The organism is Allobosea sp. P1_A7 (genome assembly GCF_056406775.1).
This window is the reverse complement of record NZ_JBFTZN010000067.1, coordinates 1-44658: the sequence shown is the minus strand read 5'-3', so window position 1 is coordinate 44658 and position 44658 is coordinate 1. Positions and strand designations below refer to the sequence as shown.

42 protein-coding genes, 1 tRNA gene and 2 pseudogenes are annotated in these 44658 nt (G+C 64.3%); 18 read left to right on the top strand and 27 right to left on the bottom strand.

Translation table 11 applies throughout. The features are described 5' to 3' along the window. Nucleotides 1–262: 262 nt before the first annotated feature. The gene (locus AC1D34_RS14165; protein ID WP_476824546.1) at nt 263–1585 is read right to left on the bottom strand and encodes a beta-eliminating lyase-related protein; all 1323 of its coding nucleotides are present in this window, start codon (nt 1583–1585) and stop codon (nt 263–265) included. 133 nt (nt 1586–1718) lie between these two features. Between AC1D34_RS14165 and AC1D34_RS14160 the strand changes: the two genes are divergently transcribed. Next, nucleotides 1719–2615 carry a LysR substrate-binding domain-containing protein gene (locus AC1D34_RS14160; RefSeq protein ID WP_476824545.1) on the top strand — a complete coding sequence of 299 codons (897 nt, stop codon included), beginning with the start codon at nt 1719–1721 and terminating at the stop codon, nt 2613–2615. Here AC1D34_RS14160 and cysE read toward each other — a convergent pair. After that, nucleotides 2606–3454, bottom strand: a complete 849-nt coding sequence (gene cysE / locus AC1D34_RS14155) for a serine O-acetyltransferase (protein ID WP_441491411.1) — start codon at nt 3452–3454, stop codon at nt 2606–2608. The genes AC1D34_RS14160 and cysE overlap by 10 nt on opposite strands. Before the next feature lie 184 nt (nt 3455–3638). Beyond that, the gene (locus AC1D34_RS14150; protein ID WP_476824544.1) at nt 3639–4406 is read right to left on the bottom strand and encodes an alpha/beta fold hydrolase; all 768 of its coding nucleotides are present in this window, start codon (nt 4404–4406) and stop codon (nt 3639–3641) included. 92 nt (nt 4407–4498) lie between these two features. Here AC1D34_RS14150 and AC1D34_RS14145 point away from each other — a divergent pair, with 92 nt between their 5' ends. The 4 genes from AC1D34_RS14145 (at nt 4499) to AC1D34_RS14130 (ending at nt 7443) form a co-directional block, all read left to right on the top strand. Further along, nucleotides 4499–5464, top strand: coding sequence for a heparan-alpha-glucosaminide N-acetyltransferase (locus tag AC1D34_RS14145; RefSeq protein WP_476824543.1), 966 nt, complete (start codon nt 4499–4501; stop codon nt 5462–5464). A gap of 73 nt (nt 5465–5537) precedes the next feature. Further along, entirely contained in the window at nt 5538–5789 is a 252-nt protein-coding gene (locus AC1D34_RS14140; RefSeq protein WP_069880056.1) for a zinc-finger domain-containing protein, read from the top strand. Nucleotides 5790–5874: 85 nt separating this feature from the next. After that, the gene (locus AC1D34_RS14135; RefSeq protein ID WP_476824542.1) at nt 5875–7062 is read left to right on the top strand and encodes an FAD-dependent monooxygenase; all 1188 of its coding nucleotides are present in this window, start codon (nt 5875–5877) and stop codon (nt 7060–7062) included. 63 nt (nt 7063–7125) lie between these two features. Continuing rightward, a complete protein-coding gene (locus AC1D34_RS14130; protein ID WP_441506166.1) occupies nt 7126–7443 on the top strand; it encodes a hypothetical protein in 318 nt (105 codons plus the stop codon). A gap of 300 nt (nt 7444–7743) precedes the next feature. Here the strand turns inward: AC1D34_RS14130 and AC1D34_RS14125 are convergent. Together AC1D34_RS14125 and AC1D34_RS14120 are read right to left on the bottom strand one after the other, a co-directional pair. Further along, nucleotides 7744–8182, bottom strand: a pseudogene (locus AC1D34_RS14125) (chromate resistance protein ChrB domain-containing protein); the annotation flags it as partial. Between the two features lie 270 nt (nt 8183–8452). Beyond that, nucleotides 8453–9715, bottom strand: coding sequence for a hemolysin family protein (locus AC1D34_RS14120; RefSeq protein WP_476824547.1), 1263 nt, complete (start codon nt 9713–9715; stop codon nt 8453–8455). A 239-nt stretch (nt 9716–9954) separates the two neighbouring features. On the opposite strand from AC1D34_RS14120, the gene AC1D34_RS14115 reads away from it, so the two are divergent. Beyond that, a complete protein-coding gene (locus tag AC1D34_RS14115) occupies nt 9955–10566 on the top strand; it encodes a DUF938 domain-containing protein (protein ID WP_476824541.1) in 612 nt (203 codons plus the stop codon). Nucleotides 10567–10589: 23 nt separating this feature from the next. On the opposite strand, the gene AC1D34_RS14110 is transcribed toward AC1D34_RS14115, so the two are convergent. From AC1D34_RS14110 to AC1D34_RS14090, 5 genes are all read right to left on the bottom strand, one after another. Then, nucleotides 10590–10675: transfer RNA gene (locus AC1D34_RS14110), tRNA-Leu, on the bottom strand. Between the two features lie 43 nt (nt 10676–10718). After that, nucleotides 10719–11375 carry a DUF1190 domain-containing protein gene (locus tag AC1D34_RS14105; protein WP_441491418.1) on the bottom strand — a complete coding sequence of 219 codons (657 nt, stop codon included), beginning with the start codon at nt 11373–11375 and terminating at the stop codon, nt 10719–10721. A 36-nt stretch (nt 11376–11411) separates the two neighbouring features. Then, a complete protein-coding gene (locus tag AC1D34_RS14100; RefSeq protein ID WP_441491419.1) occupies nt 11412–13025 on the bottom strand; it encodes an AMP-binding protein in 1614 nt (537 codons plus the stop codon). A 236-nt stretch (nt 13026–13261) separates the two neighbouring features. Continuing rightward, entirely contained in the window at nt 13262–13909 is a 648-nt protein-coding gene (locus AC1D34_RS14095) for a hypothetical protein (RefSeq protein WP_441491420.1), read from the bottom strand. A 965-nt stretch (nt 13910–14874) separates the two neighbouring features. Continuing rightward, entirely contained in the window at nt 14875–15576 is a 702-nt protein-coding gene (locus tag AC1D34_RS14090) for a hypothetical protein (RefSeq protein ID WP_476824540.1), read from the bottom strand. Between the two features lie 512 nt (nt 15577–16088). Between AC1D34_RS14090 and AC1D34_RS14085 the strand changes: the two genes are divergently transcribed. Beyond that, complete coding sequence (locus AC1D34_RS14085) at nt 16089–17018, top strand: DMT family transporter (protein ID WP_441491422.1); 930 nt, start codon at nt 16089–16091, stop codon at nt 17016–17018. 71 nt (nt 17019–17089) lie between these two features. On the opposite strand, the gene gpt is transcribed toward AC1D34_RS14085, so the two are convergent. From gpt to AC1D34_RS14065, 4 genes are all read right to left on the bottom strand, one after another. Continuing rightward, entirely contained in the window at nt 17090–17599 is a 510-nt protein-coding gene (gpt, locus tag AC1D34_RS14080) for a xanthine phosphoribosyltransferase (protein WP_441491423.1), read from the bottom strand. A 115-nt stretch (nt 17600–17714) separates the two neighbouring features. Next, nucleotides 17715–19550: a methyl-accepting chemotaxis protein gene (locus AC1D34_RS14075; protein WP_476824539.1), complete on the bottom strand. Its 1836-nt coding sequence runs from the start codon at nt 19548–19550 to the stop codon at nt 17715–17717. Between the two features lie 339 nt (nt 19551–19889). Further along, nucleotides 19890–20648, bottom strand: a complete 759-nt coding sequence (locus AC1D34_RS14070; RefSeq protein ID WP_441491425.1) for a competence/damage-inducible protein A — start codon at nt 20646–20648, stop codon at nt 19890–19892. Nucleotides 20649–20868: 220 nt separating this feature from the next. Then, nucleotides 20869–21726 (bottom strand): FkbM family methyltransferase, encoded by an 858-nt coding sequence (locus AC1D34_RS14065; RefSeq protein ID WP_441491426.1) that lies wholly within the window; start codon nt 21724–21726, stop codon nt 20869–20871. 206 nt (nt 21727–21932) lie between these two features. Here AC1D34_RS14065 and AC1D34_RS14060 point away from each other — a divergent pair, with 206 nt between their 5' ends. The 4 genes from AC1D34_RS14060 to radC all read left to right on the top strand — a co-directional run bounded on the left by AC1D34_RS14060 (nt 21933) and on the right by radC (nt 25657). Further along, on the top strand, nt 21933–23327 hold the full coding sequence (locus tag AC1D34_RS14060) for a selenium-binding family protein (protein ID WP_441491427.1): 1395 nt from the start codon (nt 21933–21935) through the stop codon (nt 23325–23327). A 41-nt stretch (nt 23328–23368) separates the two neighbouring features. Then, nucleotides 23369–23986: a hypothetical protein gene (locus AC1D34_RS14055; RefSeq protein ID WP_441491428.1), complete on the top strand. Its 618-nt coding sequence runs from the start codon at nt 23369–23371 to the stop codon at nt 23984–23986. A 112-nt stretch (nt 23987–24098) separates the two neighbouring features. After that, nucleotides 24099–24923, top strand: coding sequence for a type I methionyl aminopeptidase (gene map / locus AC1D34_RS14050; protein WP_476824538.1), 825 nt, complete (start codon nt 24099–24101; stop codon nt 24921–24923). Beyond that, nucleotides 24920–25657 carry a RadC family protein gene (gene radC, locus AC1D34_RS14045; RefSeq protein ID WP_441491429.1) on the top strand — a complete coding sequence of 246 codons (738 nt, stop codon included), beginning with the start codon at nt 24920–24922 and terminating at the stop codon, nt 25655–25657. Before map ends, radC begins: the two co-directional genes overlap by 4 nt. Before the next feature lie 146 nt (nt 25658–25803). Here radC and AC1D34_RS14040 read toward each other — a convergent pair whose 3' ends face one another. Then, on the bottom strand, nt 25804–26811 hold the full coding sequence (locus tag AC1D34_RS14040) for an NAD(P)-dependent oxidoreductase (protein WP_441491430.1): 1008 nt from the start codon (nt 26809–26811) through the stop codon (nt 25804–25806). Nucleotides 26812–26937: 126 nt separating this feature from the next. On the opposite strand from AC1D34_RS14040, the gene AC1D34_RS14035 reads away from it, so the two are divergent. The 6 genes from AC1D34_RS14035 to AC1D34_RS14010 all read left to right on the top strand — a co-directional run bounded on the left by AC1D34_RS14035 (nt 26938) and on the right by AC1D34_RS14010 (nt 34241). Next, on the top strand, nt 26938–27558 hold the full coding sequence (locus AC1D34_RS14035; RefSeq protein ID WP_476824537.1) for a TetR/AcrR family transcriptional regulator: 621 nt from the start codon (nt 26938–26940) through the stop codon (nt 27556–27558). Nucleotides 27559–27738: 180 nt separating this feature from the next. Then, the gene (locus AC1D34_RS14030; RefSeq protein WP_441491432.1) at nt 27739–29154 is read left to right on the top strand and encodes a circularly permuted type 2 ATP-grasp protein; all 1416 of its coding nucleotides are present in this window, start codon (nt 27739–27741) and stop codon (nt 29152–29154) included. A gap of 73 nt (nt 29155–29227) precedes the next feature. Further along, nucleotides 29228–30169 carry an alpha-E domain-containing protein gene (locus tag AC1D34_RS14025; RefSeq protein WP_069882628.1) on the top strand — a complete coding sequence of 314 codons (942 nt, stop codon included), beginning with the start codon at nt 29228–29230 and terminating at the stop codon, nt 30167–30169. Between the two features lie 84 nt (nt 30170–30253). Further along, on the top strand, nt 30254–31081 hold the full coding sequence (locus AC1D34_RS14020; RefSeq protein WP_441491433.1) for a transglutaminase family protein: 828 nt from the start codon (nt 30254–30256) through the stop codon (nt 31079–31081). Nucleotides 31082–31181: 100 nt separating this feature from the next. Then, the gene (locus AC1D34_RS14015) at nt 31182–31931 is read left to right on the top strand and encodes a proteasome-type protease (protein ID WP_441491434.1); all 750 of its coding nucleotides are present in this window, start codon (nt 31182–31184) and stop codon (nt 31929–31931) included. An 84-nt stretch (nt 31932–32015) separates the two neighbouring features. After that, nucleotides 32016–34241, top strand: coding sequence for a putative bifunctional diguanylate cyclase/phosphodiesterase (locus AC1D34_RS14010; RefSeq protein WP_476824536.1), 2226 nt, complete (start codon nt 32016–32018; stop codon nt 34239–34241). A gap of 12 nt (nt 34242–34253) precedes the next feature. Here AC1D34_RS14010 and AC1D34_RS14005 read toward each other — a convergent pair whose 3' ends face one another. The 6 genes and pseudogenes from AC1D34_RS14005 to AC1D34_RS13980 form a co-directional block, all read right to left on the bottom strand. Then, nucleotides 34254–34850, bottom strand: coding sequence for an exopolysaccharide biosynthesis protein (locus tag AC1D34_RS14005; protein WP_113514166.1), 597 nt, complete (start codon nt 34848–34850; stop codon nt 34254–34256). Between the two features lie 77 nt (nt 34851–34927). Beyond that, complete coding sequence (locus AC1D34_RS14000; protein WP_476824535.1) at nt 34928–35197, bottom strand: usg protein; 270 nt, start codon at nt 35195–35197, stop codon at nt 34928–34930. Between the two features lie 222 nt (nt 35198–35419). Continuing rightward, complete coding sequence (locus tag AC1D34_RS13995; protein ID WP_476824534.1) at nt 35420–37021, bottom strand: NTP transferase domain-containing protein; 1602 nt, start codon at nt 37019–37021, stop codon at nt 35420–35422. Further along, the gene (locus AC1D34_RS13990; protein ID WP_476824533.1) at nt 37018–37710 is read right to left on the bottom strand and encodes an XdhC family protein; all 693 of its coding nucleotides are present in this window, start codon (nt 37708–37710) and stop codon (nt 37018–37020) included. Before AC1D34_RS13990 ends, AC1D34_RS13995 begins: the two co-directional genes overlap by 4 nt. A gap of 3 nt (nt 37711–37713) precedes the next feature. Next, nucleotides 37714–38343, bottom strand: a complete 630-nt coding sequence (locus tag AC1D34_RS13985) for a LysE family translocator (protein WP_113514160.1) — start codon at nt 38341–38343, stop codon at nt 37714–37716. Further along, nucleotides 38343–38534: pseudogene (locus tag AC1D34_RS13980) on the bottom strand (XdhC family protein); the annotation flags it as partial. The pseudogene AC1D34_RS13980 and the gene AC1D34_RS13985, both read right to left, overlap by 1 nt. Nucleotides 38535–39070: 536 nt before the next feature. On the opposite strand from AC1D34_RS13980, the gene AC1D34_RS13975 reads away from it, so the two are divergent. Beyond that, nucleotides 39071–39322 (top strand): hypothetical protein, encoded by a 252-nt coding sequence (locus tag AC1D34_RS13975; protein WP_476824532.1) that lies wholly within the window; start codon nt 39071–39073, stop codon nt 39320–39322. Here AC1D34_RS13975 and AC1D34_RS13970 read toward each other — a convergent pair. The 6 genes from AC1D34_RS13970 to AC1D34_RS13945 form a co-directional block, all read right to left on the bottom strand. Next, on the bottom strand, nt 39319–40521 hold the full coding sequence (locus AC1D34_RS13970; RefSeq protein ID WP_476824531.1) for a vWA domain-containing protein: 1203 nt from the start codon (nt 40519–40521) through the stop codon (nt 39319–39321). The two genes, AC1D34_RS13975 and AC1D34_RS13970, sit on opposite strands and share 4 nt — an antisense overlap. Nucleotides 40522–40575: 54 nt before the next feature. Next, entirely contained in the window at nt 40576–40950 is a 375-nt protein-coding gene (locus AC1D34_RS13965) for a nuclear transport factor 2 family protein (protein WP_162768090.1), read from the bottom strand. A gap of 108 nt (nt 40951–41058) precedes the next feature. After that, nucleotides 41059–41967, bottom strand: a complete 909-nt coding sequence (locus AC1D34_RS13960) for an AAA family ATPase (protein ID WP_113514152.1) — start codon at nt 41965–41967, stop codon at nt 41059–41061. Between the two features lie 30 nt (nt 41968–41997). Next, nucleotides 41998–42381 (bottom strand): RidA family protein, encoded by a 384-nt coding sequence (locus AC1D34_RS13955; protein WP_441491442.1) that lies wholly within the window; start codon nt 42379–42381, stop codon nt 41998–42000. A gap of 79 nt (nt 42382–42460) precedes the next feature. Further along, the gene (locus tag AC1D34_RS13950; protein ID WP_476824530.1) at nt 42461–43264 is read right to left on the bottom strand and encodes an FAD binding domain-containing protein; all 804 of its coding nucleotides are present in this window, start codon (nt 43262–43264) and stop codon (nt 42461–42463) included. A 17-nt stretch (nt 43265–43281) separates the two neighbouring features. Then, the coding region (locus AC1D34_RS13945; protein ID WP_476824529.1) for a xanthine dehydrogenase family protein molybdopterin-binding subunit at nt 43282–44658 on the bottom strand (1377 nt) is incomplete at its 5' end.

Below are 44658 nucleotides of genomic sequence, written 5' to 3'. Positions count from 1 at the left end.
GATCTGTACCGCTCACAACCTCCTGAAGCTTGCAAAAGCCTCAAGATGAGGACCGGGCACCGAAATCTCGCGCCCAGCCTTCCCGTCATAATCGCCCCAAAATCGTTACTCGGACGGGCTCCTAGCTCATCGCCCCGGGTCTCGTATCCGGTCCGATGAGCTGATCTTCCGTGTTTGCATCGGTCCGAAACCGCGTTCGACGTTTCGGGCCGGCGCATGAGGTTTCGGCGCCGGTACGCACCTGCCCGCCGGCCGCCACCCGTCAGCGCATGAAGTGCAGCTTCGTGAAGCGGCTGCGCAAGGCCGTGACATCCCGTGCAACGGCCTCGGCGGGCCGAGCTCCGCTCAGACCTTCAGCGATATAGCCGGCGAGCTCCGGCATGTCGGCGGGTGTCATGCCGAAGCGCACGATCTCGGGCGTCCCGAGCCGCAGGCCGTTGACATCGCCTGCGACGGGCGCGATCGGCAGGCCGATCCCGCAACTCAGGATGTTGACCTCGCGCAGCCGTTTCGCGGCCGCCTGCCCGCCGCCGTAGGGGGCCGCCTCGATGGCGAACTGATGCGATGTCGTGATGCCGCGATCGCGCGCGAAGACCGGAACCTGCCGTTCGACAAGAGCATCGGCCRGCGCCTTCGCGGTTTGCGCCATCATCTGCGCATAGGCGCGGCCATGCGCCTTCCAGTCGAGCAGCGTAATGGCGAGAGATGCCGATTTTGCCGCGTCGAAATTGGCGGTCAGACCGGGATAGGCGATGGCATCGAGCTTCCTGGCAAGGTCGGCGTCATTGGTGACGATCAGGCCCGAAGGCGGGCCGCCCAGGCTCTTGTAGGTGCTCATCGTCATCAGATGCGCTCCCTCCTGCAGCGGTTGCTGCCAGGCATGGCCGGCGATCATGCCGGACATATGGGCGGCATCGAACAGCACGATCGCTCCGACCTCGTCCGCGATGGCACGGATCTCACGGATCGGATGTGCGAACAGGTTGAGGCTGCCGCCGATGCTGATCAGCTTCGGGCGGAGACGCAATGCGTCCTCACGCAGCCTGCCGAGATCGACTGTGTAGTTCAGCGCGTCGACCGGCGCGGGATGGGTGATGACGCCGTAAAGCCCGGCCGCGCCAGCGCCATGATGAGTGACATGCCCGCCGATATCGCCGGATGGCGCGATGATGCAGTCCCCCGCCTTCGCCACCGCCATGAAGGCATAGAGATTGGCGATGGCACCCGATGGCACCCGGATTTCTGCGTAGCTGGCACCAAAGACCTGTGCCGCGAGCTCCGCGGCAATGATCTCGATCTTCTCGATCGCCTCGAGCCCCATCTCATATTTGTCGCCGGGGTAACCGAGCGAAGGCCGCGCGCCCAGGCCGGCCGAGAGCGCCGCCTCCGCCTTCGGGTTCATGATATTGGTTGCGGGGTTGAGATTGACGCAATCGCGCTCGTGGATCGCGCGGTTCTCCGTCGTCAACGCCTGGATCGACCGCTCGGTCGCATCGAGATCCTGCAGGGCGATGGTCTCGGCGACCGTGAGCACGTAGTCCTCGCTTGCCGCTGGCACCCAGTCGCGCCTGCCCAACGCCGCCATGTCCGTTTCTCCATCCGATCGAACCGCAACGCGCGGTACGCCGTGATTGGAGCCGTTTGCCGCGGCTGGCGCAAACGAGTTATCGTCGCCGCGAGACAGAGAAAATCTAAGGCTCCGACAGGTTGCCATGCCCGTGACGCCACCACGCCCCCGTCTGCCCCCGCTCAACGCGCTACGCGCCTTCGAGGCCGCCGCGCGCTGCGAGAGTTTTGCCAAGGCAGCAGAGGAGCTCGGAGTGACGGCCGGTGCGGTGACGCAGCAGATCCGACAGCTGGAGGCGGCGCTCGGGGTCCAGCTGTTCCGGCGGTTGCCACAAGGTGTCGCCTTGACGCCGGCTGCCCGTGCGGCGCTGCCGCGCCTCAGCCGCGGCTTCGATCTGCTGGCATCGTCGATGCTGGAACTGGGCGGCGGGCATGAGAACCGCACGCTCACGATCGCCGCCCTGCCCTGCATCGCCCAGCTATGGCTCTCACCGCGTCTTGCCGGGCTTCAGCAAGCGTTCCCCGGATTGCAGGTCTCGGTCTCGGCCATGGAGCAACCACCGAACGCAAGGCACGAGCTTTGCGACATCGCCATCTTCTATCTCGGGGATGGCAAGGCCGCTCCATCGGCGCTCGTGCTCGACCCTGACGCGATCATACCGGTCTGCTCTCCCGCCCTCGCATCCCGGCTCCAGACCGTTGCCGGCCTCGCTGATGAGACTCTGCTGCATGACGCGGTCTGGCGCGGCGACTGGGCGCGCTGGCTGGCCTMGACCAATGCCGGCGAGAGCGTCGATCCGGCGCGTGGCCCGTCATTCTCGCTCTACAGCGTCGCGCTCGATGCTGCGCTATCGGGTGCTGGCGTGCTGATGGGCCGGCTCAGCCTGCTCCAGCCCTATCTTGCCGATGGTCGGCTGGTCGCGCCGCTTGGACCTGCGTTGACGACACCGGACCGGATGACCCTGCTGTTGCCGGCACAAGGTCACCCCCGCCGCCAGGAGGTCGCGGATTGGCTGCAGGCGTCAGGACGGATTGGTGCTCAGATGTGAGCGCCGCAGTCGCCGGCGAGAATCTGATCCATGGAGCGAGACGGCTCGGCGCAGCCCGCTTCCCCGACTACCTTTGCGGGTACGCCGGCAACGGTGGTGTTGCGCGGCACCGCAGTCAGCACGACTGAACCGGCTGCGACACGGGCGCATTTGCCGACTTCGATATTGCCGAGGATCTTGGCGCCGGCGCCGATCAGGACCCCCTTGCGGATCTTCGGATGGCGGTCGCCGCTCTCCTTGCCGGTGCCGCCCAGCGTCACGTCCTGCAGCATCGAGACGTCATCCTCGATCACAGTCGTTTCGCCGACCACGAGGCCCGTTGCATGGTCGAGGAAAATGCCCTTGCCGATGCGCGCCGCGGGATTGATGTCGGTCTGGAATACTTCGGAGGAACGGCTCTGCAGATAAAGCGCGAAATCGCGACGCCCCTGGTTGAGCAGCCAATGCGCCAGCCGGTGGCCCTGCAGGGCGTGGAAGCCCTTGAAGAACAGCACGGGCTCGATCAGCCGCTTGCAGGCCGGGTCACGGTCGAGCACCGCAAGAACATCGGCGCGCATGCCCTGGGCGATCTCGGGGTCGGCAGCGATGGCCTCGGCAAAGGCCTGCTCGATCAGATCCGCCCCGAGAGCGGGATGCGCGAGCCGCGCCGCCACGCGATGGCCGACCACCGCCTCGAAACTCGGCTGGTTGAGAATCGACGACAGAATCAGGCTGCCCAGCGCTGGCTCGATGCCGAGCGCCTGTTCGGCCTCGCGCCGCAGCCGAGTCCAAACCGGATCGACCCTGTCGAGCCCGGTGACCGGGTGGCGCGATTCTACGACGGAGCGCCCTGACGGCATGATCGTTCTCCGGAATACGGTGTGTTTCAGAACCCCACTCTAGCACGGCGCCATGCTGCAATGCCAAACAAGAACGCTGCCTTGCCCTGCCTGGACCGCAGGGAAACCGGCATCAAACCTGGGATATCCGCCCCAAACCGTTGCATCCGCCGGCATGTCATCGCGGGGCGATGAAATCGTCGGCTCAGAGCCATCTGAGGAAATCGAGCACGGCCTGCTTGTGGGTCTTGTCCCCAACTGCGAGGTTGTGATCGCGCCCCTCGATCGCGAAAGCCTCCGCATTCGGAATGAGAGCCGCGAGTTCCTGCCCGGAGCCCGCGACATCGTCCTTGGTTCCGACGCTGACCAGGGTCGGCATCGCGATGCGGCCGACCTCGTCTGGCGTGAGCGTCTGCCGCGACCCGCGAATGCAGGCTGCGAGTGCCTTGAGATCGCTCTTGTTGGCGTCCGCAAAGGCACGGAACATCCGCTGCATCGGGTCGCTCAGGACATCGAGCGAGGGAGCCTCCATCGCATCCGCAATGCCGAGCGGCAGGCCGACGCCCTCGACAAGATGAATGCCGAGCCCGCCGAGCAGCAGCGAACGCAGGCGCTGCGGATGGGCAAGCGCGAGATGGGCCGAGATGCGCGCGCCCATCGAATAACCCATCACGTCCGCCCGCGCGATCTCGAGGTGATCCATCAGGCGGCGCACATCCTCCGCCATGATGTGCGAGGAATAGGCCTCCGGCTCATGCGGTTTGTCGCTCTGGCCGTGGCCGCGATTGTCGAGCGCAACGACACGGTAACCCGCATGGGTCAATGTCTTCGTCCACTGCGTATTGACCCAGTTGACCATGTGGCTGGAGGCAAAGCCATGGATCAGGATGATGCTCTCGCCGCGCGGCGCGTCATTGGTCGGGGCGAGGTCGATGAAGGCGAGATTGACGCCGTCCGAGGAGAATTTCTGCATGGCACGTCGCGGAAGCTGCGGGGGGTCTTCACCTGCCATGCAGGAGCGACTTTGTGTAGCTGTGTTTCCGCCGCTTGCCTATGAAGGCTGATATGAGCCACGCTGAGACGGCCCCGACATCGTCGCTTCCACGCCGCCGGATCGACCTTGTCGATCTTGCCCGCGGCCTCGCTCTGCTGGCGATGTTCGTCTACCACTTCGCCTATGATCTTTCCCATTTTGACCTGATTGCAACCGATGTCCCCGCCCATCCCGGCTGGAGCGCCTTCGCGCGCCTGATCGCAGGGTCCTTCCTGACCATCGTCGGCTTCAGCCTGGTGCTGGCGACGCGCAGGGGTGTGAACCTGTCCGCCTATTTCCGCCGGCTGGCCATGGTCGTAGGCGCCGCGGCGCTGGTCACGATCGCGACCTGGTTCGCCATGCCGGAGAGCTTCATCTACTTCGGCATCCTCCACAATATCGCGCTCTCCAGCGTGCTCGCCCTGCCCTTCCTGCGACTGCCGGCCGCTGTCCTGCTCCTGTTCAGCGCCCTGTTATTCGCGCTGCCACTGCTTCCTGCGCCGCAAATGCTCGATCAACCCTGGCTGCTCTGGCTCGGCTTCGCTCATGTCTCCGGGGCAACCGCCGATTTCGTACCGATCGTGCCCTGGTTCGGATGCGTGCTGGCAGGCATGGCTCTCGGAAAGATGGCGCTCGCCAGGCAGGGAAGCTGGAGCCACTGGCAGGCGCGCTCGCTGCCGGCCCGCGTCATCGCCTGGGGCGGGCGGCACAGCCTCAGCGTCTACCTGCTGCACCAGCCGATCTTCATCGGAGTGCTGCTCATCGTCATGCGGCTGGCCGTCGGCCCCGAGCAGGAAGCGCGCCCGTTTCTGATCTCCTGCCTGCGCAGCTGTGTCAGCGCCGAAACCTCGCTGCAAGTGTGCGAGAAGGCCTGCAATTGCGCGATCGATGGCCTCAAGCGCGACGGACTCTGGCAAAAAGTCCTGTCAAACACGCTCACCCGGGAGGAAAGMGCGCGCACCGGATCGATTGCAGGTGCCTGCTTCCGGGCGCCCTGAGGCGCTTGCGCACACTGGCGCGGGCCGGCGTGACGGGTTAGAGGTGGGGCAAATCAACGCAAGAGCATGATCCATGGCCGATACGGGCATCCCGCATTTCCATAACCAGCCCGGCGTTGCCGTCATCCATGTCGGCGCGAAGGAATTCATGTGCATCGGGGCCAAGCCGCCCTTCGATCACCCGCATGTTTTCCTCGACATGGGCTCAGACGGCGAGATCATCTGTCCTTATTGCTCGACCTTGTTCAAATACGAGCCCTCGCTGTCGGCAGGCGCCTGCACGCCGCCGGAATGCGCCCATCACGAGGCAGCCAAGGCAGCGTGACGGGCGCCGGCGTTCAAGGCGCCCGCCGCTTCCGATCGCGACCGGTCGTTCCGGTTTCTGGCGCATCCGATTGCCGAAGACAGCCGTGTCCGCTCCCCATATCCTGATCGCCGGCTCCGGCATCGGCGGGCTTACAGCCGCCATTGCACTGGCGCGGCGCGGCTTCTCCGTGACGGTCGCGGAAAAGCGCACCGGCTTCGGGGAAACCGGTGCGGGTATCCAGCTTTCGCCAAATGCCGGGCATGTTCTCGAAGCTCTCGATCTTGGCCTCGCCGTCAAGCGCGCCTCTGTGGTTGCCGAACGCCTCGTTGTGCGACGCTGGCAGGATGGTTCTCCGCTGGCTGAAATGCCGATGACCGCCGCCGGCTCCGGAACACCCTTCCGCACCATACGCCGAACCGACCTGCACACGCTGCTGCTCGACGCCGCCCGTTCCCTGCCCGGCGTCCGGCTCATCGTCGGCCGCGGCCTGCGCGACATCGCCCAGAACGCGGACGGCATCACCGCGACGCTCGCGACCGAAGCCGGCCAGTTGGAGACCATTTCGGCACTGGCGCTCGTCGGCGCCGACGGGCTCTGGTCGCGCAGCCGCGAACTCATCGGTGATACCGCTCCGCCGGTCTTCACCGGCTATGAGGCCTGGCGGACCCTGGTACCCAACGCCGGCGGCCGCGCCGCGCCCGGCGTCGTGACCCTGCATCTCGGCCCGGGCCGCCATGCCGTGCATTACCCTGTCTCCGGTGGTCGCGAGACCAATCTCGTCGTCATTCGCGAAGCGAAGGAGGCCCGTGAGGGTTGGTCCCGCGACGGTGAGCCCGGGCAACTCGCCGCTCATCTCACCAAGGCCGAGCCCGTGCTGCACAAGCTTGCGACAGCGGCGCCCCACTGGCTGGTCTGGTCGCTCTTCGACCGGCCGCCCGCAGCGATGGCACAGGGGCGCATCGCCTTGCTCGGCGATGCCGCCCATCCGGTCCTGCCCTTCATGGCGCAGGGTGCCGCGCTGGCGATCGAGGATGCCGGCGTCCTGACGCAGGAACTGACGGTTCATCTCCAGCAGGGCGGCGCGGCAGCGCTACCGGCAGCGCTCGCGGCCTATGCGACAGCCCGGCAGGACCGTGCCCGGCGCGTCCAGGCCACGAGCCGCAGCAACGGCCGGGCCTATCATTTGGAATGGCCCTGGACTATCGCGCGCAACTTCGCAATGCGCCGCCTTGGGCCCGATGGCATGCGCCATCGTCTCGATTGGCTCTACGATTGGCGATTGCAAGCCTAGGGCATCTCGCCTTCGCCGCATTCACTTCCTATCTCTCATGTGGACCCATCGGATGGAGACCACATGATCCGCGTCAATCTCTACGAGCAGCTCGCCGGCCAGAGGACTCGCATGCCGCGCTGGGCCTCCTGGCTGACCGTGGCAGCAAGCCTCGTTCTTGGCGTGACGCTGTTCCTCCTCGCAGCGAGCCTCGCCCTGATCCTCATTCCCGTCGTGCTTGCTGCCGGCGCGATCGCGGCCTGGCGCCTGAAGAGCAAGCTGAAGGCTGCCGGGTTCGACCAGCGCGATCCGTTCGCTCCGGTCCGTCCGGGTGCTGCGCGCGTCGAGGTCATCGATGCCGAGTACCGCATCATCGAGCCTGGCGAGCAGCCGCGGCGCTGACACGATCGCCATGCGTCCGACCGGATGCATGGCGGCGAACGATCGCTTTGCGTAGCATCGGATGTCTCCGAAACGTGGTTTCCACTCTTCGGCGCGATGCTCTGGCCCCCCAGAAGGATAGCCTCTACAGCAGGAGGCCCGCAGCCGCGCAGGCGGCAAGCGTCGGGATCATCCCGACCTTGAAGCGCAGCATTGCAATCATCGCGGCCAGGCCCACACCCTCGTTGCTTCACCGAGCGTCGGCATGCCCGCCACTGCTGGCGCCGCCTTGTCCGTCGCTGCGATCGTCATGGCCGCCGCTCAGGTCCTACTCGTCGGGGACGGCCAGTTATGGGTTTCTTCGGTTGCATCCCGGCACCAGCGATAGAAAGGCGTGATAGAGCAGCATACCGGCATCGCGTTGTGCCAGATCGTCATTGAACATGCGCGATAGCCCCAGCGAGGCAGCCAGGAAACCGGCGGATTCCGGCACCAGGTCGAGCCGCGCCGTATCGGCGGCGCGCACGATCGTGGCGAGACGACCCAGCACCGCCGAGGCGAGGCCAAACTCCTCCAGCATGATGTCAAAGCTGCAACGCTCGCCGCGATCACTCCAGAATACGCCGTCGATATCGAAGGGAACGGCCTGGAAGCGATCGGCCACCGCCACGCCCCGAAGGGGCCACGAACAGGATCACCGCTTTCGGAGCGACGAAGCGACGAATCAGCCCGGGGGGCACGCGATGCGGTCGGCCTTTGGGACGTGAGCGCGTCACGCAGACGATCGCCTGGGCATCGGGCAGACCGATGAGCCGGTACAAGGGGGATGTGGCGATCTGTGTGCTGGAAGACGCGAGCGTCCATCCCCGAATGAGGAAAACAGACGCGATCCTTGGGCTGACGCCTCACGGGGTCGTCGCGAGAAACCCCTAGGCCGGGATCAGACCACGGCTACTCCGGCAGGATCAATTGCGATTTCGAGCTGGCTGCCCTTGCACCGGACATGCCGGTGCAAGGGCAAAGGGCGTGCTCAATCCAGCCGGCTCACCAGCACCTTGTCGATGCGGCGCCCGTCGAGATCGACCACCTCGAAGCGCCAATGCCCCTTCTCGAAGAACTCTCCGACATTGGGCAGATGGTTGAGTTCGGCCAGGATGAAGCCGGCGACCGTCTGGAAATCGGCATCGCGCGGAATGTGGATGCCGAGTTCGTGCGAGAATTCGTCCACCTGCATCCAGCCTGCAACGAGATAGGAGCCGTCGGCGCGCGTGACGATCGGCGGTTCGTCCTCGTCCTCCTCCTGGAAGACGCCGGTGATCGCCTCCAGCACGTCGCCGGGCGTGATGATGCCTTCGAAATGGCCGTACTCGTCGAAGACCAGCGCCATGTGGACGCGCGAGGACTTGATCTCCCGCAGCACCAGCAGGGCGTTGGCGGTGTCCATCACCACGGGTGCTTCCTGCACCAGGGCGCGCAGATCCTTGGTGCTGCCGGCGGACAGGAAATCGACCATATCCTTGACCACGATGACGCCGACGATCGCGTCCGACTCGCCGTCCTGAACCGGGAGCCGGGAGCGTTTGGAGGCACGAACCTGCGCGCGGATCTCCTCAGCTGTATCGGAGAGATCGATGACCTCGACCTCGCGGCGGGGCGTCATCAGCGCACGGGCGGAGCGATCGGCAAGGCGCATCACACCCGAGATCATCTCGCGTTCGTCGCGCTCCAGCACCCCCGCTGTTTCGGCCTCGGCAATGATGGTGCGGACCTCTTCCTCGGTCACCCTTTCTTCCGACTCGCCCTTCTGGCCGAGCAGCGCCAGCACGGTCTTGCCGGAGAGGTCGAGCAGGAAAACCAACGGCGCACCGATGCGCGACAGCAGGGACATCATCGGCGCAACGCGCGCCGCCACCCGCTCGGGGTCGCGCAACGCGATCTGCTTCGGCACCAGTTCGCCGACGATCAGCGAGAGATAGGTAATGGCAACGACGACCRTCCCGACGCCAAGACCATCGGCGACACGATTGGAGAACCCTTGCCCTATCAACCATTCCGACAGACGCGCCCCCAGCGTCGCACCGGAGAAGGCACCGGACAGGACACCGACCAGCGTGATGCCGATCTGCACCGTCGAAAGGAACCGTCCGGGATGCTCCGCGAGGCGTATCGCCGTCGCTGCACCCTTGCTGCCTTGATCGCTGAGAACCTTGAGCCGGGCCGGACGGGAGGAGACCACTGCGAGTTCGGACATGGCGAGAAGACCGTTAATGACGGTCAACGCGACGACAATCAGGATCTCGGTTAACAAAACCCGCCCGCAGCATGCAGGGCCGCGCTCAATATCGACCTGCTTTCGCGCTCCTTATAGCGCATCGCGACGACTTGGCGATGGGTAAGCTTGAAGTTTGTGATGGCGAAATTTTGGCGGGCGCGACGAAGCTCCGTGCCTTAACTGTAAGGGGGACAGGTGAGATGAATGTTCTACCTGGCGTTAGATGACAGCGTCGATACTTCCGGAGCAAGCCGCGAGCCATGACTGACCCACGTCTCTTCGCCCCCGCGACACTGCGCAATCGTGAGCCGATCCTCGCTATCCTGCGCTCGACCCTTCCAGCCACCGGCCTGGTCCTGGAGATCGCCAGCGGCTCGGGCGAGCATGTCAGCCATTTCGCCGCCGCCCTGCCCGCACTGACCTTTCAGCCCTCGGACCCTGATCAGGATGCGCTCATCAGTACTGCGGCCTGGATCAGGGAAAGCCGGCTCGCCAATATTCGTCCGCCCGTTCAGCTCGATGCCGCAGCGGCCGAATGGCCGGTCTCCGCCGCCGATGCCATCATCTGCATCAACATGATCCATATCTCGCCCTGGGCCGCGACGCGGGGGCTGATGATGCAGGCCGGCAAGCTGCTGCCGGAAGGCGCTCCACTCTATCTCTACGGGCCCTATCGCCGGCCTGGCCGCACCCTCGAACCGAGCAACCTCGCCTTCGATGAAAGCCTGCGCGCCCGCAACGCGGAATGGGGCTTGCGCGAACTCGGCGATGTCGTTGCACTGGCGAAACAGGCAGGGTTTGGTGAGCCGGACGTAACCGAGATGCCGGCAAACAATCTGAGCCTGGTGTTTCGGCACGGGGCGCGCGGCTGATCCGCGCAATCGCAAGGCAAGCTTGGTGCGGACGGCGGGACTCGAACCCGCAAGCCTTTAGGGCGCAAGATTTTAAGTCTCGTGCGTCTACCAGTTTCGCCACGTCCGCGTGGACGCAGCCCTAGCGACAGCAGACGGCGGGCGCAAGCGCCTCAATGACGGCGAGCGGGCTTGTACCACTCGACGCCATCGGGATCGACATAGAGCCCCGGCGCAACATCGGAGCCGATGCGCTTCTGCTCCATCGGCACGCGCACGGTGTCGTCGCGATCGCCGCGCTTTACATAGGGGCCGCTCTCCTGCGGATCGTGGCCGCGCCCGCCTCTCCCAATCGAGCTGGCCTGGCCGATGACGCCGCGCCGCCCACCAATCTTGTCCTCGAGTATCGTGATCGAGCGGCCGGCGAAGGCGATCTTCGTCGCGCCCTCGACCACGGGCAGGGCGCGGCTCGCGGTTCCCTCTCCCGTGACGCGGACACCGGTGAAGCGCGGCACATAGGTCGCGCCCCCACGGCCAAAGGAGTCCCAGCCACCCGTCGAGGAAACCTGTGCACCACAGCGCTTGTGGCTGCGCTCGCACAGGGCGCGCGACGCATAGCGTGGCGCCTTCTCCTCGAATTCGGCCCGGGCATTGCGATAGGCGAAATCACATTGCGCAGCAGTGAGCCGTCCCGCCTCGATGCATTCGTCGCGCCGCTCGTAGGTCTGGCTCGGCGCCTGCGCCGCGAGATCGGCGGGGCCCGCGAAGGAAAGAGCCGGCAGGAGCGCTGCGACGCGCATTATTGCGGCGAGGGAAGAGGCGGCCGTCATGATCATGACTCGGGCAATAACCGTAGAATTATGGCGTCACAGCAGCGCCCGCATCGTCGACGCAAGCTCGCGCGTCGCACCATAGTCGATCTTGCCGTTGCCCAGCACCGGTATCGCGCGCGCGACCAAAATGGCGCGCGGCGTCCACAGTTCGGGAAAGCCCTGCTGCTTCGCCGCTACCTGCAACGCAGCCTTGTCGGCATCAGGCTTTTCGGTGACCAGCACGAGTTGCTCGCCCTTGCGCGCATCCGGTAGCGCGACAACGACATGATTGAACCCAGGCCAGAGGGCCGCCACCATTGTTTCCACCGCAGCCAGCGAGACCATCTCGCCGCCGAGCTTGGCGAATCGCTTGGCCCTGCCGCGGATGCTGACGAAGCCGTCCTCGATCACCACGATATCGCCGGTATCGTGCCAACCGCCTTCGGGCGGCACGACACGCCCGGGCTCGTCCGCGCTGAGATAGCCCAGCATCACATTCGGGCCGCGGACATTCAGCCGCCCACCTTCATGAATGCCCTCGACCGGATCGAGCCGCGCCTCGATACCGGGCAGGAGTTTTCCGACGCTGCCCTCGCGGGTCGCGACGGGAGTGTTGCAGGCGAGCACCGGCGAGCATTCGGTGCAGCCGTAGCCTTCGAGGATCGTGGTGCCGTAGGGCTGCCACATCGCGCGTGTCTCCGGCTTCACGCGCTCGGCTCCGGCCACGACATAGCGCACGCTCTTCAGATCGTCGGGATCGGCAGCGCGCGCATAGCCCTGGAGGAATGTGTCRGTCGAGAACAGGAAGGTGCAGCCCATCTCGCCGATCAGTTTCGGCACCTGCTTGTAATGGAGCGGGCTCGGATAGAGCACGACCTTCATGCCGTGGAGCAGCGGCATCAGCAGCCCTGCGGTCAGGCCGAAGGAATGGAAAGCGGGCAACGCGTTCATGACAATATCGCGCTCGGAGAGGAAGCCGGCCGCAAGCGCAAAGATCTGGCGGGTATTCGAGACGAGGTTGGCGTGACTCAGCACCACGCCCTTCGGCTTGCCCTCGGTGCCGGAGGTGAACAGCACCACAGCTGGATCATCCGGCCGCCCTTCATAGGCCCGCAGGGCAAATGCCGGTGCCAGGCTCTGCATCGCGGCAAGCATCTTGTCGAAACTGGTCAAATCCCGGCGGATATCCTCGAGATAGACAACCCGCCTGCCCTCGCCGAGTGCCGCGATCTCATCGTCGAGCTTGGCCTGGTTGACGAAGCGACGCGAGGTGACGATCGTCTTCAAGCTGGCCAGTTCGGCCGCCGCCCGCAGGTTCTTCACCCCTGCCGTGAAGTTCAGCAGTGCCGGCACGCGGCCATAGGCCGAAAGCCCGAACAGCGTCACCGCCATGCCCTGGACATTGGGCAGCATCAGTCCGACGCGTTCCCCCAACTCCGTGCCTGAAGCGAGCTTTCGCCCCAGAACCAGCGCTCCCAGAACGAGCCGGCCGAAGGTCACCGGCTGACGCTCCGGATCCTCGAGCGCGACGCGGCCCTTGCCACGCCGCGCAACCGCCTGAAGCAGCCCCCGAAACAGCGTGATGCGCGCGTCCTTGGCGTCGAAATCCGACGCGTTCAATTCGGTGGCGGCCATATCCTGGCTCTGCTCCCGGCTGGCGTTTCCCATGGAGGTTCACCGTAGCGGGATACCGTCCGGTTTCAACGCGAATGCGACGGTCGAGCCCCTGCTCTCCGCTCAAGCTGCAATCGCATCCAGCCCGATCCGTGGCAACGGCATCGGCGCCATTGGTGACGCAGCCCCGTCGAACGCAGAAGGGCGGTTGCTTGGTCATTCGCGACCAGGCAACCGCCCTTCGGCTGTGGCCTGCGCACCGATCATGCGCGCAGGCCGTCATGCTGGCGTCAGAATGCGGGCTGCAGCTGGGGCTCCAGGCGACCGCGGCGCCGGATGGTGTCAACCATGCCATGGGTCGCAGCGATGGCGATGAGCAGGATCAGCGCATAGGCCACGAGCAGCCGCGGAGCGGGCACGATGAAGTTGAAATGCGGCATGGCGCCCAGGATCAGCGGCACATACCAGGATGTCGCCGAGACCGTGCCGAAGACCATCATCATCGTAATCTGCTTGCGCGACAGGCCTGCAAAGAGCGACCGTCCGATCTGCTTTTCCATCAACGGCAGTACCGTTTTGTGGATGAAGTAGCCGTTGATCGTGAGAACGCCGACGATCGCGATCTTGGCCCAGACCTTCTGGTTCCCGAGCTTGACCGGGTCAAACATCGCGTAATGCGCCAGGTACAGAATTCCGGAAACCCAGAGCACCGCGAGGCCAGCCGATACGATACCGGTCATGAATTTGACCATCGCAACCTGTTCAGCCTTGATCTTTCCGGAGACGAGGAATTTGACGATCACGAGATCGAGGACCGTCGCGGCGCCCAATCCCAGAATGATGCCGAGCAGATGCATCACCTTGATGGCCGATTTCAGCAGTTCCCCGGGTTTGGCGATCAGAAGGCTGAAAGTGATCGGCCGTAGCGCCGAGCTCATGAACTTGACGGCCGGCGCCGTGACACTGTCCGCGGCGATGCTTGAAACAGCATTGGTCGCTTCCGCGGGGGGATGATCGGCGCTGGCCTCTGCCGCGAGAGGGTGATCAGCAATGGTCTCTGCCCCCAGAGGGCGCTCGGCACTGGCCTCTGCCGCAAGCGGATGGTCGGCAATCGTCTCTGCCGGAAGAGCACGACCGGCAATGGTCGCCGGTGCAGGAGGGCGACCGCGATTGGCCGCGACGGCAGGACGACGACCGGCATTGGTAGCTCCCGCAGTTGGGCGATCTACCGCGAGCCGAAGGCTGCTATCGCGCCGAGGCGGGGCCGTCTCCGGTAGATCGTAAGGCACCCAATCGCGCGCCGAATGTGATGAGGCTGCCRGAGGCGGAGCGCCGGATCCGGAGCGAGACCGGGTTTCAGCCGGCGCCTGAGTAAAGCTGAATGTGACAACCAGGCAGGCTGCCAGGAGCAGCAGCGCACCAGCGCCGATACTGCGCGACTTAAGTTGAAGGAATGAAATCATTCCGCCCCTTTCTTTATTCTTATGATGACTGACAATATAATTCGCCGCGAACCACCCTTCGCGGGGAACGTCAATCGATCATAGAGAGAAGGATCTCGGACTTATGACCAAGAGGAAGGCATAGGTAGCGATGATAGGCTTAAGCGCAGGCACAGAGTTGGCAAATTCAATTTGCAAACGCTGCCGGACGACCGCTCACTAACCTTGGTTTACGGCAAAAATGTGCGCCGCAACAAATGTTATGTCACAATGAAGTCAAAGCAGCGCAGTGAGAGGGATGGTCGCGCGCCCAGGAAACGACGATGTCGCAAGACGTTAAATGGTTCTCCTCACCCATATCGCCGGAACGGTTGCATGCGCCGCGAACGACCGGGCGCCCACCCGGATTTGCACCGCCAACGTTCTGCTGGAACGAGCACCCGAGCCGAAATCGATCCGACTCAGATTGCTTCGGCAAGGGTGAACGCGAACGCCGCCGATATCGTCATGGCCACGGGTAGCCAGTTCCTCGGCCGCTCCTCGCCAATCGTGAAGAAATTGAGCGGAAAAAGGTGCCGGTGCGCTGCCGTCGCCGAGGCCTCCCTCGGCGCTTCCATGAAGCATTCCTCGTCGAACCATGCCCAGTTATCGTCCCAGGTCCAGCAATTGTGCTTGCGGTAGACGTCCGCGACCGCATTGGCGAAGACCTTGTCGGTCGGCAATCTGATGTAACCGCCGGGCGCACGCGAGAAATGACGCATCGCCAGGGGCAAGGCGCGTTCGGTGCAGTAATTCGACATCCAGAGCCGAAAGCCGATCTCCTCGCGCAGCACATTCAGGGCGCGGAACACCTGGATGTGCTCTTCATGCCCGTACTCGCCCCAGGGATTATGCGTGAAGACGTTCGTCTCTGGCCGCAGGCGCCGTCTCAGCAACTCGCATATGATCTGGAAGTTCGTTTCATAGGCCCTGGATACGCTGGCGGCGGCGATGCGCTCGAGCTTCACCGCCGGCAGGGCTGCAACGGACTTGCGGGCGAGGCGCGTCATTGCCCGGCGCTCGGCCTCGATGCCGAAACCGATACCGGCCCCGGTCAGCACGGGATCAGCCCAGTTGGCGCAGCCATAGGCGCCCGAGGATTGAATTGAACCAGAGCAGTTCATCGTCGGGGTGGGCGCCGATGATGACGGAATTTTCCAGAAATTCTGGCCTTTGCTGCATTGCCCTTGCCCTCGCCGTCCTGCTCATCTCATTTCGGGCTGCCATCAGCGGGATCGCGCTGCAAACAGAGGGGAACAATATGCCCCCGAAAACGCACGCACCGCCGCGCCTGCGACCATCGACGCTCATAGCCCGGCCGCCGCCGGCCATGACGTAACGGCAAACAATGCAAAAGCTGTTAAGGCAATGACGATCTAACGGAGGAACTGCATCCCTCGTGCAGGGCTTTCTCTCCTCCCCAGCGCTCGTCCGACCTGAGTTAGCGGGCCTGTGTGAGGGGCCTGCAGAAGCAGTGCAGAGGGCAGGCTCCATCGTCGCGACGGCTCCATGCCAGGCAAACTCGCGTTGCTGCGCCATGCGCCGCCAACAGCCCCGTCGCCTGTCCGCCGCGCTTGTCGCGCGATGGCTAGAGCCCGCATATGGCGCTGCCTCGCCGCCCTCCGAGAGTTTTCGCGTGAACCAAGCCATCCGGCCGCAATCGCTGTCTCTCGCCAGGCAGCAACGCCCCTGGCTCGGCTTTGCCTGCGGCATCCTGGCGGCAGCGATCTGGGGCATTCAGGCCGTGATCTCACGGCAATCGGTCGCAGATGGCATGACCGCAGCCGATGTCACGATCCTGCGCTTTGCAGCCGCCGCACTCGTGCTGCTGCCCTTCGCGCTCAGGCGCATGAAGCCTTTTCCGGTCGGCAAGCTCGGCTGGCGGCGAGCCATCATCCTGACCGCGATCGTAGGCCCGACCTATAGCCTGATCCTCGTCGGCGGCGCCCATTTCGCCCCCGCCCTGCATTCCTCGGTCATCTCGCCCGGACTGATCCCGGTCTGCACCGCATTGCTCGCATGGTGGGTGCTCGGCGAGCGCGCGAGCACGGCCCGCCTCGCCGGTCTCAGCGTCATCGTTCTCGGCGTCGCGCTGTTCTCGATGGAGGCCCTGGCCAACACGCCGACCCGCGAAGGCGCCTGGATCGGCGACATGCTCTTCGTGCTGATCGCCTTGCTCTGGTCGGCCTTCGGCCTGCTCTGCCGGCGCTGGGGCGCTGATGCGATCGAAGTCACCATGGCGACATGCCTGCTGTCGGTGCCGCTCCTGCCGCTCGTCGCACTGGTGATGCCCGTGCATCTGACGCAGGCGGCACTTTCAGCCATAGCGCTGCAGGCGATCTATCAGGGATTGCTGGTCGGCGCCTTCGCGCTGTTTCTCTACACGCAGGCCGTCGCCATCCTTGGCGCCGGACGGGCGGCCCTGTTCCTGCCGCTGGTACCGGTCGTGACCGCGCTCGCCGGCACGCTCCTGCTCGGCGAGCGACCGTCCCCGGTCGAGATCGCCGGCATGGCGCTCGCAATCACCGGCATGTTGATCGCGCTGCGCGCGCGCAGTCTGGCGTAACGAGCCCTTGCCGGTCATTCCAGACGGGTTGCCGCGCCCGGAATGACCGCTCAAGCGGCGAAGCCCGGGGCTCAGCCCTTGTGATCYTTGGCGATCGGCTCGACATAGGCCAGCCCCATATCCCAGGGAAAATAGATCCAGGTGTCCTGGCTGACCTCGGTAACGAAGGTGTCGACCGTCGGCACCCCGGCCGGCTTCGCATAGACCGTTGCGAAATGGGCATTGGGCAGCATTTCGCGCACGACACGCGCCGTCTTCCCTGTGTCGGTGAGATCGTCGACCACCAGAACGCCCCTCCCCTTGCCGTCACCGATCGCCCTGATCGAGGGAGCGACGTCCTTCAGCACCTTGAGCTCGGACTGGTTCTTGTAGTCGTGGTAGCTCGCGACGCAGACCGTCTCGATCAGGCGCAAGCCCAGTTCGCGGCAGATGATCGCCGCCGGTACCAGACCACCGCGGGTGATGCAGACGATGGCCTCGAAGGGCCCCTTCTCGGCCAGCCGCCAGGCGAGCGCGCGCGCATCGCGATGGAACTGGTCCCAGGAGACAGGGAAGGCCTTGTTGGAGGTCGGTTCGGCCATTGGGGGCTCCGGAGCGGCTGTCACGGTTTCTGTGACAATCCGGAAAGCCTATAAGCGGGGCGCTGGCAAGAGGCGCGTCCCGCTTCATCCCCAATCGGTCGTGTTTCAGCGGGTATCAGAACTCCGACCAGCCATCGGCAGGGCCGCCTGACACGACGCGCCTCAGCTTCGGCGCCCCCTTGGCAGGCGGCGAAAGCGGAGCGGGAATGGTCCTGGTGAGATGTGGCGCCCTCTGCTCSATCTGGCGCGCAATCACGGTTTCGAAACCTGGTCCCCCATCTTGCAGCCGGAATGCTGCGACCATCGCGCTCAAGCGCTCGGTATCCTGCCTCAGCTCCTGCGCCACGTTCGCGCTCTCATCGGCAAGCAGGGCATTCTGCTGGGTGATCTCGTCCATATGAGCGACCGTCCTGGCCATCTCATCGATACCATTGGCCTGCTCGGCCGTTGCTTCCGAGATTTCGTTGACCGTCGAGGCGACGCGGCTCGCAGCCGAGACGATTTCCTGAAGCGTCGCGCCGGCATTCTTCACCAGACTGACGCCGGTATGGATCTGGTCGCTCGAATTGGCGATCAGCGATTTGACCCCGTTGGCGGATTCGCTGCAACGCGCGGCAAGAGCCCTCACCTCGGTTGCCACGACCGCGAACCCGCGCCCGGCATCCCCCGCGCGGGCCGCCTCGACCGCGGCATTCAGCGCCAGCAGATTGGTCTGGAACGCGATGCCGTCGATCATCGAGATGATCTCGGATATGCCGGCCGAAGCCTGCTCGATCCGCGTCATCGCACTCACCGCCTCGGCAACGATCGTGCCGCCACGCTCCGCGACGTCGCGCGCCTCGTGGCCGAGGCTGACGGCGGTGCGGGAGTGACCCGCGCTGTGCTTCACGGAAGCCGCGAGCTCCTCGGTTGTCGCCGCAGTCTCCTGCAGGCTGGAGGCATTGGCTTCCGTGCGCTCGGCGAGCTGGGCACTGTCGGACGAGATCTTGCTCGATGCGCTGGCGATCTGGTGCGAGATGTCGCGGACCGAGCCGACCATCTCGGACATGGTGTCGAGCAGATCGTTGACGCCGGCGCAGAGCTGCGCAACCTCGCCGCTCTTGCCCGCGAGCGCGATGCGCCCCGTCAGGTCCTTGCACTTGGCACGAGCGATGACCTCGCCAGTCTCCTTCACCGCGGCCTCGAGCTGCTGACCGCGGAAGGTCGCAGTGATGTCGGTTGCGAACTTCACGACCTTGAAGGGCGTGCCCTTGGCGTCGAAGATCGGATTGTAGGATGCCTGGATCCAGACCTCCTTGCCGCCCTTGCCGATGCGGCGATATTGCGCGGCATCGTATTCGCCACGCCCGAGGCGCTCCCAGAACTGGCGATAGGCCAAGCTCTCGCGCTCGACCGGATCGACGAACATGCGGTGATGCTGCCCCTGGATCTCGCCAAGCGAATAGCCGAGTACAGCAAGAAAGTTCTCGTTGGCCGTCAGCACATGCCCCTTGAGGTCGAATTCGATTACCGCCTGCGCCTTGCTGATGGCAGCCTGCTGCCCTTCAAGATCAGCGAGGCGGTTCTTCTGTGCCGTGACATCAAAGGCGTATTTGATCACGCCTCGCGGTTTGCCACCGGCACCAAGGAGCGGGTTGTAGCTGGCCTGGATCCAGACCTCCTTGCCTCCCTTGCCGACACGCAAGTACTGGCCCGTCGAGAATTCACCACGCCCGAGATCCTCCCAAAACCTGCGATAGGCCGCGCTCTCCCGCTCGGCCGGATCGACGAACATGCGGTGGTGCTGCCCCCTGATTTCGTCGAGGGTATAGCCCAGCACGTTCAGGAAATTCTCGTTGGCGTTGAGGATCATGCCGTTCAGATCGAATTCGATGACGGCTTGTGAGCGGTTGATCGCCGCGACCTGGGCGGCAAGGCGTCGATTGGAGAACAGGCTGGAAAGGCGCGACATACAACCTCCCGATCGCTGTTCCGGCACGGGAGCGCAGAGCACTCCGCACGGGCCGGACACATGCAGCCCACACCGACACCGTTCCCCCCGGAACCGCCGCGTCGACATGAGCGCTGCCGGCAAGCCGACCGCAAGTCGAGGATGAATTATGACGGTTTATAAATGGTTTAACAGGCACTATTAGCGATGTATTCGCGGCAACGAATACATCAAAAACTATAGTTTTCTATTCATAAAGACTTAAAATCAATTGATTCTGACAATTATCAAAAGTAAACAATGCAATAAAAAGAATAATCTTAAAATATATGATCAAAAATAACTAAATAAGGAAAGAGATCACCGACGTAATCGAGCGCGCTCATGCTCGATCATCTGCTTCACCGCCGCCATCGCCTGATCTAATTTCTCAGGATCGCGCGAGCGCACCACGACATTCGTATCAGGACCAGTCTCGGACCAGAAGGGATAGGAGCCGATCGCGACCTGCGGATGAGCCTGAGCGATCTCGCCGAGAGCCGTGCCGATATCGCCTTCACGCAGTCCGGCCCGCACCGTGTCGGACAGAATGCGCGTTCCTGTCTTGAGAGTGGGTCCGACCACGTCGAGCATCGCTTGCATGATCGCCGGCACGCCCGCCATGACGATGACATTGGCGATGATGAAGCCCGGAGCCTTCGAGACGGAGTTCGCGATCAACTCCCCGCCCTCGGGGATGCGCGCCATGCGCATGCGCGCTTCGTTGAGCTGGTCCGGCGGAAAGCGCTCTGACAGCATCGCAACCGCGCGCGGATCGACATTGATCGGCACGCCGAAAGCCGCAGCGACCGAGTCGGCCGTGATGTCGTCATGGGTCGGGCCGATGCCGCCCGTGGTAAAGACATATGTATAGCGAGAGCGCAATGCATTGACCGCAGAGACGATCTCGTCAAGGGAATCGGGCACGACACGAACCTGGCGCAACTCGATGCCGATATTGGTCAGATACTCGGCGATGTAGCCGATATTCTTGTCCTTCGTCCGCCCCGACAGAATCTCGTCGCCGATCACCAGGATTGCGGCCGTGACGGGTGGACGATTCAGCGGTGCGTCGGTCATGGCCGGCTCCTCCAGGTGCCGGACGGCAAGACATGCCGCCAGCTCGTGACGATGATGCTGATCCGCCGCCCGCTCATGCCGCGCCGGGTTAGGAGCGCTGCGACATGAGCTTTCCTGATCACGCTTTAGAGCTAGGACCTTGGCGCAAACGGCTCAAGCGGCAGAAACGCCGTGTATGGCCTGCCCGCTATGCATGAGGCGCTGAACAGCAGCGAAAACGTCAGCCGCGCTTGCGTTCGAAGATGAGGTTGATGCGTGTCTGAGCTGTGAGCACATAACCGCTCGCGGTCAGGAGGGCGATGAGATCGCTCTGCCAACGGTTGCGCGAATCCTCGATGATGATCAGCTCGGGCCAGAGCGCTTCGGGCGCATCGCGCAGGAAGGGCTCGAGGATCAGGTCCTCAGCCCCCTCGACATCGAGCTTGACTGCGTCGAGGCGGTCATAGCCCTCGTTCTCCATCAGGGCGAGCAGTGTCGTCGCCGGCACCCGAACCGTGCTGCCGGCACTGGAGCGCAGGATGCGGACGCTCGACTCGCCACGGTTGTTCGGGTCGAGAAACAGCGTCAACTCGCCCGGCTTATCGGCCAGCGCGCACGCAATGGCCTTGACCGAGCCAAACGGATTTTGCGCAATGTTGAACGTCAGGCGCGAAAAGATCTCGGGCTGCGGCTCGACGGCCAGGATACGCGCTCCCGGGCCAGCTGCCGCCGCAACGCAAAGCGAATAGGCGCCGATATTCGAGCCGATATCGATGAAGCGGAAACCTTCACGCTGGCGCGCCCGCCCCGTCAGCAGTTCCCGCTCGTAAGGATCAAAATATTGCGGCGTGAACAATACGCGCTTCTCGCAGACATTGCCGTCTGGATGGAGGCGCATCTGCACGCCAAGCGCTTCGATATCGACGGGCTGGCCCGCAAGCGAACTCAGCCCGATGCGGCGCAGCGCATAGGCGAATTTGCGACCGAGGTAGCTGTCCGGAGCCCCGCGTGTCCAGTTGATGATCTGGGCCACGAGGCCCTGAGGTGCGAAAGCGCCGAAGGGACGGGCTTCCGTCGATTGGATATCGTTCATTGCCATTGGAGCGCCTGATACACGTCAAAGCCGTCGCGCGCCAGCAACTTGATCGATCGAGGGGTACCAGGCCCTCCGCCATGGTGCAGCGGGCCCCCACGGATCAGGCAGACCGCTTCAACGTCGAGCCAGAAAACAGCAAGCCGCAACGCGAGGTCTGGGCTATAGAGAGGCCTGTTGTCCGGGGTGCTGGGGTGCTCGGGAGAATGATCATGGTAAGCTGGCGACCCGATCCTTCCTTTTACCCCTCGCCGCGGCTGGCGGCCAAGGCTCCCGCCGAGCGGCTGGCCTACGTGGCCTCCTTCGATCCGGAGCGCAGGAAACCCGACGCGATCGCCGTCGTCGACGTCGATCCCGCGTCGTTGAGCTATGCGCAGATCGTCGGTCAGGTCGAGATGCCGAATACCGGCGATGAGCTGCATCATTTCGGCTGGAATGCTTGCTCGTCCTGTCTGTGCCCGAATGCGCCGCACCCCCATATGGAGCGACGCTACCTCGTCGTTCCCGGCCTGCGCTCATCGCGGCTGCATATCATCGACACCAGACCCGATCCGAGGAAACCGACGATCGCGCGGGTCATCGAGCCGGAGGAGATCGCCGAGAAGGCCAGGTATTCGCGGCTGCACACCATTCATTGCGGGCCGGAGGGCATTTACGTGAATGCACTTGGCAATGCCGAAGGCAAGGAACCCGGCGGCATCTTCCTCCTCGACCCCGTCAGCTTCGACGTACTGGGGCAATGGGAGATGGATCGTGGCTCCCAGAAGCTCGCCTATGATTTCTGGTGGCATCTCGGCCACGACACCATGGTGACCAGCGAATGGGGCACGCCCGATACGTTCGAGAATGGACTGATTCCGGAAGTTCTGCTCAGCAGCCAATACGGGCGGCGGCTGCATTTCTGGGACCTGCACACGCGCAAGCATCAACAGGAGATCGATTTCGGCGAGGAGCATCAACTCGTCTTTGAACTGCGCCCAGCCCATGACCCGAGGAAGGCCTATGGCTTCGTCGGCTGCGTCATCAGCTTGAAGGATCTCTCCGCCTCGATCTGGACCTGGTATCGCGAGGGTACGAAATGGGCGGTCAGGAAAGTCATCGAGATCCCTGCCGAGCCGGCTGATCCTGATCTCCTGCCACCGGTCCTGAAGGGGTTCAAAGCGGTTGCGCCCCTCGTCACCGACATCGACCTCTCGATGGACGATCGCTACCTCTACGTGTCCTGCTGGGGCACCGGTGACATGATTCAGTACGATGTGTCGGATCCGTTCAAGCCTGTGGAAACCGGCCGGGTCCGCATCGGCGGCATCGTTTCCCGCGCCTCCCACCCCGGAGCGAAGAACGGGCATCTCAACGGCGGCCCGCAAATGGTCGAGATCAGCCGCGACGGCAAGCGGGTTTATTTCACGAACTCGCTCTACGGGGCCATCGATCCGCAATTCTATCCCAATGGAATCGACGGTTGGATGGTAAAGCTCGATGTCGGGGAGAAGGGCGGCATCCGCTTCGACGACAAGTTCTTCGTCGACTGGCCCAAGGGGCACCGGCCTCACCAGGTCAGGCTGGAGGGCGGCGACTGCTCGTCCGATTCCTATTGCTATCCCTGACGCCCCTGCTCCCGGCATGATCGCTCGAACGGGAGGCTGAGATGTCGCCTTGGCTCATGCTCGCCGGGCTCGGTGCCTTCCATGGGCTGAACCCGGCCATGGGCTGGCTCTTTGCGGTTGCGCTCGGTCTGCATCGCGAGAGCCGTCGCGTTGTGTGGTTGTCCCTCCTTCCGATCGCGCTGGGGCATGCGGCCTCGGTCGCCGCGGTGGTCGCGGCGGTAGTTGCCCTCGGGACCATCATTGACCACGAAGCGCTGCAAAGGCTCGCGGGCCTTCTGCTTCTGGGGTGGGCGGCCTCCCACGCCGTCTTCGGCCACCGGCATCGCGTCCGGGTCGGCATGCAGACGGGGCTTGCCGGACTCGGCGCCTGGTCATTCCTGATGGCGACCAGCCACGGGGCCGGCCTGATGCTTGTACCGGCCATCATCCCGCTCTGCCTTGCTGCGACGCCGGCGCGGGAATTGACTGCCGCGGGTTCGCTGCCGGTCTCGCTGGCCGCCATCGCCCTGCACATGGCTGCAATGCTGGCTGTGACAGCAACGATTGCGGCGATCGTCTATGAATGGCTGGGGCTGGCGTTCCTGCGGCGGGGCTGGATCAATCTCGACACACTCTGGATCATCGTTCTGGCGGCGACAGGCCTTAACATGGTCCGCTAAGCACCGCCAAAACAGCGCTTGCACCCTCCAGTTCGAGCTGGCACGGGCGCAATCATCTTGCGCAGCCGGCCAAACGCAATAGATATGATGGGCAAGGAGCTTCTTGCCCATCATGACATTCGACGAAAATCTGGGACGGGCGCGGATGCGCGAACCGGCCATCAAACTTCATGGTCCCGAAGCCTTCGCGGCCATGCGCAGGGCCGGCCGCCTGACGGCAGAAGGCCTCGACATGCTCGGCGAGCACGTCCGGCCGGGCGTCACCACGCAACGCCTCGACGAGCTTGCCTTCCAGTTCGCCATGGACAATGGCGCCTACCCGGCGACCCTGTTCTATCGCGGCTATACAAAATCGATCTGCACCTCGATCAACCATGTGGTCTGTCACGGCATCCCGGACGACAAACCGCTGCGCGAAGGCGACATCCTCAATATCGACTACACGCTGATCGTCGATGGCTGGTATGGCGATTCCAGCCGGATGTATGGGGTCGGCGACATTCCCCGCAAGGCCGAGCGGCTGGTCGAAATCACCTATGAAAGCCTGCTCCGCGGAATCAAGGCCGTGCGCGCCGGCGCGACGACCGGCGATATCGGTTTCGCCATCCAGCGCTATGCCGAAGCCGAGCGTTGCTCGGTGGTGCGCGATTTCTGCGGCCACGGCCTGGGCCAGGTCTTTCACGATGCACCCAACATCCTGCATTACGGCAGTCCCGGCGAAGGCGTCTTGCTCAAGCCCGGGATGCTTTTCACCATCGAGCCGATGATCAACCTCGGCAAGGCGGGCGTGAAGGTGCTTTCCGACGGCTGGACGGCGGTCACCCGCGACCGCTCGCTTTCGGCCCAGTTCGAGCACACGGTCGGTGTCACAGAGACCGGCTGCGAGATCTTCACGCTGTCGCCGGCAGGCCGCGACAATCCGCTCGCGGCACGATGAAGCAAGAGGGCGGTCAGCGCGGATCACAAGTCCCGTTGCCGGAAGAACCCACGGCCGTTGCCGTGCCGCACTACCACGGTCATCGCCAAAGGCTTCGCGATCGCTTCCAGGAGTCGGGCGCCGACACCCTGCCCGATTACGAGTTGCTCGAGCTTCTGTTGTTCCGCTCCATCCCGCAGCGCGACGTGAAGCCGCTCGCCAAGGACCTGATCCGGCGCTTCGGCTCATTCGCCGAGGTGCTTGGCGCGCCGGCCGCGCGATTGACTGAGGTCAAGGGCGTCGGCTCCGGCGTTGCGCAGGATCTCAAGATCGTCGCGGCCGCCCTGCAGCGCATGGCGAGGGGAGCGGTGGCGAAACGCCCGGTGCTGTCATCCTGGTCGGCGGTTCTCGACTATTGCCGAATGGCGATGGCCTTTGCCGAACGCGAGCAGTTCCGCATCCTCTTCCTCGACAAGAAGAACGCGCTGATCGCCGACGAGGTCCAGCAGACCGGAACGGTCGACCACACTCCCGTCTACCCCCGCGAGGTGATGCGCCGCGCCCTGGAACTCTCAGCAAGTGCGATCATCCTTGTCCATAACCATCCGTCAGGCGACCCGACCCCCTCGGGCGCCGACGTGAAGATGACGCGCGAACTCGTCGATATCGCAAAGCCCCTCGGCATCGTGATCCACGACCACGTCATCGTCGGCCGCGACGGCCATGCGAGCTTCCGGGGGCTCGGGCTGATCTAAGGCATCGGCCCGAAAAGTGGATTGTGGTTTTCGGGAAAGCCGATGCAATCACAGAAGGTTAGGTCATCGGATTGGATACGATATCCGATCCGATGATCAAGGCGGCGCGAAGCCTCGCGCCGCCTTGATCCTGCTCAGTCTCTGTCTCAGGTCTGGCGGAACTGAGCACCGAACTCCTTCATGCGGCCGACATAGTAATCAGGAGCCAGGATCGATTCCGGCAGATAGAGGCCGGGCTGCGGAGCGGCGCCGCCTGCGAGTCCCAGCATCCTTTCGACGGCGAGCGCGACGCCAAGTGCAGTCAGGGGCGCCTGGCCATCGGGATGGACGATCTCGTGGCGCATCGTGCTGCGCTCGCCATTCCTCAGCACGCCGTCGATCGCGATCGTGATTTCGGTCGAGAAGGGCTCGCCACGGCGGCGGCTGGCGGATTCGGAGAAGGCAAGGTCGAGCCGCACCGATCTGGCATCGGTCACCGCGGCGAGGCTGACGATATCGAGTGGAGAATAGGCGGTTGCGTCGAGCTCGACACCATCGACGCTACGATAGCGCGCCTTGGCATCCTCACCATTGACCCAGCTGAACTTGCCGCCCGTCAGCGTCAGCGCGGCCGGTGCCGCTCCCGTGATGCGGTTGTAGTCCGTCAAGGCCGCCGGGCCACCCATATCCTGCTCGTCGAGCAGTGCGCCGATCGCAATGGAATCGATCGTGCGGAAATCCTTGGCAATGACCAGGGCCGGAAACACCGCAGCACCGGCCAGCCACTGGCTTGCGAGAAGCACCGGGGCCTTCGTTGCCGCGTGAATGAACTGCGCGACCTCCGGACCGATCTCGAAGGTGCCGCTCGATACGCTGATATAGGGGATACCGTGATCCTGCGCGTAGCGCATCGAGTTCAGGCCATCGTCCTTCACGAAGACGACTATGGCGCTGTACTGCGCTCCCTCCGGCTGGCCGAGGTCCCGGCGGTCAAGATCGACCCGCGTCGCAATCGCGCCCCCGACCTTCTGAGCAACCACCTGCGCCTTGGCGAGATCGCGCCCGCCGATGGCGATCGGAAGGTCGAATTGCAAGCGGCGCAGCGCTGCGGCCGCCTGGCCGCCGACGACGCCCGATCCACCAATGATCAGGACGGGGCGTTGGGGGGTGGACATGGACAAATCTCCTGGAGCGCCAAGCCGCGATCGGTCTATTGATCGCCTACTAAAAGTAAGTTACCTTTAGTAGGATTGCATAGAAGCATTGTCAACTGCGCTGCAAGGGGAGAAGCGGAGACGCCGATGTCGACGGGATCTGCGAAGAAGCTGCCCAGGGTGGAGCGCCGCGAGCAGTTGCTCGATTGCGCCATGACGATGGTGGGCGAAGACGGCGCAGACGCGCTGACGCTCGGGCGCGTCGCCGAACGGGTCGGCGTCAGCAAGCCGGTGGCCTATGATCATTTCGGCTCGCGCGAGGCATTGATGATCGCGCTCTATTGCCGGATCGACGAACAACAGGGCGGAGCACTGGCGGAGGCCCTCGACCAACTGGAGCCGCGCCTCGACAAGGTCGCACGCGCGGTCGCCGAATCCTATCTCTCCTGCGCAACGTCGATCGGCCCGGAATGGCACTCGCTTTCAGCCGCCCTCAAGGGCACGGAAGCGATGGAGGCCGTCCAGCGGGAGCTCGTCGACGGCTATATCTCGCTCTATCGCGAGGCACTGGCTCCCTATGCCGGCCAGCTCCCCGCAGAGGACCTGCACCTACGCTGTGTCGCGATCCTAGGAGCTGCCGAATCCGTGTCAGGCGAGGTGCTGCGCGGCGAGGCCAATGAGGCAAGAGCGACCGAATTGCTGGCCGCGCTGATCGTCCGGCTGATCGGTAAGTCGAGCAGCGCATCTTCAGGCGAGGACGCATCGTAAACCGCACCATCCCGCACCAGGCCCAATGCGCCCAGGCCCGCCTGCACCTCGGCCACGTTGCAATCGGCCCGAATGCTGCCCAAGGATTGGGCAGGGCTCGATTTATCCGTGATCAAGCGCCCCCTTTCCGAACCGTCACGAATGCGCATAGGCTGGTCAAAATGGGGAAAGACGCCTGACATGGTCGCCTTCGACGAAATGACCGGTATCGGTGCCGAATTGCGGCCCGCCTACGCAGCGCTTGATCGTTGGTTGAAGGAAGCCCCACCCGAAATGCTGGCTCTGCGACGCAGCCAGGCTGAACTCTTCTTCCGGCGCATCGGCATTACCTTTGCCGTCTATGGCGACGAAGAATCCACCGAACGGCTGATCCCGTTCGACATCATCCCGCGCGTCCTGACCAAGCCGGAATGGGCCAAGCTCGAGAAAGGCCTGCGCCAGCGCGTCACCGCTCTGAACATGTTCCTCGCCGACGTCTACGGGCCGAAGGAATGCCTGAAGGCCGGGATCATTCCGCCGGACCTGGTCTACCGCAACGCCTGCTACCAGTTGGAGATGGTCGACTTCCAGGTGCCGCACGGCATTTACTGCCATATCGCCGGCATCGACATCGTGCGCGTCGACGCCGACACATTCTATGTGCTCGAAGACAATGCCCGCACCCCCTCCGGGGTCTCCTACATGATGGAGAATCGCGAGGTGATGCTCCGGCTCTTCCCGGAGCTCTTCGCGATGCACCGCGTCGCACCGGTCGACAACTATCCCGACCAGTTGCTCGCGACCCTGCGCTCGGTCGCGCCGCGCCGCGCCTCGTCAGATCCGACGATCTGCCTGCTCACGCCCGGACAGTATAATTCGGCCTTCTACGAGCACTCCTTCCTCGCCGACAAGCTCGGCGTCGAGTTGGTCGAGGGCTCGGACCTGCTGGTCAAGGACGATGTCGTCTATATGCGCACGACGCAGGGGCCGAAGCGCGTCGATGTGATCTACCGCCGCATCGACGACGACTTCATCGACCCGCTGGTCTTCCGCGGGGATTCGGTGCTTGGCGTGCCGGGCATCATCGGCGCCTACAAGGCGGGAAATGTTACGCTCGCCAATGCGGTCGGCACCGGCGTCGCCGACGACAAGGCGGTCTACAGCTACATGCCGGAGATCGTGAAGTTCTTCACCGGCGAGGAGCCGATCCTGAAGAACGTCCCGACCTTCCGCTGCCGCGAGCCGGAGGCCAATGCTTATGTGCTCGACAATCTCGACAAGCTCGTCGTCAAGGAGGTCAACGGCTCCGGCGGCTATGGCATGCTTGTCGGCCCCCATGCCAACAAGGCCCAGATCGAAACATTCCGCAAGAAGCTGAAGGCCCAGCCGGAAGGCTTCATCGCCCAGCCGACGCTGGCGCTCTCCACCTGCCCGACCTTCGTCGCCTCCGGCGTCGCACCGCGGCATGTCGACCTGCGGCCCTATGTGCTCTCCGGCGCCAACGGCATTTCCTGCGTGCCCGGCGGCCTCACCCGCGTTGCGCTGAAGGAAGGCTCGCTCGTGGTCAATTCCAGCCAGGGCGGCGGAACAAAGGACACCTGGGTGCTCGATGCATGATGGCAACAGCGCATTTCCGCATTCCCGCTTCCAGGACGCAGCCCCGCGCATTGCGAAAAGGCCGGATCTGACCATGCTCTCCCGCACCGCCGACAGCCTCTACTGGGTCTCCCGCTACGTCGAGCGCGCCGAATATCTCGCCCGCATCCTCGATGCGACGATGCGGCTCACCAACCTGCCCTCGTCCTATGGTGGCGCCGGGACCGAATGGCACAGTGCGGTCGCGACCGCCGGTTGCGAAGAGACCTTCGCCAAGGCCTATGGCGAGGCGAATGAGCGCAATGTCTGCGATTTCCTCACCTTCAACCCGGATAACCTGTCCTCGATTCGCAATTGCTTCGCGCTGGCCCGCTCGAATGCTCGTGCGGTACGCACCGCGCTCACCTCGGAAATGTGGGACGCGCTGAACAGCGCCTGGCTGGAACTGCAACGGTTCGAGAAGAAGCGCATGGACCGCGAGGAGTTCGCCCGGTTCCTCGACTGGGTGAAGAACGTCTCACTGGTCTTCGACGGCTCGGCCTACCGGACCATGCTGCGCGACGACAGCTACTGGTTCTCGCGGCTCGGCGTCTATATCGAGCGCGCCGACAACACCGCCCGCATCCTCGACGTGAAATACCATGTGCTGCTGCCCGAGAGCGAACAGGTCGGCGGCTCGCTCGACTATTTCCAATGGACCACGGTGCTGCGCGAGGTCTCGGCACTGACTGCCTATCACTGGGTTTATCGCGAGGCCGTGAAGCCGCAGCTGATCGCCGATCTGCTGATCCTCAACCGCCGGATGCCGCGCTCGCTCGCCGCCTGCTACGAGAACATCTCACGCTTCCTCGACGCTCTCGGCGATGCCTATGGCCGGCACGGCCCGGCTCAGCGCCAGGCTCGCAAGACGCTGGCAAGCCTTTCGAACGCGCGCATCGACTCCGTCTTCCAGCACGGGCTGCACGAATTCATCGAGGACTTCATCAGCGAGAACGGCCGCCTCGGCCTCACGATCTCGGAGCAGTATCTGCAATAAAGAACGCGGCGGGCTCGCCTGCCCGCCCGCAGAACACTAGATATGGACCGGAAACCAACGCGCCCGTCGAGACAGCGATCGCCCATGCGGATCAGGATTTCCCACTCGATTACCTATGCCTATGACGAGCCCGTACGCCAGCTGACGCAGATTCTGCGGCTGACCCCGCGCGATCATGACGGCCAGCATGTGATGTCCTGGCGCATCGAGCCGACCGTCGACGGAAATCTGCGCGCGGGCCAGGATGCGCATGGCAACATCGTCCATACCTTCTCGGCCGATGGCCCGATCTCCGATCTCGCGATTCATGTCGGCGGCGTCATCGAGACTCTGGATCTGGCCGGTGTCATTCGCGGAACGATCGAGCGCGTGCCGCCCGAAGTGTTCCGGCGCGATACCTTGCTGACGACGCCCGACGACGCCTTGCGCGACTTCGCCGTGGCGGCAACGCGCGCCGACTCGACACCGCTCGCCAAGATGCACGCGTTGACAGAAGCGCTGCACGACTTGCTTGCCTGCGACCGTTCCGGCCAGCGTACCGGCGTAGGGGCTGCAGCCGCCTTCGCGGCCCGCGGCGGCATCCCGCAGGATCTCACGCATGTCTTCATGACCTGCGCGCGCCAGCTCGGAGTCCCGGCCCGCTACGTCTCCGGCTATGTCGCGCAATCCGATGCCCTGCCCGAGGCGGAAGGGGCGCATGCCTGGGCCGAGGCCTATCTCGAAGATTATGGCTGGATCGGATTCGATTGCGCCAACGGCTTGTGCCCGATCGACACTCATGTCCGCATCGCAGCCGGCCTCGATTTCGCCGATGCGGCGCCTGTCCGCGGTGCACGCAAGGGCGGCAGCGGCGAAAACCTCGCCGTGCTGGTCAGCGCCCGCGCTGCAAACGCGCAGCTCGCCAATCAATAGGCAAAGCGATTGCGACCGCCACAGCAGCTAGGGCGGCCCGATCAGGATTTCCCGGCGCGCATGAACGCGCCTGGACCGGCAAGCTGAAGGAACCGACCCCGTGACCTATTGTGCCGGACTTCTCGTGCAGGACGGGCTCGTGATGATCGCCGACACCCGCACCAATGCTGGGCTCGACGACATCTCGACCTTCCGTAAGCTGCATGTCTTTTCCTGGCCGGGCGAACGCAGCTTCGCGCTGGCGACGGCAGGCAATCTCTCCGTCACCCAATCGGTGGTGAGCCTGCTCCATGAAGGACTTCTCAATCCCGAGACCGGAGAACTCGATACGCTCCAGAGCGTTGGCTCGATGTTTAGGGCAGCGCAGCTCGTCGGCCGTGCCGTCCGCGCCGTCAGGGAGATGGACGGCCCGGCCCTGGCGGAGGCCGGGCTGAAATTCGATATCTCTCTCCTCTTTGGAGGTCAGATCATGGGCCAGCCCATGCGGCTCTTCATGGTCTACGGCGCGGGAAACTTCATCGAATGTGGCATGGACGCGCCCTTCCTCCAGATCGGCGAGCACAAATACGGCAAGCCGATTCTGGACCGCGCCGTGACCTTCAAGACCCATCTCTACGACGCGCTGAAGGTTGGTCTGATCTCGATGGATTCGACGATGCGTTCGAATCTCGGAGTTGGCCTGCCGATTGACCTCATCGTGATGCGGCGAGATGGCGAAGAGCCCGAGCTCAATCGGCGTATCGAGGCGGGGGAACCCTATTTCCACGACCTGCGCGAGCGTTGGTCCGCGGCACTGCGCGCGGCGCATCAGGCGATCCCGCGACCTCCTTACGGACCATCCGGAGGTTGAAATTTGATGTCTGCCTGCCCGTTAGCAACCGGATATCAAGAATCGGCTGCAAAGGTGCAGGTTCCGACGGTTCTGAGACCCTTGATGCATTCGCCCTTTGTCGCGAAGACGACCAACGCGGACTCCTCGGCGCGGATGCTCACCAGCACCGTGACGACGCTCGCCTGTGCCTTTTTGCTGGTCATGGCTGCAGCGATCACCGTCGTCCTGACGATTGCGCATAACGCGAATACCGTCGAAGCAACCCGTCAGCGCGACCGGATCGAGGCCGCGATGGAGAACCAGCTTCGGCTGCGGCGCCTGCGGCTGGAAAGCCTGGCGTCTACCGGCACGCTTCAGGCGGCCTTCCACCCGGCCATTCCCGCGGCAACACTGAGGTGGGCCTTCACGAAGCTAAGCCAGCGCTTTGAGGAATTTGACGGCGTCTATCTCGTCACCAGGAGCGGCCGCGTCCTGGCAGGCGTCGAGAACAACGTCGAAGCCTATCAGGCGGGCTACGAGGGCCTGCGTCTCTTTGACCCCACACTCCCGAGCCCGTCACAAAAGCCAGCGAACGACAATGCAGCCACCCGCGCAGGGTTCATGCCAGGCTTTCGTTCGAGCCTGATCTATGATGGCCACGAAGTCCTGGCCATTTTGACCGCCGATCTCGAGCAGCTTCTCAATCTCCACCTTCTGAAGGCGGACGCGCCGGTCAACCTTATCGGCTATCGGCGCGTGACGAGCACGATCTTCGACGAGATGGCCACGCGCTATCGCATCAACGGCCTGCGCATCACCCGGACGATGCCAGCCAATCCCTTGGTGCGCCGCGACCTCGCCGCCCCCGACGGCGTCACCAGGGCCTGGTTGACCTGGACACCGGAGCGCCCCGGGGATGCCATGATCCGGCAGTTCATCTGGGCGCTGGCGGCAGCCGGGCTGATCTTTGCCGGTATCCTGCTCTATGCGATCCGCCGTCTGCGCGGAGCGGCCAATGAAATCCGGCTGCGCGAAGTGCAGATCCAGCGCCTTGCCGCACAGGACGAACTGTCGCTGCTGCCCAACCGTCGGACCTTCGATCTCAGACTCGACCAGGAGCTGGCTCAGATCACCCRGACCAAGACCGGGCTGTCCGTACTCCTGCTTGATCTCGTTCGCTTCAAATCCGTCAATGATACCTATGGCCACAAGGCGGGCGACGAATTGATCCGGCAGGTCGCCGAACGACTCGCAGGCGTCATGCGGACGGGCGATACCGTCGCCCGCATTGGCGGCGACGAGTTCGGCATCATCCAGACCAACCTGCACGATGCCAGTGGCAGCGCTGCACTGGGAGAGCGGATTCTAGAAGCGCTGACGCGCCCCTTCAACCTGATGGGCATCGACACCGTGATCGGCTGCTCGATCGGCATCGCGCTCGCTCCCCAGGATGGGCACGACCGCGAGACGCTGCTCAGACTGGCCGATACGGCGCTCTACCAATCCAAGAACGAGGGCCGGAACCGCTACTCCTTCTTCGAGCCGCGCATGAACCGTGCGCTCCAGATGAAGCGCGTGGTCGAGGAAGACCTGCGCAAGGCGATAGCAAGGGACGAGCTGCAGTTGCACTTCCAGCCGCAGGTCTCCGTCGACGGGACCGTCATCACCGGTGTCGAGGCCCTCGTGCGGTGGCCACATCCGCTCCATGGCATGGTTYCCCCCTCGGAGTTCGTCGCCATCGCTGAGGAGCGCGGGCTGATCGTGCCGCTGAGCGAATGGGTGCTGCGCCGCGCCTGCCTCGAGGCAAAGCACTGGCCGGAGTTGCGGCTTGCCGTGAATGTCTCGCCGGTGCAGTTCCGACACAAGGATTTCGTCCAGAATACCATCCGGATCATCGAGGAAACCGGGTTCGATCCGAGCCGTCTCGAGCTGGAGCTGACTGAAGGCGTCGTCGTCGAGGACGCCGACGCCGCCGAGGCCGCGCTGATGGATCTGCGCGCCTATGGTGTCGGCCTCGCGCTCGACGATTTCGGGATCGGCTATTCCAGCCTGATCTACTTGCGGCGCTTCGCCTTCGACAAGATCAAGATCGACCGGTCCTTCCTGGAATATATGGAGACGACTGGCGAATCCGCGATCCTTGTCCACTCGATCGTGCATCTCGGCCGGGCTCTCGGCCTGCGGGTCTGCGCCGAGGGCGTCGAGACGCCCGAGCAGCACCGCTTTCTGCAGGCGATCGGTTGCCACGAACTGCAGGGCTTCCTGTTCTCCAAGGCAGTTCCGCCTGAGGAGATCGAGCGGCTGCGCGCCCTCGACATGCCATTCGCAGCCAGTCTCGTTGCGGCCTGACCGCGCCGATCGTCAGATCAGTTCGGAGATTCCGCTGACGATCGCGTAGGCAAATCCGGCGCTCAGGACAAGGCCGCCAATACCGACCAGCGTCCCCGCGATGATGAACAGTCCGTCGCGCTCGACCAGCCCCAGCCCCACCAGGCACACGGCAAGACCGAGCGGGATCTGTCCGATGAACGGTGCCGACACCACGAGGCCAAGCGCGAGGATCAAGATCAGCAGGCCAAGGATCGGGATCGCGACGGTCCCTCCCAGCATCGTCAGGCGCGGCCGCGAAATCCGTTCCAGCCGGACCAACGGAGGCAACGCGCGCGACACGGCCTTCGCCAGTTCCGGTTTGCCGATGGTCTTGTCGAGCAGCCCCTCGGGCAACCACGGCATGGCGCGCCCGGCCAGCATCTGCGCCGCCACGAAGGCAAGCACGAGCCCGCAGACCAGGGGAATGGGCGGCGGCATAGGCAGGCAGTTCGGCAGCCCGAGCAGGACCACGAGCAGTGCGTAGGTCCGATCCTTCAGAGCGGCGACGATGGTTCCGACGGGAATACGCTCACCGGGTAAGGTCGCGAGAGCCGTCAGCAGTCCGGATGTGCGCAAGGGCGATGACAAGCGTGATGGTCTGCCATTGGGGAGCTGCGACCTAGCACGCTCGCCCTTTGCCCAACAAGCGCCCATGGCGCAGACGCTCAATGCAGCGTCAGCACGCCGTTCACGTTTACGATCTCAGCCGGCCTGAGCAGACGCGAATGCGCAACGACCACTGAATGCAGCGGTCCATCGAGCTYACGACGCCAGAAGTCGAGGAAATCGCGGAGCACCGGAAAGCGCGGCGCCACATCATAATGCTGCCAGATGAAGGTCTGCAGCACGCTGGGATGATCCGGCATGCGGTATAGGATCGTCGCCGTGGTCAGCCCGTAGCCCTTGAGTTGCTTTATGAAGTCCTCTGATACCATCGCCCCCTCCCTCGTCGCGATGCGATGAAAGTGTAGCCGATTTCTTGAGGCTGCGCCTGCCTGGTTAACAAAAGCTTGCAAAACCAATGCCAAAGCGACCGCACATCGCGTGCATCCGCGACCATCGTTGGTCGCCGCGGCGCGAGCGGGCGCCCCCCGCATGGCTGCGCGCATCCAAGTTACAGCGTACAGCCCGGGGGCAATGTCAGGTCTACCAGGGCTCTATCCCGTCAGTGCCTTCAGGGCCTCAGGCGTATCGACATCGATCGCAATCGCTGGATCGTCGAGCGGCACCTCCACGACCGACTCTCCGGCGGCGTCCAGCAGGCGGCGAGCCCCCTGGTCGCCCGAGAGGCGCTCCACCGCCGGGAAAAGCGCACGCGACAACAGTGCCGGGTTGCCGCGCTGACCGAACAGGGTTGGCACCACGGCGAGAGCGTCGGGCCGGTCGGCGAAGGCCTCGGCCAGCCGATTGATCACCTGCGGGGTCACGTTCGGCATATCGCCGAGCGAGACCACCGCACCCGGGACATCGTCCGGCAAGGCCCTGAGGCCGGCGCGGACCGAGCTGGATAGGCCGGCCGCGAAATCGGGGTTGTCCACGAATGCGACATCGAGCCCCGCGAGCGCCGCCCTGACCTCGGCCGCCTGATGCCCGGTGACCACCAATACGGGCGCAGCGCTGGAGGCGAGCTGCGCCTTCACGGCATGACGAACGAGAGGCTCGCCACGTACCGTCTGCAGCAGCTTGTTGCGCTCCCCCATCCGGGTCGAGCGCCCGGCCGCAAGCACAAGCCCGGCAACGGGTGCCACAGCCTGATGGCCAGGTGCACGCGGCTGCGGCCGCGTGACGATCTCCATCAGCAGGCCGCCGACCCCCATCTTCTGAATGTCCGCACGGGTCACGGGAACACCGGCTAGCGCGCGCTGCAGCACCCAGTCGAACCCATTCTCCTTGGGCGAACGGGCGCAGCCCGGCGCGCCGATCACCAGCTTGCCGTCAAGTTCGCCGAGCAGCAGCAGGTTGCCGGGGTCGACCGGCATGCCGAGATGTTCGATGCGGCCGCCTGCCTCTTGCAGAGCCAGCGGGATCACGTCGCGGCGATCGGTGATCGCCGAGGCACCGAAGACGACGACGATATCGGCTGGTCCCGCCACCGCCCTGCGGATGGATTCCGCGAGCGGTCCCGATTGATGCGGCACACGCTCGTCCGATTCGACCCTTGCACCTGCCGGAGCAAGACGCTCCGCCATTACCCGCAGCGTCTTGTCGACCACCGAAGGCTTGAGACCGGGCAGCAATGTCGAAACCACGGCCACCGATTTGAGGTGGTATTCGGTGACCGCGATCGGGCGGATCGCTCCGATCCGCCCGATCGCGTCGTCGACGCGCTGACTCGGGACGCCATAGGGAATGATCTTCACGGTGGCGACCATTTCGCCCGCAACGACCGCCCTGAGGGCTGGCAGCGTCGCGACGGTGATGGCCTCGTCGATCGTGTTGAAGGCGTCGAGCGCCGGCACGTCGAGCATCAGAACACCCGCAGTCGCGGCAAAGAGATTGACCCTGCCGGTAAAGGGAGCCTCGGTCACCACCCCGCGCCCGGCGAGCGCCCTTGCAAGACGTTCGGCAGCCACATTTTCGTCGACGTCGCCGGCTTCGAGCTGGACTGCGACCAGTTCGGTGACGCCAGCTCCCGCCAGGCGGCGCGCATCATCCTCCGTGATCGTCGCCCCCTTGCGGACGATGACCTCGCCTGCCCGCACCGAATGCGCCGCAACGGAGCCGACGGCATCGGCGATAGCGACCGGGCCGAATTTCATGAGAGTGCCCTGCGCGGGCCACGCAGTGTCATCACGATCTCACCGAGAATGGCGAGCGCGATCTCGGACGGAGAGACCGCGCCGATGTCCAGGCCGATCGGCGCATGGATGCGTGCCAGCGTCGCCTCATCGAAGCCTGCCGCCGTCAGGCGCTCGATGCGCCTGCCATGCGTCTTCCGGCTGCCCAGCGCCCCGATATAGAAGCACTCCGAGCGCAAGGCCGCCTCCAGCCCGGGATCGTCGATTTTCGGATCGTGGGTCAGGGCAACGAAGGCGGTATAGCTATCGAGGCCGAGCTGCTTGATCGCTTCATCCGGCCACTCCGGCAGCAGCGTCACGTCGGGAAAGCGCTCAGGCGTCGCAAAGGCAGTCCGCGGATCGATGATGGTGACATCGAGATCCAGCAACTTCGCCATCGGCGCCATCGCCTGCGAGATATGCACCGCACCGGTGACCACGACGCGCGGTGGAGGGACCTGCACAGTCAGGAAGTAACGTGTCCCTTCCGTCTCGACCGCAGCACTCTTACCGGTGCGCAATTGTTTGCCGAGCAGGTCCGCCAGCGGATCGGTCGCGAGATCAGCCTCCCCTACCAGCCTTTGAGCGCCGCTGCCGATATCAGTGACCAGCACTGCGGCACGGCGGGCGGCGCGCTCGACATTGAGCGCGGAGAGCAGCGAAAGATCCATGCCTCAGCCCCTGTCAGTCGCAAGCTTGACGCCAAGGCCGATCATCAGAGAACCACCGAGCCAGCGGCCGAAGGCAAATCCGGCCTTGGTCTTCTTCATCGTCTTGACGACCGCCGATGCTCCCAGCACCGTCACGAAATCGGCCGAGGAAAAGGCGAAATTCACGATCGTGCCGAGGATCAGGAACTGCGCCCAGACCGGCAGGGACGCCGCGGGGTCAACGAACTGCGGCAACAACGCGATGAAGAACAGCGCCACCTTGGGGTTCAGCACCTCGACGATGAAGGAATCGAGCAACGCCCGTTTCACGGTCTTGGGCGGGGAGACATCGACATCCGTTCCGCCGAGCCTGGAGCGGATCATGCCGATGCCGAGCCAGACCAGATAGAGCGCGCCGGCGAGCTTCACCGCGACATAGAGTTCCGGCACATGCTTGAACACGGCCGAGAGGCCGAAGGCAGCTGCGATGACATGCAGGTAGCAGCCGAGATGGATGCCCAGCATCGCCATGAAGCCAGCGCGGCGGCCATGAGTAATCGTCTGCGCCGCCGTGTAAAGCAGAGCCGGGCCGGGGAAATAAGCGACAGCGATCGTCAACACCGCAAAGGCGGCAAGTGTTTCCCAGGAAGCCATCAGTGCACCTTCTCGACATAGACCCGAATGCGACCGCCGCAAGAGAGACCGACCTTCCAGGCAGTCTCGTCCGCGACGCCGAATTCAAGCGTGCGCGCCTGTCCATCGGCAATGACGTCGGCAGCCTCTTCCACCACGGCGCCCTCGACGCAGCCTCCGGAGACCGAGCCGAGGAAATATCGATCCCTGTTCGGCCCGCGGCGCCGGAGCGCAGTTTAGACGCACTGCATCATACGCGCGAGCGGGCCGCCAGCCCCGCCTACTTAAGCATAGTCGCCGCAGGTTTCGAGCATGTGGCGGGCATCCGGATGGCGAAAACACGTGCCCCTCCTCGACCTACGGTAACGATCCCTCTATCCAGCGCGCAGGGAGGCACGGCGGCCCATGGACGGCATCATTCTACTGCACGGCATTGCGCGGCGCTCCGGATCGCTCTCGGGGCTCGAACGCATTCTGAAGGCCGATGGCTACGGGACCGCGAACCTCGACTATCCCGCGCGCAGCAGCGGGCTCGACGGCCGGCTGCATTTCGTCACTCATTCGATGGGAGGGCTAGTGGCGCGCTCCTATATCACCCGCCACCGCCCAGAGCGGCTCGGCCATGTCGTGATGCTGGCGCCCCCCCCACGAGGGCAGCGAGATCGCCGACCTGCTGAAGGGAAACCCGCTCTATCGCGCGTTCTTCGGTCCGGCCGGCGCGGAGCTGGTTACGGCAAGGCCGGAGCAGTTGCTCCGCATCCTCGGCCCAGTCGACTATCCGCTCGGCGTGATCGCTGGCGACCGCTCGTTCTATCCACTCTCGTCCCTGCTATTGCCGCGGCCAAATGACGGCCGGGTCTCGGTTGTGCGCACCCGCGCCACCGGGATGAGCGATCACATCACGCTGCACGCGACACATCCACTGATCATGCGCAACCGCGAGGCGATCGAGCAGACGCGGCACTTCCTGCAGCATGGCCGCTTCAGCAGACCCGCCTAGCCCGCCTTCTTCAACCACAGGCGTGGATCACTTCTCCGGTCTGCGTCCGGCGAGAGCACGGCGCAGAGATCGGCCATCGCCGCGAGGTTGTGTATCGGCCTGAACGAATCGACATGCGGCAGCATCGCCCGGATGCCGCTGGCCCGCGCCTGAAATGCATCGAAGCGCAGCAGCGGATTGAGCCAGACGAGCTGGCGGCAGGAGCGGTGCAGCCGGTCCATCTCGAAGGCGAGCTCGCCATCGAGATGTCGCTCCAGCCCGTCGGTGAAAAGCAGAACGATCGCCCCCCCCGAAAGCACGCGCCGCGACCAGACGCGATTGAAGCTGTGCAGGGCATCGGCAATGCGGGTGCCACCTTCCCAGTCCGGCGCTGCCCTGCCGGCAAGGGCCAGCGCCTCGTCAGGGTCCCGCGCCCTCAGGCTCCGCGTGACATTGGTCAAGCGCGTGCCGAAGACGAAGGAATGCACCCGGCGGCGCTTCTCCGTGATCGCGTGCAGGAAATGCAGAAAGATGCGCGAATACTCTGCCATCGAGCCCGAGATATCGACGAGCGCGACCACCGGGGGATGGATCTCGGCGCGCTCGCGAAATGCGAGGTCGATCGAGCCGCCTCCCCCCCTGAGCGAACGCCGGAAGGTGCGGCGTGGGTCGATGCGCGCGCCGACATGCGATGCCTGGAAACGCCGCGTCGGCACGGTATCCCGCGGCAGGCGCAGCTCGGACATCAGCTGCTTGGCCTTGGCGATCTCCGCCGCACTCATCTGGGCGARGTCGCGTGACTTCAGCATTTCGCGATCGGAGACGGTCAGGCGCGCCGAAAGCTCGGTCAGTTCGACCGGGGGTTCGTCACGCTCGTCTCGCGGCGGAGCAAATGCTTCAGCGACCCGCAACGCACCCGCTTCCGCCTTCTCCGGCTGACTATCCGCCCCCGGAGAGACGGGGGACATTTGCGCCATGATCTTCTCGATCAGATTGCGCCGCCGCCAGAACAGACGAAAGGCCTGGTCGTAGATCACGCTGTCCTCGTGCCGCTTCACGAAGATCGCATGCAGCGCCCAGTAAACGTCGTCGCGTGCACCGAGCGCACCATCCGCCAGCGCCTCGACGGCCTCGACCACCGCCCCCGCACCAACGGGCACACCGGCGATGCGCAGCGCCCGCGCGAAATAGACGATGTTCTCAGGCAGCTTGCCGGTCACGAGGTTCTCACCGTCATGGTAGACGCGGATCGCCGGCCAGGGCTTGCCGCGCGATCACGCTGCGGTCTCGGTCATGAAGACCTTCTGCGCAATGACCCATTTGCCGTCGACTTTTACGAAGGAGAGCAGATCCGTGAAATAGCGCGGCGGCATCTGGCATTTTAGCTTCACCAGAGCCAGGGCCGGGCCCACGAGATCGATGGTCAGGATATGGTCGCTGCGCTCCATCCCAGCAGCCTTCGGAGACTGGCGATTGCGCACGGCCTCGAACCACTCGGCGCGCGGCACGATCTTCAGTTCGCCGTGGAGCGATTGGGTCAGTGCGCTTGTTGGATGAAAGATCTGGCTCAGCTTGCCGACATCGCCCTCATAGAGCCCGTCGAGATAAGTCCAGGTAGCGGCTTCGATCGCCTTGATGTCGTCGTTCATCGCTTGCTCCATCATGCGCGGGCCGGTCCCGCGCATCCACCTGCTGCGACGCGAATGAGAGGAAAGACCTGGGTCGGTACACAAGGCCTGTCCTCACGGCAGGCGCGCCTATCCCCGCACGTCGGCCTTCACCTGGTCCAGCAGTTCCTTCACCTTCGAGCCCTGCATCGCCTGGATGTCGTCCTGGTACTTGAGCAGCGCCCCCAGCGTGTCCGAGACGATCGCGGGGTCAAGCGCGACTGCGTCGAGTTCGACCAGCGCACTTGCCCAATCGAGTGTCTCGGCGACGCCCGGCGCCTTGAACAGCTCCTCCTTGCGGATCGCCTGCACGAAGGCGACGACCTGCTTTGCCAGCTTGGCCGGGGCCTCCGGTGCGCGCGCTTTCAGGATGGCAAGCTCGCGAGCCGTGTCGGGGTAGCCGACCCAGTGGTAGAGGCAACGGCGCTTCAACGCGTCGTGGATCTCGCGTGTACGGTTCGAGGTCAGGATCACGATCGGCGGCTCCGCCGCCTTGATCGTGCCAAGCTCGGGAATCGTCACCTGCGCGTCGGCCAGCACCTCGAGCAAGAAGGCCTCGAAGGCCTCGTCGGTGCGGTCGAGTTCGTCGATCAGCAGGATTGGCGCCCCGCCCTCCTGCGGCTCCAGCGCCTGCAAGAGCGGGCGCTTGACCAGATAGCGCTCCGAGAAGATGTCGGATTCGAGTCGGGCACGATCCCCCGCAGCGCCACCCGCCTCCGCGAGACGGATCGCCATCATCTGGCCCGCATAGTTCCACTCATAGACTGCGGAGGCGAGATCGAGCCCCTCATAGCATTGCAGCCGGATCAGGCGCCGCCCGAGCGCGGCCGCCAGCACCTTGGCAATCTCGGTCTTCCCCGTGCCGGCCTCGCCCTCCAGCAGCAGCGGTCGCTTCATGCGCAGAGCCAGATAGAGCACAGTCGCCAGCGCCCGATCGGCGACATAGCCCTGCGATTGCAGGAGAGAAAGCGTGGCGTCGATGGAACCGGGAGTTTTCAAGGGCTTCTCGCGACAAAAGAACAGAGCCAGTCAGGCGGCAGCTATGGCCTCGATCTCGAGAAGCCAAGCCTCGTCGAAGATCCCAGCGATGACGACGGAGAGCGCAACCTTCCGGTCGCCGAGGATCTCCTTGCGCGACTGCCGGCTCTCCGCGGCAAAGCGGCGATCGGAGAGAAAGGTCGTGACCTTGACGAGGTTGTCGAGCGTCATGCCGGCAGCGTGCAACTGGGCCTCGATATTGCGCCAGACCAACCGCGATTGCTCGGCAAAGCTCTCCGGCACCGTTCCATCGCGCGTGCTCGGAATCTGCCCGCTGATGTAGAGCTGTCGGCTCGCGCCGGAAACCAGCAGGGCCTGGGCATAGCCGCCGGCTGCTTCGGGCGCTTCGGGCGCCGTGATGACCATCTTGTCCATGTTCCGCTCGCAACCAGCCAATCAGCAAAAATCCTCCCCTGTGTGGGGGAGGATTCCGTCGCAGGTCAATCGGCTTCGGCTATTTGCCCGTCGCCCTGGCAACTGCTTCCCGTGCCATCACGCCAATCAGATGGGCCCGATACTCGGCATCGGCATGCATGTCGGCATTGATGCCCTTGGCCGTGTGCTTGATGCCATCGAGAGATTTCGCAGCGAACCGGGCCTTCAGGGCGGCCTCGGCCTCCGGCCAGCGGAAGACCCCGCCTTCACCGGCTCCCGTCACCGCGACACTGACCTCCGAGCCCCGCTTGGCCACGAAGACGCCGACCAGTGCATAGCGGGAAGCCGGGTTGCGGAACTTGGCGTAGCCTGCCTTCGACACCAGCGGGAAGGAGATCCTGACAACGATCTCGCCCTCCTCCAGCGCCGTCTCGTAGAGGCCGGTGAAGAACTCTCCGGCCGTGAGCTTGCGCTTGTTGGTGACAATGGTGGCGCCGAGCGCCATGAGCGCCGCCGGATAATCCGCCGCCGGGTCGTTATTGGCGACAGAGCCGCCAATCGTGCCGCGATGGCGCACATGCGGGTCGCCAATATGCGAGGCGAGATAGGCCAGCGCTGGGATCGCCTCCCGGACGACAGCCGAGTCCGCCACTTCGGCATGGGTCGTCATCGCACCGATGACGACATTGCGCCMCTTGCGCTCGATGCCCCTGAGATCGGCGCAACCGCCGAGATCGACGAGGTGTGTCGGCGACGCGAGGCGCTGCTTCATGGTCGGCAGCAGGGTGTGCCCGCCGGCCAGCAGCTTGGCATCCTCCTTCTTGGCGAGGAGACCAGCGGCCTGGCGGGCCGTGGCCGGGCGATGATAGGTGAAAGCGTACATCGTGTTGTCCTTTCAGATCACTCGGCGGCCATTCGCTTGATGCTCTTCTGCGCTGCGCGCCAGACCACCTGCGGCGTTGCCGGCATGGTGACCTCCTCATGGCCGAGCGCATCGGTGATGGCGTTGATCACGGCCGGCGGCGAGGCAATCGCGCCCGCCTCGCCGCAGCCCTTGATGCCCAGCGGGTTGGACGGGCACGGCGTCACCGTCATGCCGACATCGAAGGACGGCAGATCGTCCGCACGCGGCATGCAGTAATCCATGAAGCTCGCAGTCACGAGCTGGCCGTCCTGATTGTAGCGCGCCCCTTCGAGCAGCGCCTGGCCGACGCCCTGGGCAATGCCGCCATGGACCTGGCCCTCGACGATCATCGGGTTGATCACGATGCCGAAATCGTCGACGGCCGCCCAGCGTTCGATTCTGGTGATGCCGGTCTCGGGATCGATCTCGACCTCGCAGATATGGACACCGGCCGGGAAGGTGAAGTTCGTCGGATCGTAGAACGCACCTTCCTTCAGCCCCGGCTCGAGATCCTGCCCGTTGAACTTGTGGGCGACATAGGCCTGCAGCGCACAGGAGCCGAAATCGAGCGTCTTGTCCGTGCCCTTCACGCGGAAGTTGCCATCCTTGAAATCGATATCGGCCTCGTCCGCCTCGAGCACATAGGCCGCGACCTTCTTGCCCTTGGCGATGACCTTGTCGACAGCCTTGGCGATCGCGGACATGCCGACCGCGCCCGAACGGGAGCCATAGGTACCCATGCCCATCTGCACCTTGTCGGTGTCGCCATGGATGATCGAGACATTCTCGATCGGGATGCCGAGCCGGTCGCTGACGAGCTGGGCAAAGGTCGTCTCATGGCCCTGGCCGTGGCTGTGCGAGCCGGTCAGCACCTCGACGGTCCCAACGGGGTTGACCCGCACCTCCGCCGATTCCCACAGGCCGACGCCAGCCCCCAGCGAGCCGACCGCAGCCGACGGTGCGATACCGCAGGGCTCGATATAGGAGGAGAAGCCGATGCCACGCAGCTTGCCGTTGCGGGCCGAGTCGCGCTTGCGCTTGGCGAGCCCCTTGTAGTCGATGATCTCCAGCGCCTTCTTCATCGAGGCAGCATAGTTGCCGGTGTCATACATCATGATCACCGGCGTCTGATGCGGGAACTTCTTGATGTAGTTCTGCATCCGGAACTTGGCCGGATCCTTGCCGAGTTCGCGCGCCGCAATCTCGACCAGGCGCTCGACCACGAAGGTCGCCTCCGGCCGGCCGGCGCCTCGATAGGCATCGACCGGAGCCGTATTGGTGTAGACCGCATCGACCTCGCAATAGATCGCCGGGATATCGTACTGGCCCGACAGCAACGGGGCGTAGAGATGACAGCAACGGGGCGTAGAGAT

Bases quoted from the DNA above. Each gene is read 5' to 3' on its own strand.
- cysE (WP_441491411.1), bottom strand. From the start codon at position 3,454: ATGCCGTCAGGGCGCTCCGTCGTAGAATCGCGCCACCCGGTCACCGGG.
- AC1D34_RS14150 (WP_476824544.1), bottom strand. From the start codon at position 4,406: ATGCAGAAATTCTCCTCGGACGGCGTCAATCTCGCCTTCATCGACCTC.
- AC1D34_RS14140 (WP_069880056.1), top strand. From the start codon at position 5,538: ATGGCCGATACGGGCATCCCGCATTTCCATAACCAGCCCGGCGTTGCC.
- AC1D34_RS14130 (WP_441506166.1), top strand. From the start codon at position 7,126: ATGATCCGCGTCAATCTCTACGAGCAGCTCGCCGGCCAGAGGACTCGC.
- AC1D34_RS14115 (WP_476824541.1), top strand. From the start codon at position 9,955: ATGACTGACCCACGTCTCTTCGCCCCCGCGACACTGCGCAATCGTGAG.
- AC1D34_RS14105 (WP_441491418.1), bottom strand. From the start codon at position 11,375: ATGACGGCCGCCTCTTCCCTCGCCGCAATAATGCGCGTCGCAGCGCTC.
- AC1D34_RS14095 (WP_441491420.1), bottom strand. From the start codon at position 13,909: ATGAGCTCGGCGCTACGGCCGATCACTTTCAGCCTTCTGATCGCCAAA.
- AC1D34_RS14090 (WP_476824540.1), bottom strand. From the start codon at position 15,576: ATGAACTGCTCTGGTTCAATTCAATCCTCGGGCGCCTATGGCTGCGCC.
- AC1D34_RS14070 (WP_441491425.1), bottom strand. From the start codon at position 20,648: ATGACCGACGCACCGCTGAATCGTCCACCCGTCACGGCCGCAATCCTG.
- AC1D34_RS14065 (WP_441491426.1), bottom strand. From the start codon at position 21,726: ATGGCAATGAACGATATCCAATCGACGGAAGCCCGTCCCTTCGGCGCT.
- AC1D34_RS14060 (WP_441491427.1), top strand. From the start codon at position 21,933: ATGGTAAGCTGGCGACCCGATCCTTCCTTTTACCCCTCGCCGCGGCTG.
- AC1D34_RS14055 (WP_441491428.1), top strand. From the start codon at position 23,369: ATGTCGCCTTGGCTCATGCTCGCCGGGCTCGGTGCCTTCCATGGGCTG.
- map (WP_476824538.1), top strand. From the start codon at position 24,099: ATGACATTCGACGAAAATCTGGGACGGGCGCGGATGCGCGAACCGGCC.
- radC (WP_441491429.1), top strand. From the start codon at position 24,920: ATGAAGCAAGAGGGCGGTCAGCGCGGATCACAAGTCCCGTTGCCGGAA.
- AC1D34_RS14040 (WP_441491430.1), bottom strand. From the start codon at position 26,811: ATGTCCACCCCCCAACGCCCCGTCCTGATCATTGGTGGATCGGGCGTC.
- AC1D34_RS14035 (WP_476824537.1), top strand. From the start codon at position 26,938: ATGTCGACGGGATCTGCGAAGAAGCTGCCCAGGGTGGAGCGCCGCGAG.
- AC1D34_RS14030 (WP_441491432.1), top strand. From the start codon at position 27,739: ATGGTCGCCTTCGACGAAATGACCGGTATCGGTGCCGAATTGCGGCCC.
- AC1D34_RS14025 (WP_069882628.1), top strand. From the start codon at position 29,228: ATGCTCTCCCGCACCGCCGACAGCCTCTACTGGGTCTCCCGCTACGTC.
- AC1D34_RS14020 (WP_441491433.1), top strand. From the start codon at position 30,254: ATGCGGATCAGGATTTCCCACTCGATTACCTATGCCTATGACGAGCCC.
- AC1D34_RS13995 (WP_476824534.1), bottom strand. From the start codon at position 37,021: ATGAAATTCGGCCCGGTCGCTATCGCCGATGCCGTCGGCTCCGTTGCG.
- AC1D34_RS13990 (WP_476824533.1), bottom strand. From the start codon at position 37,710: ATGGATCTTTCGCTGCTCTCCGCGCTCAATGTCGAGCGCGCCGCCCGC.
- AC1D34_RS13985 (WP_113514160.1), bottom strand. From the start codon at position 38,343: ATGGCTTCCTGGGAAACACTTGCCGCCTTTGCGGTGTTGACGATCGCT.
- AC1D34_RS13965 (WP_162768090.1), bottom strand. From the start codon at position 40,950: ATGAACGACGACATCAAGGCGATCGAAGCCGCTACCTGGACTTATCTC.
- AC1D34_RS13955 (WP_441491442.1), bottom strand. From the start codon at position 42,381: ATGGACAAGATGGTCATCACGGCGCCCGAAGCGCCCGAAGCAGCCGGC.